The following is a 55,442-nucleotide window of genomic DNA, read 5'->3' as shown; positions in this document are numbered from 1 at the left end:
GCGGCGCTCGCCGCCGGAGAGGTCGCCGACCGGCGTCCACTGCTTGTCCTTGCCGAAGCCGAACTGCTCGCAGAGCTGCCCGGCGGACATCTCGCGGCCCTTGCCGAGGTCGACCCGGTCGCGGATCTGCTGCACGGCCTCCAGGACCCGCAGCTGCGCGGGGAGTTCGGTGACGTCCTGTGAGAGGTAGGCGAGCCGCACGGTCTTGCCGACGACGATCCGGCCGGCCGGCGGCTGCTTCTCGCCCTGTGTGACGGCCGCGTCCGCCAGCGCCCGCAGGAGTGAGGTCTTGCCCGCGCCGTTGACACCGACGAGGCCGACGCGGTCGCCGGGGCCGAGCTGCCAGGTGAGGTGCTGGAGCAGCGTCTTCGGACCGGCGGTGACGGTCACGTCCTCCAGGTCGAAGACCGTCCTGCCGAGCCGCGCGTTGGCGAACTTCATCAGCTCACTGGCGTCACGGGGCTCCGGCACGTCCGCGATGAGCGCGTTGGCCGCCTCGATGCGGAAGCGGGGCTTGGAGGTGCGCGCGGGGGCGCCGCGGCGCAGCCAGGCCAGCTCCTTGCGGACCAGGTTCTGCCGCTTGACCTCCTCGGTCGCGGCGATCCGCTCCCGCTCGGCACGCGCGAAGACGTAGTCCGAGTAGCCGCCCTCGTACTCGAAGACGTCACCGCGCTGCACGTCCCACATGCGGGTGCAGACCTGGTCGAGGAACCAGCGATCGTGGGTGACGCAGACGAGCGCCGAGCGGCGGGCCTGGAGGTGGCCGGCGAGCCAGGCGATGCCCTCGACGTCGAGGTGGTTGGTCGGCTCGTCGAGGACGAGCAGGTCCTGCTCCTCGATGAGCAGCTTGGCCAGCGCGATGCGGCGGCGCTCGCCGCCGGAGAGCGGGCCGATGACGGTGTCGAGGCCCTGCTCGAAGCCGGGCAGGTCGAGGCCGCCGAAGAGGCCGGTGAGCACGTCGCGGATCTTGGCGCTGCCGGCCCACTCGTGGTCGGCCATGACGCCGATGACCTCGTGCCGGATGGTGGCCCCGGGGTCGAGGGAGTCGTGCTGGGTGAGCACCCCGATCCGCAGCCCGCCGCTGTGCGTGACCCGGCCGGTGTCGGCCTCCTCCAGGCGCGCCAGCATCCGGATGAGGGTGGTCTTGCCGTCGCCGTTGCGCCCCACGACCCCGATCCGGTCCCCCTCGGACACGCCGAGCGAGACCCCGTCGAGCAGGGCACGGGTGCCGTACACCTTGCTGACGTTCTCGACATTGACGAGGTTGACGGCCACGTTGACTCCAGTGCGGGGTGATCGATCGACGTCCCAGGGTACGTCCCCGCGCCCCTCCCCCGCCGGGCCGCCGTCAGCGCGGTCCGGCCCGCCCGGCCCGCTCCACCAGGAGCCATCCCGCCAGGGCCAGGGCGACGGCCGCCGGGGCGGTGAGGGGGACGGCTACGAGGGTCGCCGAGTGGCCGTCGAGGAGTCCCGCGAAGCCCGTCAGGGAGAGGCCGAGCACGCCGAGGAGGGCGAGCGTGATGCCGACGGCGGCGAGCGGGCCGCCCCGGTCGGTGGCCGGGGCGGCGGGGACGGGGGCCTCGAAGCGGCGGAAGACGGCGACGAGCAGGGCCGTGAGGAGCCCGGCGGCCGCGAACCGCAGCGGGACCTGCGCCCACCAGGCGCCCGTGGCGGGGGGCGGGAGCTCCGCGCCGAGGCCGAGCAGCGCCCCGTACACCCCGAGCATCGCCGTCAGGTGCCAGAGGAACGCGGTCATCGCGATGCCGTTGGCGGCGACGACCGCCCGCCACACCCCGGCGCGGGCGGCGAACCGCGTCCCCGGACCCTTGAGCAGTTCGACGGCGCCGACCAGCCACAGGGCGTGGCAGAGCAGGGCGAGGGTCGGCGGCGCCATGTTCGACACCTTCTCCCCTGGCATCCCCACCATCGACAGCGGGTACGGACCGAGGGCCACCAGCGCGGTCGCGCCGGCGAGGCCCCCGGCGGCGAGCACGGCCGGGCGGCGGATCATGCCGTCGGCGCGGAGGAAGCCGAGCTGGTGGACGGCGAGCCAGACGAAGGCGAAGTTCAGGAACTCGACGAAGGGGACGCCCGCCGCGAACCGCAGCGCGTCCACGGCGACGGCGCCGCCCGCGAGCGCGGCGAACGCGCCCCATCCCCAGCGCTCGTGCAGCCGCAGCAGCGGCGGGGTGAAGGCCACCATCGCGAGGTAGATCCCGATGAACCAGAGCGGCTGGGTGACCAGCCGCAGGGCGACCCCGGTGAGCCCGCCGTCCGCGCCGGAGAGCTGGAGCAGCAGCGCGGCCGCTCCCCACACCCCGACGAACACCATCGTCGGCCGCAGCAGGCGCTGGAGCCGGGCCCGCAGGAAGTCGGCGTACCGGGGGCGTGAGCGGTGGGCGAGGGCGTGCGCGAAGCCGCCGACGAAGAAGAAGACCGGCATCACCTGGAACGCCCAGGTCGCCGGCTGGAGTCCGGGCACGACGGCGAGCAGGTTCCCGACCTGCCCGTCGGCGGTGACGGCCGCCATCAGCCAGTGCCCGAGCACCACGACGGCGAGCGAGGCGACCCGCAGCAGGTCGACGTACCGGTCCCGGCTCGCCGGCGTCGCCGCCGCGAGCTCACGCGCGCTGATTCCCATGCCCGTAAGGTCCCGCGCGGCCCCCCGCCGCCGACAGGGCGCGGATACTCAACCGGCGGGTGAGTACGGCCTCAGGGACCGTGCGGGCGCCGGGGCGATCGGAAGCCGCGCCGGACCGGACGCACCGGCCGCGAAGCCGGACCGGGCCGCCAGGCCGGGGTCAGAGCAGGGTCGCGCCCGCCGCCGGGGAGGTCGCCGTGTGCGCCGCGCGGCAGGTGCCGGAGGCGACGAGGGCGGCGGCGACCGCCTCCGCGGCCTCCGCGTCCTTCACCAGGAACGCCGTCGTCGGACCCGAGCCGGAGACCAGCGCGGCGAGGGCGCCCGCCTCCGTGCCGGCCGTCAGGGTCGCGGCCAGCGACGGGCGCAGGGAGAGCGCCGGGGCCTGGAGGTCGTTGGCGAGGGCGCCCGCGAGGGCCGTGGTGTCGCCGGTGCGCAGGGCCTCCAGGAGGGCCGGGGACGCGGCCGGCTCGGGGACCTCGGTGCCCGCGGTGAGGCGGTCGAACTCGCCGTACACGGCCGGCGTGGAGAGCCCGCCGTCGGCGACGGCGAACACCCAGTGGAAGGCTCCGCCGACCGGCAGCTCCGTCAGCTTCTCGCCCCGGCCGGTGCCGAGCGCCGCCCCGCCGACGAGGCTGAACGGCACGTCGGAGCCGAGCTCGGCGCAGATCTCCAGGAGCACGTCACGGGGGGTGTCCAGGCCCCACAGGGCGTCGCAGGCGAGGAGCGCGCCGGCGCCGTCGGCGCTGCCGCCGGCCATGCCGCCGGCGACCGGGATGGCCTTGGCGATGTGCAGGTGGACGTCAGGGGAGAGGCCGTGCCGGGCGGCGAGGAGTTCCGCGGCGCGGGCGGCGAGGTTGGTGCGGTCGAGGGGGACCTGGTCCGCGTCGGGGCCCTCGCAGGTGATCGTGAGCCGCTCGGCGGGCACCGCCGTCACCTCGTCGTACAGGGAGACGGCGAGGAAGACGTTGGCGAGGTCGTGGAAGCCGTCGGGGCGGGCGGCGCCGACCGCGAGCTGGACGTTGACCTTGGCCGGGACCCGTACGGTCACGCCCCGCGCGTCCCGCGTACCGTCCACGCCGTTCATGCCTTCGCCTCCGCGATCCGCGCGAACTCCTCCACCGTCAGCGACTCGCCGCGCGCCTGCGGCGAGATCCCGGCCTTCACCAGGGCCTCCTCGGCGGCGGCCGGGGAGCCCGCCCAGCCCGCGAGGGCGGCCCGCAGGGTCTTGCGGCGCTGGGCGAAGGCGGCGTCGACGACCGCGAAGACCTCCGCCTTGGCGGCGGTGGTCGCGACCGGCTCGGCGCGGCGGACCAGGGAGACGAGGCCCGAGTCGACGTTGGGCGCGGGCCAGAAGACGTTGCGGCCGATGGAGCCGGCCCGCTTGACCTCGGCGTACCAGTTGGCCTTGACGGAGGGGACCCCGTACACCTTGTTGCCCGGTCCCGCGGCGAGCCGGTCGGCGACCTCGGCCTGGACCATGACGAGGGTCCGCTCGATGGTCGGGAAGCGGTCGAGCATGTGCAGCAGGACGGGCACGGCCACGTTGTACGGGAGGTTGGCGACGAGCGCGGTCGGCGCCGGGCCCGGCAGCTCCTGGACGAGCATGGCGTCGGAGTGGACCAGCGCGAAGCGGTCCTCGCGCTCCGGCATCCGCGCGGCGATCGTCGCCGGCAGCGCGGCGGCGAGGATGTCGTCGATCTCGACGGCGGTCACCCGGTCGGCGGCCTCCAGGAGCGCCAGGGTGAGGGAGCCGAGTCCGGGCCCCACCTCGACGACCACGTCCTCCGGGCGCACGCCCGCGGTGCGGACGATGCGCCGGACGGTGTTGGCGTCGATGACGAAGTTCTGGCCCTTCTGCTTCGTGGGGCGCACGCCGAGGGCGGCGGCCAGCTCACGGATGTCGGCGGGGCCGAGGAGGGCGTCGGGGCCGTCGGGGCCGGTGGTGGTGCTCACCGGTACAGCCTAGGCCCTGTCCGGAGGGGCGGGCCTCATCCGAGGAGCCTGCGCCCGCAGTGCGGCCAGGGGCCCGCGCCGCGCTGCACGTAGAGCTTCTTGGCGCGGAAGGTCTGCTCGGCGGCGGGGGCGTCCTGGGCGACGCCGGAGCCGCCGAGGGAGCGCCAGGTGCCGGGGTCGAACTGGTAGAGGCCGCCGTAGGTGCCGGAGGGGTCGACGGCGGTCGGGCGGCCGCCGGACTCGCAGGCGGCGAGGGCGCCCCAGTCCAGGCCGTCGGCGCCGGCGACGGAGGAGGGCAGCGCGCGGGTGCCGACGCGGACCTTGCGGGAGACCGGCTCGCGGACGATCTCCTCGCCGGTGCGGCGGGGCTTCTGCCGGACGCCGTTGACGGACCGGAGGTGGTACGTGATCCGGCGCAGGCCCGGTACGCCCTGCCGGTCGACGACCTCGGTGCCGGCGAACAGGGCGGGGTCGCGGACGCGCTCGACGGCGTACGGGATCGCCTCCTCGCGGGTCTGGGTGGAGCCGGTGATCCGCAGCACGGTGATGGTCTGGCCGTCGCGGGGGAAGGTCTCCCGGGGCACGGAGGTGGTGTCCTCGCCCCCGAGGGTGATGCCGGCCTCGTCGAGGGCCTCGCCGACGGTGGCCGCGTTGGTGCGGACGGTCCGCTCGCGTCCGTCGGCGAGGAAGGTGACCGCGCGCTCGGTGCGGACGTCGAGGGCGAGGCCGCCGCGGGAGATCGCGGCGGAGCGGGAGACCGAGAGATGGGCGCCCTCGGCGCGGACGCCGAGCTGGCGCAGGGCGCCCTCGACGGTGTCGGCGGTGGTCCACACCTGGCGGCGGTGTCCGTCGAGGGTGAGGGCGACCGGCCGGCCGTACCGGAGGACCAGCTCGTCGCCGCTGGCCAGCGGCGTGCCGGGGGCGGGGGCGACGAGGTCGTGGGCGCCGACGGTGAGGCCCTCGTCGGCGAGGAGCTCGTCCACGTCGTCGGCGAAGGTGTGCAGGGTGCGGGGGACGCCGTCGACGGAGAGCCGGATCGCCTTGTCGTCGGCGACGAAGGCGGTGGTGCCGCCGGCGAGGAAGGCGACGACGAGGGCCTGCGGGACGAGCCGGCGCAGCCCGTCCCCGGCGGCGGTACGGGCGGGCTTGCGTCGCCGGGCCGCGCGCCGGCCGGCGGCCCGGCCCTGCGCGGGGACGGGCGTGCCGGGGGCGGGCGTGCCGGGGGCGGGCGCGGGGGCCGTGCCGTGGGCCGCGCCGAGGACCGCGCCGGGCGGCGGGACGAGGGGCGCCGCCTGGGTGGGCTGCTCGTGGACGGGCAGCGTGGCCGCCGCCCCCCGCCGTCCGGCGCGGTGACTGCCCTGGGAAGTGCTCACGAGGCCGGGACCCTAGCCCCGCGGCCGGTCACTCTCCAAAACGACGCGACTACCACACGTAACCGTTATGGATCGGTGATGGTCCCCACCGGGCGCCGGGGGGCGAGGGGCCGGGGGGCGAGGGCCGGGCGCCGAGGGCCGGGGGCCGGGGTGCCGGCGGGGGCCGCACCCGCTCAGTAGTCGAAGGCTCGGGCCGTGTTCACCGCGATCGCCTCGGCCATCGCGTTCTCGTCGATGCCGCGCACCTCGGCCATCGCCCGGACGGTGACCGGGATCAGGTACGGGGCGTTGGGGCGGCCCCGGAAGGGCGCCGGGGTGAGGAAGGGGGCGTCGGTCTCGACGAGGACGAGGTCGAGCGGGGCGACGGCGAGCGCGTCGCGCAGCGGCTGGGCGTTCTTGAAGGTCACGTTGCCGGCGAAGGACATGTAGTAGCCCTTGGCGGCGCAGATCTCGGCCATGGCGGCGTCGCCGGAGTAGCAGTGGAAGACGGTCCGCTCGGGGGCGCCCTCCTCGTCGAGGACGCGCAGCACGTCGGCGTGGGCCTCCCGGTCGTGGATGACGAGGGTCTTGCCGTGGCGCTTGGCGATCTCGATGTGGGCGCGGAAGGAACGCTCCTGCGCGGCCATGCCCTCGGGGCCGGTGCGGAAGAAGTCGAGCCCGGTCTCGCCGACGCCGAGGACGTGCGGGAGGGCGGCGAGCCGGTCGATCTCGGCGAGCGCGTCGTCGAGCGCCGCGTCACCGCCCGCGTCCCGGGCTCCCTGACGCGACCAGCCGTCGGGATCGCCCAGGACGATCCTGGGGGCCTCGTTGGGGTGCAGGGCGACCGCCGCGTGCACGTGCTCGTACCGCTCCGCGGTCTCGGCGGCCCACCGGGAGCCCTTCACGTCGCAGCCGACCTGAACGACCGTCGTCACACCGACGGCGGCCGCCTTGGTCAGCGCCTCCTCGACCGTGCCCGACTGCATGTCCAGGTGGGTGTGCGAGTCCGCGACCTCGACCAGCAGGGGTTCGGGCAGCGGCGGCGGGGCGTCCTTGGAACTCATGGCCCCGATCGTACGAGGGCCATGAGCGGGTCCGCGCGGCGGTCGACGCGTGCCGCCCCCGGCGGCTCCTCAGCGGCGGGAGCGGAAGGGGTGGAGCAGGTCGGACAGGTGCCAGTGGTGCGGGACCGGGGGCCGGTCCTCGTCGCCCTCGGTCAGTTCCTGTCCCACCGGTCCGGCCGCCGAGACCGGCGGAGTCTCCTTCGCGCCGCGCCCGTGGTGCTCCATCGACGCGATCAGGTCGAGCACGGTGGACACCTGGCCGGCGCGCATGATCCGCACCACGTGGCCGCCGCAGTTCATGCAGGTCGGATTCGAGAGCGGGGACGGCACCCGCTCCCCGTCCGCCTTGTAGACGACGAACGCCTGACCGCGGGCGTCCGTGTGGTGCTCGATGTCGTAGGACTGCTCCCAGCCGTACCCGCACCTCATGCAGGCGAAGGCGTACGCCTCATGCGCGACGGGCGTTCCGGTGCCGGTGGTCTCGCTCATGCCAGCTCCTCTCCACTGGTCCCAGTGGACGCCTTTTCGGGCCGGAGCGCATCAGCGCGGAGGAAAGCATGAAGCGGTTTTTGGCGTTCCCTTGCCAAAGGCTCCGCAAAGGCTCCCGGCAGCGGATTCGGCTTTACCTCAAACCCTAGTCCTTTACCGTTTCCCGAGCCTTTTCAGGACGCGTTCTTTGCCGCCACGACGGCATCGAACACCTCGCGCTTGGGCAGCCCCGCGTCGGCGGCGACCGCCGCGATGGCCTCCTTGCGCCGCTCCCCCGCCTCCTCGCGCACCCGCACCCTGCGCACCAGCTCGGCCGCGTCCAGCTCCTCCGGTCCGGTCTCCGGGGCGCCCTCGACGACGACCGTGATCTCGCCGCGTACGCCGTCCTTCGCCCAGGCCGCCAGCTCGGCCAGCGGGCCGCGCTTCACTTCCTCGTACGTCTTGGTCAGCTCGCGGCAGACGGCGGCGCGGCGCTCGGCGCCGAAGACCTCGGCCATCGCGTCGAGGGTGTCGTCGAGCCGGTGCGGGGCCTCGAAGTAGACGAGGGTCCGCCGCTCGGCCGCGACCTCCTTGAGGCGGCCGAGGCGCTCGCCCGCCTTCCTCGGGAGGAACCCCTCGAAGCAGAACCGGTCGACCGGCAGCCCGGAGAGCGCGAGCGCGGTGAGCACGGCGGACGGGCCGGGGACCGCGGTCACCTTGATGCCGGCCTCGACCGCGGCGGCCACCAGCCGGTAGCCGGGGTCGGAGACGGACGGCATGCCCGCGTCGGTCACCAGCAGCACCCGGGCGCCGCCGGTCAGCGCCTCGACCAGCTCGGGCGTGCGGGCGGACTCGTTCCCCTCGAAGTACGAGACGACCCGGCCGGTCGTGTGCACGCCGAGCGCCCGGGTCAGCCCGCGCAGCCGGCGGGTGTCCTCTGCGGCGACGACGTCCGCGCCCTCCAGCTCGGCGACGAGCCGGGGCGGGGCGTCCGCGATGTCGCCGATGGGGGTGCCTGCGAGTACCAGCGTTCCTGTCACCCCGCCATCCTCCCAGCCCGGAGCGGCTGCTCGGGGACACCCTCACCGCCCGGACAGGCGACGCGCACAGGCGCAGTCCCTACGATGGCGCGGTGACCCGTACCGCACCCGAGGCCCTGGAGGGCCAGATCGCGATGGCACCGAACGTGGCCGAGCCGTCTTCGTGGCAGCTCCGGCTGCGTCGCTTCGGCTATCGTCCGCCCGCCACCGGCACGCTCTCCATCGGACTGCGGGACCGGCTCGACCCGCCGTACACCCGGCCCTCGGAGAGGGTCATGTCGCTGCTCGGGCTCGGCCCGGCCGCGGCGGACCGGCTGTGGCGGCTGGCCGCGTGGGGCGGGCCGCTGCTGGTGGCGACCGTCGCGGGCGTGCTCCGGTTCTGGAACCTGGGCAAGCCGCACGCGGTGATATTCGACGAGACGTACTACGCCAAGGACTCGTGGGCCCTGATCAACCAGGGGTACGAGGGGGCGTGGCCCAAGGACGTCGACAAGTCGATCCTGGCGAACCCCGACGCCGTCGCCATCCCGACCGACCCCGGCTATGTCGTCCATCCGCCGATGGGCAAGTGGGTGATCGGCGTCGGCGAGAAGATCTTCGGCTTCGAACCGTTCGGCTGGCGGTTCATGGTGGCGCTGCTCGGGACGCTGTCCGTCCTGATGCTCTGCCGGATCGGCCGCAGGCTGTTCCGCTCGACCTTCCTCGGCTGCCTCGCCGGCCTGCTGCTGGCCGTCGACGGCCTGCACTTCGTGATGAGCCGCACCGCGCTCCTCGACCAGGTGCTGATGTTCTTCGTCCTCGCCGCCTTCGGCTGCCTGGTCCTGGACCGGGACCGGACCCGGAAACGGCTCGCCGCGGCGCTCCCGGAGGACGAGGAGGGGGTGCTGAGGCCCGACGCGGACCTCGCGGAACGGCTGCGGCTCGGCCGGCGGCCCTGGCGGATCGCGGCCGGCGTCATGCTGGGCCTGGCGGCGGCCACCAAGTGGAACGGCCTGTACGTCATGGCGGCGTTCGGCCTGATGACCGTCCTGTGGGACGTGGGCGCCCGGCGCACGGCCGGCGCCGTCCGCCCGTACCTCGCGGTCCTCAAGCGGGACCTCGTGCCGGCGTTCGTGTCGGTGGTGCCGGTGGCGCTGGTGACGTACCTGGTGACCTGGACCGGCTGGATCGCCGGCGACAAGGGCTACTTCCGCGACTGGGCCGCGAAGCAGGACGCCCTGCCCGGCGGCCCCGGCGTCTGGTCCTGGCTGCCGGACTGGCTGCGCAGCCTGTGGCACTACGAGCACGAGGTGTACAAGTTCCACGTGGGGCTCACCTCGCCCCACACGTACGAGTCGAACCCGTGGTCCTGGATCGTCCTCGGCCGCCCGGTCTCCTACTTCTACGAGTCCCCCGCCCCCGGCACCGCCGGCTGCCCCTCCTCCGCCACGGAGAAGTGCGCCCAGGAGATCCTGGCCCTCGGCACCCCGCTCCTGTGGTGGGCCGCCTGCTTCGCCCTCCTGTACGTCCTGTGGCGCTGGGCCTTCCGCCGCGACTGGCGGGCCGGCGCGATCGCCTGCGCGGTGGCCGCCGGCTGGGTCCCCTGGTTCCTCTACCAGGAACGCACGATCTTCCTCTTCTACGCCGTCGTCTTCATCCCCTACCTGTGCCTCGCGGTCGCCATGATGATCGGCGCGATCATCGGCCCGAAGGGCGCCTCGGAGAGACGCCGCACCCTGGGCGCGGTGGCGGCGGGCTGCCTGGTCCTGCTGATCGTCTGGAACTTCATCTATTTCTGGCCGATCTACACGGCGACGCCGATCCCGATGGACCAGTGGCGGGCCAGGATGTGGCTGGACACCTGGATCTAGCGGGGAGAACGCGAGAGGGAGGGCCCGACCGGCGGTCGGGCCCTCCCTCTTCGGCTTCCTACGGGCGCGGGGTGTCCGCGGGGAGCGTGCAGCGGGCCGCCTCGTGGGCCGCCTCGGCCGCGAGCTCGGTGAGGCGGCGGAGGTCGTCGAGGCGGTCGGCCGGGGCGGGGGCCGACAGCTGGACAGTGGTGCTCAGGCCGGCGTCCTCGGGCTGCAGACAGGCGGAGAAGACCGCTCCGGCCCGCAGGTTCTCCGGGGTGGTGGTGAAGGCCCAGCGGCCGGCGTCGAACGCCGTGGGCTCCCGTCCGTCGGTGTTGCCGAGCACCTCGTCCTGCCACGCCTTCTCGCCGCTCCAGGAGGCCATCTCCGTGCGCACCAGGAGCATGCGGCGGCCGTCGCCGCTGACGGAGCAGCTGGACGTGTGGCGCAGGTCGGTCTCGCCGCCGCCCCGGGGGGTGCCTTCCTCCAGGGAGACCCGGTACTCCGCGCCGTACGGCAGCAGTCGGTTCAGGAGGTCGGCCGCCTCCTGCGAGTCCCCCCACGACGGGCAGAGGTCGGCCGCCTCGACCGTCCCCTTCGGCTTCTTGAAGGGCGGGGTGTTCGTGGCGTAGCTGATCGCCGCCCAGGCGGCGACCAGCACCAGGCACACCGCGAGCGCAATGGTTCCGCGCTTCCTCGACGTCATGCTCACTTGTCCTTCTCCAGCGCGTTCGGGACGCCCACGCCCTCGCAGTAGTCGCGGATGTTGGTCTGGGCGGAGGTGAAGCCCGCTTCGGTCTGTCCCGCGATCGAGGACACCACGCTCGGGTAGGAGACGCCGGTCTTCTTCTCCGAGTCCTGGGCGGCCTTCTCCACGAGGGCGAAGGTCGACTCGCGGGTCGCGTTGATCTCCTCGCCGTTGCGGTAGATGACCTCGCCCGAGCTGTCCTTCATCAGGCCCTCGGTGAGGCTTCCGATGATCTCGCCCGCGACCGTCTCCGCCGCGCCGCCGGCGATGACCGCGCCCGGGCCGACGGCCGAGGCGGTGGCGGCGCCGACGCCGATGCCCACGAGGGACTCGCCGAGCTCGCCGGCCTTCGTGATGGCGTCGTTGAACTCGGCGTCCTTGTTGCCGGCGTCCAGCTCGGAGGCGTACGCGCGGCCGGCGCCCAGCATGCCCTGGATCTCGCCGGCGTTGTGCGCGACGGCGCTGGTGGCCTTCTCCAGGTTCTGCGCGGGGGTGTTGCCCTTCTCGTCGACGAACGCGTCGGGGTGGGCGAAGTGGTACTCCAGCATGCCCGCCGTGTAGGCGTGCTGGCCGACGCTGACGGCGGCGTAGCCCTCGGGGTTCTGTCCCACGGTGTACAGGAAGCGGGTGAGGTCCTGCTCGTTGAGGGGCGCGGTCGCTCCCGCGATCGGGTAGAGCTTCTCCTCGCCGGCGTCGCCCGCCCGCAGCCCCCGGTGGATGTCCGCCATGTACTCCGCCGAGATCTGGCCCATGCTGTCCGACATGAAGCTGTTGTCGGTGAGGCGGGAGGGGACCTCGGAGACGGACTTGACGATCTCGCCGTAGAGCTTGGCCTGGTCCTCGGTGTGGACGGCGGTCGCGGAGGTCGGGAGTTCGCCGGCCGGGTGGCCCGTCGTGGCGGCTTCCAGGGCCGCGGCGAGGTAGTTCTTGCCGGAGATGCTGTCCTCGCCCTCCGAGTCCTGGTCCTGCATCCACTCCCGCTCCTCGAAGAGGTACTGGAAGTTGGAGAGGCCGATGTGGCCCTTGTTGCCGTCGTTGTCGGTGTCGCGCTTGAAGGGGTTGTTCTCGGTGTCCTTGGCGATGAACTCCTGGGAGAAGAACGCGGTGGCGGCGTCCGGGCTGTTGGAGAGGGCCTTCATGTAGCCGGTCATCGGGTCGAAGCCGAAGTCGGTGCCGGTGGAGTTGAGGTGGGGCCAGAGGCCGCCGCCGTTGTAGCCCCAGATCTGTTCCGGGCGGCGGCCCTCGCGTACGCCCTCCTGCTCGTGGGAGAGCATGTTGCGGCCGTAGCTGCCGAGGAAGTCGTCCTCGTAGTCGCCCGCGCGCATGAGGTTGCTCATCACGACGTAGCCGGAGATGCCGTTGCCGGGGCCGATCGGCTTCTCCACGGCCTGGAGCATGTCGAACTTCCAGCGCGTCATGTCGGGGCTCGCGCTCTGCGTGGCGTTGGCGAGGGTGAGGCTCAGCTGCTTCTGGAGGTCCTTGTACTGGTCGAGGCGCTTGCCGTCGGCGGGCTGGTCCCGGCTGTTCGCGTCGTTGAGGCCGGCCCAGAAGTCGAGGGTGCCCTGGGCGCCGAGCTTGTGGGCGAAGGTGGAGGAGAAGAGGTCGTCGCCGTGGTACTTGGTGAGGCCGGCGAGCAGCGTGTCGAACTCGGCCGCCGTCAGCTTGCTCGGGTCCTTCTTCGCCAGGGCCGCGAGGTTCTCGGCGGTCCTCATCGCGTCGGCGGCCTGGTCCCGGTCGGCGTACTTGGCGTCGCCGAAGCCCTTGTCGGCCTGGTCGACGAGGGCGCGCAGGACCTTGGCGGCGGAGCTGTCGCTCTCGCGGGCGGCGGCGATGATCCGGTCGATCTGGTCGCGCACCCCGTCGACGGTGCTCTGCTTGACGTCCTTGCCCGCGTCGCCGTCCATGGCCTTGGCCATGAAGTTCTTCCCGGAGGGGACGACGGAGACCATCTGGAGCCGGGCCGTGGCGATGGCCCCCTCCAGGTCGGTCTTGGCCTTCTTCAGCTCGCCGAGGGTGTCGCGGAGGATGTTGCGGATGGAGGTGGCCTGGGTGTGCGCGTCGGCGAACTCGCCGGCGGTCTTGTCGATGAACTTCCGCCCGACCTGCGAGTTGACGCCCTGCCAGTCGGCCTTGGCGGCGGCGCCCTTCAGGCCCTGGCTCGCGTCCTTCTCCAGCTTCTCCAGGTTGGTGACCTGGGTGTTCCAGTCGGTCAGCGCCGCGTCGAGCGTGCCGAACTTGGCGTGCAGCAGGGTGTCGAAGTCCATCACTCGCCGTCCTTCTTGTCGCCCTTGTCGTCCTTCTCGCCGTACACCTTGTTCGGCTTGCCGGGCTCGGACGCCCGCTCGTCGAAGCCGGCGTCGAGCGTGGCGATGCTGCTCAGGCGGCGCTGGATGAAGGTCTCGTCGCCGGCGTGGGCGTTCTTCGTGTAGTCCATGTGGTTCGAGATGTGGGCGCAGGCGTCCATGAGGTCGGCCAGCGCGGAGTCCCACCGGATGGAGACGTGGCTGAGCGCGCCGCCCAGCTCGAAGCCCTGGCCGGAGAGGTCGGAGGCGGCGGAGCCGGTGGAGGTCTCGGCGACGCGGGCCTCGCGCCACAGGCGGTTGTAGAGCCCGAAGGCGTGGTCGCCGATCTTGGCGAGGTGCTCGTTGACGACCTTGAGGTCGCCCTGGCGGTTGGACGACTCCCGCTTGCCGTCCGGCTCGTCCGGCACGCCGTTGAGCCGCATCCGGGTCGAGGAGGCTCCGGCCTCCGCCTTGAGCTGGTTCCATTCGTCCCACGCCATGGTGACTCCTCCCATTCGCCCCGCCGGACCGTCGATGCGGTAGCAACGCTGCACGGCATCCTAGGGACGAAGACGCGCGACACCACAGCCGGTACCGGGGTTCGGACACCTTCATGGTTCCTTCGCAAGGGAAAATTCCGTTTGCGGTGGAGATGACAGATGTGACCCGGTCCCGCTCGACCGGTGTCGGTGGCGGCTGCTTGACTCGATGGTCCACACGGGGAGGGGAACCCACATCATGCGCAGTGGAGCCAAGGTCGGACTGGTCGGAGGAGTGTTCCTCGTCGTCGCCGGCGGGGTGGGGTACGGGGGGTACAACCTCTGGAACGGTGTCACCGGCGGTTCGCCGGACGTCGGGACGCGGTCGGCGCCGCGGACCGGACCGCTGACGGAGGAGGAGGTCACCGCGACCGCGCGGGACTTCCTCGCGGCCTGGGCGGCCGGGGAGGCCGACCGGGCCGGTCAGCTGACGAACGACCCGGTGACGGCGGGCCCGGCGGTCGCCGCGTACCGCGAGGGCGGCGGGGTCTCGGAGGCGGTGATCACGGCCGGGACGCCGACCGGGACGACGGTTCCGTTCACGGTGAAGGCGACGGTGACGTACGACGGGGTGTCGAAGCCCTGGACGTACCGGTCGAGCCTGGGCGTCGTCCGCGGCGAGTCGACCGGCCGGCCGCTGGTGCGGTGGACGCCCGCCGTCCTGCACCCGAAGCTGACGGCCGGCGCCACGCTGCGGACCGGCACGGCGAAGATCCCGGCGGTGAAGGCGCTCGACCACAAGGGCGTCGCGCTGCCGCCCGGGAAGTACCCGTCGCTGGTGCCCGTCCTGGACGCGCTGCGGCAGCGGTACGGCGCCGAGGCCGGCGGGAAGCCCGGCGTCGAGACCTGGATCGAGGACGCGAACGGCAACCCGGGCGGCACGCTCCTCGTGCTGGCCGCCGGGAAGCCGGGCGAGCTGCGGACGACGATCGACGCGGGCGTGCAGGCGGCGGCCGAGAAGGCGGTGAAGCGGTTCCCGGAGACGGCCGTCGCCGCCGTCGAGCCGTCGACGGGCGCGATCCGGGCGGTCGCCAACAACCCGGCCTCGGGCTACAACACCGCCTTCCTGGGCAAGCAGGCCCCCGGCTCCACGATGAAGATCGTGACGGCGGCGATGATGATGCGGTACGGGGTGGCCCGGCCGGGGACGCCGGTGCAGTGTCCGCCGGACGTGCTGTGGGACGGGACCCGCTTCGAGAACCTCGAACGCTTCACCACCAGCGGCGACCTCACCAACGCGTTCGCCATGTCCTGCAACACCGCCTTCATCAAGGCGATCACCCCGCTGAAGGACGAGGGCGTGCACAACACCGCGCTCGGCGACACCGCCCGCAAGTGGTTCGGCATCGGCGAGGTGTGGTCCGTCGGCGTGCAGACCACCGACGGGTCCGTGCCCGAGTCCACCGGGTCCGAGACGGCGGCGTCCTACATCGGCCAGGGCAGGATCACCATGAACGCGCTCAACATGGCGTCGGTCTCGGCGACGGTGAAGGACGGCCGCTTCCGCCAGCCGTATCTGGTCCCGCGAGACGCGGACGGACGGGAGTTCGCCGAGGCCGAGCCGCTGCCGGGCGAGGTCGCGGAGGGGCTGCGGACGATGATGCGCGCGGCGGCCACCGCCTCGAACGGCACCGCGCTGGAGGCGATGGCCGGCGTGCCGTCGCCGAAGGGCGCGAAGACGGGCTCGGCGGAGGTCGAGGGCCAGGACTCCAACAGCTGGTTCACCGGCTACTCCGGCGACCTCGCCGCCGCGGCCGTCGTCCAGGCCGGCGGCCACGGCAGCGACGCGGCCGGCCCGGTGGTGGCGGAGGTCCTGAAGGCGGACTGAGCCGGTGACCGGGGCGGAGGCCCGGCTACGGGGGGGCGGCGCACGGCCGGAGTGCGGGGGCGCGACCCGGGGGCGGAGGGCCGGGGGTGCGGGGGTACGGCCCTGGGGCGGAGGGCCGGGGGCGGAGGGCCGGGGGCGGCTCCCCGCCGGATGCCGGGGGTTCGACCCGGGGCGGATGCCGGGGGTTCGACCCGGGGGCGGAGGCCGGGGGTACGGCCCTGGGGCGGAGGGCCGGGGCCGGGGCGGCGGAGGTCCACGCACCGAAACGCGTCGCGTGGCTCGTACAACCACCGCTACCGTGCGGGCATGACGACCGACGCCGGCTCCGCCGCCCACCCGCAGTTCGCCGCCGCTCTCGCCGAGCTGGGCCTCGACGTCGAGGTCCGCCGCTTCCCGGACGAGACGCGCACCGCCCAGCAGGCCGCCGACGCCATCGGCTGCCGGGTCTCCGAGATCGTGAAGTCGCTGATCTTCGCCGCCGACGGCGTCCCGGTGCTCGTCCTGATGGACGGGGCCTCGCGGGTGGACGTCGAGCGGGTGCGGGAGGCGCTGGGCGCCGGGGAGGTCACGCGGGCGGACGCGCGCGTGGTGCGGGAGACGACCGGGTACGCGATCGGCGGCGTCCCGCCCTTCGGGCACCGCACCCGGACCCGCGTGCTGGCCGACGAGGGCCTGCTCGACCACGCCCTGGTGTGGGCCGCGGCCGGCACCCCGCACTCCGTCTTCGCGCTGCCCCCGAAGGAGCTGATCGCCCACGCGGGCGCGACCCTCGCGGACGTGCGCGAGAGCCGCGGGCGTACGGCGTGACGCCGCTGGTCGCGTGCGTGGTGCTGCTCGCGGCGGTCACGCACGCGTCGTGGAACGCCCTCGCCCACCACATCCGCGACCAGCTGGTCTCCTTCACGCTCATCGCGGGCGGCGGGGCCCTGATCGGCCTGGCGCTCGTCCCCTTCGTCCCCGTCCCCGCCGCCGGGGCGTGGCCGTACCTGCTCGCCTCGGCGGCCCTGCACGTCGCGTACTACGCGCTGCTGATGAAGTCCTTCACGCTGGGGGACTTCGGGCAGATGTACCCGATCGCGCGCGGTACGGCCCCGCTGGTGGTGACGCTGCTCGCGGCCGTCTTCGTCCACGAGGTGCCGGACGCCTGGCAGCTCCTCGGCGTGGCCGTCGCCTGCGCGGGCCTGACGGGGCTCGCGCTGTGGGGCGTCCGCGGGAAGGGCGCGGACCGGCCGGCGCTGCTCGCCGCCCTCGCCACCGGCCTCTCCATCGCCCTGTACACGGTCGTCGACGGCGTCGGCGTCCGCGCCTCGGGCACCACGCTCGGCTACATCGCCTGGCTGATGCTCCTGGAGGGCCTGGTCATCCCGGTGTACGCCCTGGCGGTCCGCCGCCGCGCGCTCCTCCCCGCGCTCCGCCCGCACGCGGCGCGCGGCCTGCTCGGCGCGGCCCTGTCGGTCGCCGCCTACGCCCTCGTCCTGTGGGCGCAGACGCGGGCGCCCCTCGCCCCCGTCGCCGCCCTGCGCGAGTCCTCGATCATCGTCGGCGCGGCCATCGGCGCCCTCTTCTTCAAGGAACGCTTCGGCGGTCCGAGGATCGCCGCGGCCGGCCTGATGGTGGCGGGCATCGGCCTGATGCTGCACGTCACCTGAGCGGCCGTCGGCCGCTCCTCGCTCACCCGTCGGCGAGGATCTCGCGGAAGTGCCGGTTGACGGCGAGGAGGCCGCCGTCGACGCGGAGCGTGGTGCCGGTGATCCAGGCCGCGTCGGCGGAGGCCAGGAAGGCGACGGCGGCGGCGATGTCCTCGGGGGTGCCCACCCGGCCCAGGGGGTAGGCGCGGGCGCCCAGTTCCGCCAGGGACGCCTCGCGGCCGGCCCAGGAGGGGGTGTCGATGGTGCCGGGGTTGATCTGGTTGACGCGGACGCCCAGGGGCGCCGCCTCGCCGGCGAGGGTGCGGGTGAAGGAGCCGAGGGCGGCCTTCGCGGCGCTGTAGGCGTGGTCGCCGAAGTCGGCCTCCGCGTTGACGGAGCCGATGGTGACGATCGCGCCGGCGGTGGCGGCCAGGTGCGGGAGCGCGGCGCGGGAGCAGTGGACGGCGCCGAGGAGGGTGCCGTCGAGCTGGCGGCGCCAGTTCTCGTCGGGGTCGTCGGTGAAGGGGACGAAGGCGTTGTTGACGAGGGCGTGGAGGGCGGGCAGTGCGCCGATCACGCGGTCGATGGCCGCGCGGTCGGTGACGTCCAGGCGCAGCGCCGTGGCGTGCGGGAGGTCCGCCGCCACCGTGCGGGCCGCCTCCTCGTCGATGTCGGTGACGAGGACCAGCGCGCCCTCCGCCGCGAGCCGGCGGGCGGTCGCCGCGCCGATGCCGCTGCCCGCGCCCGTGATCAGTGCCGTGCGTCCCTCGAAACGGTTCATGCCCCCATCAGAGCAGGGACTTGACCGCCCTCACCAGGGCCTGGGCCCGGGGATCGGAGGTGACGGTCTTCCGCATGCCGTTGGTGACGTAGCCGAAGGCGGTGCCGGAGTCGGGGTCGGCGAAGGCGAGGGAGCCGCCGCGGCCGGGGTGGCCGAAGGAGGTGGGGCCGAGGAGGGGGGAGGCGGGGCCGTGGAGCATGTGGCCGAGGCCGAAGCGGGTGGAGACGAGGAGGACCCGGTCGGGGCCCGCGGACTCCTCGGTGCGGGCCAGGGCCAGGGTCGCGGGGGCGAAGAGGCGGGGGGCGCCGTCGGCGAGGGGGCCGAGGGTGGCGGCGTAGAAGCGGGAGAGGGCGCGGGCGGTGGCGACGCCGGCCGAGCCGGGGAGTTCGGCGGCGCGGTAGGCCGGGGCGTTCTCGTCGGGCCGGGGGGTGATGACCTCGAAGGCGCGGCGGGTGAGGGAGGCGGGGTCCTGCCACGCCTCCGTGACCGAGCGCTTGGGGCGGAGGCGGAGGGCGCCGCGGTCCTCGGGGGCCTCGACCGGGGCGAGGCGGCCGACGCGGTGGGTCTCCGTCCCGGGGAGGCCGATCCAGAGGTCCAGGTCCAGCGGGGCGGCCACCTCCTCCGCGACCCAGCGGCCGATGGTGCGGCCGGTGACGCGGTGGACGAGGCCGGAGAGGAGCCAGCTGAAGGTGTGGGCGTGGTAGCCGTGGGCGGTGCCGGGCTCCCAGACGGGCGCCTGGGCGGCGACGGCCGCGGTGGACGCCTCCGGGTCGAGGGCCTCGGCGAGGGTGAGGGGGCGGTCGAGGACGGGGACGCCGGCCTGGTGGGCGAGGAGCTGCCGTACCGACACCCGGTCCTTGCCGGCCGCCTTGAACTCGGGCCAGTAGGTGGCGACCGGGGCGTCCAGGTCGATCCGGCCGCGCTGGTGGAGGAGGAGCGGGACGGCGGCGGCGACGCCCTTGGTGGCGGAGCGGACCACCTGCGCGGTGCCTTCCTCCCAGGGTTCCGTGCCGTCGGCGTCCTTGGTGCCGGCCCACAGGTCGACGACCTTGGCGCCGTCGCGGTGGACGGCGACCGCCGCGCCCTTCTCGCCGCGCTCCTCGAAGTTGCGCCGGAACGCCTCCGCGACCGGCTCCCAGCCCGGCGCCACCGTGCCCTGGACGTCCACCCGACCCACCTTCACCCTTTCGTACGAACGGGTCCCATGGTCTCAGGCGACGGAACCCGGCACGAAACCGAAGGGCAGTTCGAGCCGGTGGCGGGTCATGAGCTCCTCGTCGGAGAGGAGTGCGCGGGTCGGGCCGTCCGCGGCGATCACGCCCTCGCTGAGGACCAGCGCGCGCGGGCAGAGCTCCAGGGCGTACGGCAGGTCGTGGGTGACCATGAGGACGGTGACGTCGAGGGAGCGCAGCACGTCGGCGAGCTCGCGGCGGGAGGCCGGGTCCAGGTTGGAGGACGGCTCGTCGAGGACGAGGATCTCGGGCTCGGTGGCGAGGACGGTGGCGACGGCGACCCGGCGCCGCTGGCCGAAGGAGAGGTGGTGCGGGGGCCGGTCCGCGTAGGCGGCCATGCCGACCCGTTCCAGCGCCCGCTCCACGACCGCGTCCAGCTCGGCGCCGCGCAGCCCCGCCGCGGCCGGGCCGAAGGCGACGTCCTCGCGGACGGTCGGCATGAAGAGCTGGTCGTCGGGGTCCTGGAAGACGATGCCGACCTTCCGCCGGATCTCCGCCATGTGCTTCTTGCCGACGGGGAGCCCGGCGACGGTGACGCTGCCCGCGCCGGCGGCGAGGATGCCGTTGAGGTGGAGGACGAGGGTGGTCTTGCCCGCGCCGTTGGGCCCGAGGAGGGCGACCCGCTCGCCCCGTCCGATGGTGAGGTTCACGCCGAAGAGGGCCTGGTGGCCGTCGGGGTAGGCGTAGGCGAGGCCGCGGACGTCGAGGGAGGGGGTGCTGGTCATGGTGGTCGTCCCGGTTCAGCCCAGGAGGGCGAGGAGGCAGAGCGGAAGGGCGGCCAGCGGGAGCGCCAGGGCCGTCGTCCACTGGGCGCGGGTGGTGGGGCGTTCGTCGAGGAGCGGCATGGTGCCGGTGTAGCCGCGGCTGACCATGGCGAGGTGGACGCGTTCGCCGCGCTCGTACGAGCGGATGAAGAGCGCGCCGGCGGTCTTGGCGAGGACGCCCCAGTGGCGGACGCCGCGCGCCTCGAAGCCGCGGGAGCGGCGGGCGACGGACATGCGGCGCAGCTCGTCGGTGATGACGTCGCCGTACCGGATCATGAAGGAGGCGATCTGGACGAGCAGCGACGGCAGGCCGAGGCGCTGGAGGCCGAGGACCAGGGCGCGGAGTTCGGTGGTGGCGGCGAGGAGCACGGAGGCGGCGACGCCGAGGGTGCCCTTGGCGAGGATGTTCCAGGCGCCCCACAGGCCGGGGACGCTGACGGGGACGCCGAGGAGCTCGGTCTGCTCGCCGGGGACCACGAAGGGCATGAGCAGGGCGAAGCCGACGAAGGGGAGCTCGATGGCGAGCCGCCGGAGGAGGAAGCCGGCGGGGACGCGGGCGACGGCGGCGACCGCGCCGATCAGGGCCGCGTAGCCGGCGAAGGCCCAGACGGCCTCGCGCGGGGTGGTGACGACGACCAGGACGAAGCCGAGGACGGCGGCGAGCTTGGTGTGCGGGGGCAGGCGGTGCACCGGCGAGTCGCCTCGCCGGTACAGGGTGTGCGCGTGCCCCGCTCCCATGTCAGACCTGAGCGCCGGTGTCGGCCGCCCGCCTGCGGCGGCGGACGGCCCAGAAGGCGCCGGTGCCGACGGCGAGGGTGAGGCCGACGCCGATCACTCCGGCGAGGCCGCCGGAGAGGCGCTTGATCCCGATGCCGTCGATCTCGTAGTCGGCGAGCGGGGAGCCGGCGGTGGCGTGCTCGTACTCCTCCGCCTTGGCGTCGATGCCCTGGTCGGCGGCGACCTTCTCCAGGCCGTCGGGGCTCTGGGAGGCGTAGAAGGAGACGACGCCGGCGAGGACGAGGGCGGTGACGACGCCGCCGATCCACACCTTCCTCGGGGAGCCCGGCGCGGTGGCGGGCGCGTCCTCGGCCGGGGCCGCGTCGACCAGCTCGCCGTCGACCCGGAGCTTCAGCGGGGCGGTGAGGCCGCGGGCGCCGTGCACGAGGTCGGGGCGGACGGCGAGGACGGCGCCGACGGTGAGGGCGGTGATGGCGGCCTCGCCGATGCCGATGAGGACGTGGACGCCGAGCATGGCGGTGAGGACCTTGCCGATCGGCACGTCGGTGGTGCCGCCGATGGCGTAGAGCAGGGTGAAGGCGGCGGCGGAGGCCGGTACGGAGACGAGCGCGGCGACGAAGGCCGCGGCGGTGAGGCCGCCGCGGGTGCGGGGCAGCACGGCCCGCAGACCGCGGAAGAGGAAGTGGGCGACGACGACGGTCACCACGCCCATGACGACGATGTTGACGCCGAGGGCGGTGAGGCCGCCGTCGGCGAAGAGGACGCCCTGCATGAGCAGGACGACGGCGATGCAGAGGACGCCGGTCCAGGGTCCGACGAGGATCGCGGCGAGCGCGCCGCCGAGGAGGTGGCCGCTGGTGCCCGCGGCGACCGGGAAGTTCAGCATCTGGACGGCGAAGACGAAGGCGGCGACGAGGCCGGCGAGGGGCGCCGCCCTCTCGCCGAGCTCGTGACGCGCGCCGCGCAGGCTCACGGCGACGGCGCCCGCGGCGACGACGCCTGCGACGGCCGATACGGGGGCGTTGATGAATCCGTCAGGTACATGCACGACCCGAATGATGAGCGCTCCTGCAAATGACTCGCAAGAGCGCCCACATCACAAGATGGCGTAGGGACGGGAGCACGGGGCAGGCGTGTGAGGACGGACACTGTCCGGCCGCTTCGGGAGTGACCACGCTCCCACAGGGGAAGAATGCGACATTGAGTAGCAAATCACAGCCCTACGTGAGGAGCCGTCGATGCCCGTCGTCGAGGACCGCGCCCGAGGCCGTCTGGTCGGCGACGCGCCGGTCGCCCGGGCCGTACCCGTGACCCTCCGCTACGACCCCGGCTTCTCCCCCGCGACCGTCCGCTTCGTCCTCCCCGGCGGGGTCGAGTGGTCCTTCCCCCGCGCCCTCCTGGAGGACGGGCTGCGGGATCCCGCGCACCGAGGCGACATAGCGGTCTGGCCGTGCGGGCGGGTGCAGACCGTGGTGGAGTTCCACGGCCGGGACGAGGTCGCGGTCGTCCAGTTCGACACCGTCGCCCTGAACCGCTTCCTGGAGCACACGTACGCCGTCAGCACGTCGCTGACGACGCGCTGACGGCGTACGGCCGCGTCGGGCTCCCCGTCCCCACAGGTTCCGGCGCGGTCCGGGGCGCACCCCCCGCTCAGGGGCCGCCCCGGGGTTCTACGGGGGTGTCACGCCTTGACGAGGTCCGGCTCCGCGGGGGCGGAGCCCTGGGCCGCGAGGCCCTCACCCTCGACGTCGACGTTGGGCAGCGCCCGGTCCAGCCACTTCGGCAGCCACCAGGCCTTGTGGCCGAGGAGCGCGAGGACGGCCGGGACGATCGCCATGCGGACGACGAAGGCGTCGAAGAGGACGGCGACGGCGAGGCCGAAGCCGATCATCTTGATCATCTGGTCGGTCATCCCGATGAAGCCGGAGAAGACCGCGATCATGATCACCGCGGCGGCGGTGACCACCCGGGCGCTGTGCCGGAAGCCGGTCACGATCGCCTCGCCGGGCCGCTCGCCGTGGACGTACGCCTCGCGCATCCGGGTCACGAGGAAGACCTCGTAGTCCATCGCGAGGCCGAAGACCACGCCCACCATGAAGATCGGCATCATCGACATGATCGGGCCGGTCTGCTCGACGCCGAACAGGCCGCCCAGCCAGCCCCACTGGAAGACCGCGACGACGGCGCCGAGGGCGGCGACGACCGAGAGCAGGAAGCCGAGGGCGGCCTTGAGCGGGACCAGGATCGAGCGGAAGACCACCGTCAGCAGGACGAAGGCGAGGCCGACGACGAGTGCCAGGTAGGGCACGAGGGCGTCGTTCATCTTCTCGGAGAAGTCGATGTTCATCGCGGTGGCGCCGGTGACGAGGACGTCGTCGCCGGTGGCGCCGCGGATGTCGTGGACCAGGGTCTCGGTGGCGCCGGAGGACGGGCGGTCCTTCGGGATCACCGTGATCATGGCGGCGTCGCCCGCCTTGTTGGGGGTGGCCGGGGTGACGGCGGCGATGCCGTCGAGGTCCTTGATCGTCTCGACCGTCTTGTCGGCGACCGCCCTGTCGCCGTCGACGACGACGAGCAGCGGGCCGTTGAAGCCGGGGCCGAAGCCCTCGGAGAGCAGGTCGTAGGCGCGGCGCTCGGTCGCGGAGACCGGCTTCACGCCGTCGTCCGGGAGGCCCATCTCCAGGGAGGCGGCCGGGATGGCGATGGCGCCGAGACCGATGACGCCGGCCAGCAGGACGAAGACCGGGCGGCGGAGGACGAAGCGGGCCCAGCGGGTGCCGGCGTTCGGCCTGGCGTCCTTCTCCGGGGTCGCGGTCTCCGGGGTGCCGGCGTTCTTGCGCTGCTTGCGGCCGATCACCTTGTCGCCGGCGAAGCCGAGCAGCGCCGGGATCAGGGTGAGGGCAATGAGGACGGCGATGACGACGGTGCCGGCGGCGGCGAAGCCCATCTTCGTCAGCATCGGGATGTTGACGACGGCGAGGCCGACGAGGGCGATGACGACGGTGAGTCCGGCGAAGACCACGGCCGAGCCGGCGGTGCCGGTGGCGCGGCCCGCGGCGTCCTCCTTGTCCCGCCCGTCGGCCAGTTCGGCGCGGTAGCGGGAGACGATGAAGAGGGCGTAGTCGATGCCGACGGCGAGGCCGATCATCATCGCCAGGGTGGAGGTGGTGGTGCCGAGGTCCAGGACGTTCGCGAGCGCGGTGATCGCGGAGACACCGATGCCGACGCCGATGATCGCGGTGAGCAGCGGCAGTCCGGCCGCGACGAGCGAGCCGAAGGTGATGACGAGGACGATGCCGGCGACGACCACGCCGACGATCTCGCCGGCACCGGTCTCGGGCATGGTCTGGAGGGCGTCGCCGCCGAGCTCGACCGTCAGGCCCTTGCCCTGGGCCGCGTGTCCGGCCTGCTTGAGGGCTTCACGGGTCTCGTCGGTCAGCTCCATCCCGTTGACCTTGTAGGCCACGGAGACGTAGGCGGTGGAGCCGTCCCGGGAGACGGCCTGGGCCGTGTACGGGTCGGTGACGGAGACGATCTGGTCCGAGCCGGACTTCAGGGCGGCGACGGTCTCCTCGACGACGGCCTTGGGGGCCGCGTCGGTCATCTTGCCGCCGTCGGGGGCCTTGAAGACGACCCGGGCGGTGGCGCCGTCGGCGCCGGCGCCGGGGAAGCGTTCCTCGAGCAGGTCGAAGGCGCGCTGGGCCTCGGTGCCGGGGATGGAGAAGGAGCTGGAGGTCGCGGCGGGCGCGGTGGCGGCGCCGACTCCGGCGAGCGCGAGGAGCGCCACCCAGAGGAGGGCGACGAGCCGTCGGCGCCGGAAGGCGGTGCGGCCCAGCTTGTACAGGAAGGTGGCCACGGGTGCGTACTCCCATAGTGGGGTGGGACAGGGCATGGGGAGCCGGCCCGACGGCGTGAGCGGTGCGCTGTCAGGTGGTGCGGGACGTGCGGGTGGTGCGGGTGGTGCGGGGTGGGTCAGACGCCGAGTGAGGGGAGCACCACGGCGTCGACGTAGCTGCTGAGGAAGGCGTGGTCGACCGGCTGGTCGTCGATCAGCGGGCGGGCGACGAGCGCTCCGATCAGCATGTGCGGCACGAAGTCCAGGGCCGGGTTGTCCGGCCGGACCTCGCCCCTGCGGACCGCGCGGCCCAGGAACTCGGCGAACCCGTTGAGCTCGGGGTCGATGAGCAGTTCGCGCAGGGCCTGGTGCAGGTCGGGGTTGGTGTGGACGGCATGGGCCAGACCCCGCATCAGCGCGGTGTCCTTCTCCATCTGGCAGTCGTCGGCGAGCTCCAGGAGGGCCTGGAAGTCACCGCGCAGCGTGCCGGTGTCGATCTCGTCGAAACCGGACGGCTTGCTGTGGCGCAGGGCCTTGGCGACCAGTTCCGGCTTGCTCCCCCACTGGCGGTAGAGGGTGGCCTTGCTGGAGTGGGTGCGGGCGGCGACGGCGTCCATGGTGAGGGCGTCGTAGCCGACCTCGCGGAGGAGGTCGAGCACGGCCGCGTACAGCTCGGACTCACGCTCCGGGGTGAGTCTGCTGCGGGCCATGCCTGTACCTCCGGACTGCGGGGACGAGGAGAGCGAACGAAACGGTTTCGTACTCTCCGTACGATACGAAGGTACCCCCGCCGCCAGCGAAACGAAACCGTTTCGTACGTGTCCTGGGCCACACCTCGTCCCCTTCCGTACGCCCGTACGAGTTGCCGCACCCCCTCCACGCGGAAAGCATGAACGGGTGAGAGACGACGTGGCCTACCTCCGCTTCCCGCACCTCCACGACGACCTGCTGTGCTTCACGGCCGAGGACGACCTCTGGATCGCCCCCCTCGCCGCCGCCGGCCGGCCCCCCGGCCGCGCCTGGCGGCTCACCGTCGACCGCACCCGCGCCGGACACCCGCGCTTCTCCCCCGACGGGCGCCACATCGCCTACACGAACTGGCGCAGCCTCGACCCGGAGATCCACCTCGTGCCGGTCGACGGCGGCCACCCCCGCCAGCTCACCCACTGGGGATCCACCGACACCCGCGTCTGCGGCTGGTCCCCCGACGGCGACATCCTCGCCGTCTCCTCGCACGGCCAGCCCTTCTCGTACTTCTCCTGGGCCTACACCGTCGCCACCGACGGCTCGCCCGGCGGCACGATGCCCTGGGGCCCCGTCTCCGACATCGCCGTGCGCGACCTCGACGGCGAGCGCCGCACCCTCCTGCTCACCGGCACCCCGCCGCACGAACCCGCCGCCTGGAAGCGGTACCGGGGCGGCGCCACGGGCCGCCTCTGGCTCCACGGCGAACGGCTCCTGCCCGACATCGGCGGCCACCTCGCCGACCCGATGTTCGTCGCCGCCCCGCCCGGCGAGGAGGGGTACCGCATCGCCTTCCTCTCCGACCACGAGGGCGTCGGCAACCTCTACTCCTGCCGCCCCGACGGCACCGGCCTGCGCCGCCACACCGACCACGCCGACTTCTACGCCCGCCACGCCTCCTCCGACGGGCACCGGGTCGTCTACCAGTGCGCCGGCGAGCTGTGGATCGCCGACGACCTCGCCGCCGGCTCCGCACCGCGCCGCCTGGAGGTCCGCCTCGGCGGCCAGCGGGCCGGCCGCCGCCCCTACCAGGTGCCCGCCTCCCGGCACGTCGACGCGCTCTCCGTCGACGAGACCGGCCGGGCCAGCGCCGTCGGCGTACGGGGCAGCCTCTACTGGCTCACCCACCGCGACGGGCCCGCCCGCGCACTCACCGACACCCCCGGCGTCCGCGTCCGGCTCCCCGAGATGCTCGGCAGCGGCGGCCAGATCGCCTACGTCACCGACGCCGAGGGCGACGACGCCGTCGAGATCGCCTACCTGCCCCGGGCCAGCGGCGACCGGCCCCCGCGCCGGCTCGCCGCCGGAGAACTCGGCCGGGTCGAGGAACTCGTCGCCGACCCCGACGGCGAACGGCTCGCCATCGCCTCGCACGACGGCCGCCTCCTCCTCCTCGACGCGACGGAGGACTCCAACGGCGAGGTCACCGAACTCATCCGCTCCGTCAACGGCCCCGTCCGCGACCTCGCCTTCTCCCCCGACGGCGCCTGGCTCACCTGGTCCCACCCCGGCATCGGCCGCTCCCTGCGCTCCATCAAGCTCGTCCGCATCTCCGGCCCCGGCCCCCGCACGGTCATCGACGTCACCAACGGGCGCTTCGAGGACGAGAACCCGGTCTTCACCAGCGACGGGCGCTACCTCGCCTTCCTCTCCTGGCGCGGCTTCGACCCGGTGTACGACGTCCACACCGGCGACCTGTCCTTCCCGCTCGGCTGCCGCCCCTACCTCGTGCCGCTCTCCTCCGCGACCCCCTCCCCCTTCGCGCTCCTCCCCGACGGGCGCCCGGCGGCCGGCGGCCTCGACCCCGCCGACGACGGCGCCGACAGCGGCGACGGCACCGTCACCGTCGAGATCGAGGGACTGCCCGACCGGGTCACCCCCTTCCCCGTCGCCGCCTCCAAGTACTCGGCGCTCGCCCCCGTCTCCGGCGGCGGCCTCGTCTGGCTGCGCTGGCCCATCTCCGGCGCCCTCGGCGAGACCTTCGCCAACCCCGCCGACACCTCCGGCCGCCCCACCCTGGAGCACTACTCCGTCGTCAAAGCCCGCCGCACCGAACTCGCCCGCGACCTCGACTGGTTCGCCGTCAGCGGCGACGGCAGCCGGCTCGTCGTCTTCGACGAGGGCGAACTGCGGGCCGTCCCCGCCACCGAACCCGGCGACGGGGACTCCACCGTCTACCTCGACCTGCGCCGCATCCTCCACGACGTCGACCCCGGCGCCGAGTGGCGCCAGTCCTACGACGAGGCCGGGCGGATCGTCCGCGCCTACTTCTGGGACCCGGGGATGAGCGGCGTCGACTGGGACGCGATCCTCGACCAGTACCGCCCCCTGCTCGAACGGGTCGCCTCCCCCGACGAGTTCGCCGACCTCCTCCGCGAGGTGATGGGCGAACTCGGCACCTCCCACGCCTACGTCACCCCCGCCCGGCGCAACGAGGGCCCCGCCCACTACCAGCGCCCCCAGGGCCTCCTCGGCGCCAACCTCGTCCCCCGCGAGGACGGCTGGGTGGTCAAGCGGATCCTCCCCGGCGAGTCCTCCGACTCCAAGGCCCGCTCCCCGCTGGCCGGCACCGGCATCCGCGAGGGCGCCGCCCTCACCCACGTCGACGGCCGGCCCGTCGACCCCGTCACCGGCCCCTACCCGCTGCTCGCCGGCACCGGCGGCACCACCGTCGAACTCACCTTCACCCCGGCCGGCGGCGAGGGCCGCTCCCGCCGCGTCGCCGTCGTCCCGCTCGTCGACGAACGCCCCCTGCGCTACCAGGACTGGGTCGCCAAACGCCGGGCCGTGGTCCGCGAACTCAGCGGCGGCCGCTGCGGCTACCTCCACATCCCCGACATGGGCGGCTCCGGCTGGGCCCAGTTCAACCGCGACCTGCGGATGGAGGTCTCCCGCCCGGCCCTCATCGTCGACGTGCGCGGCAACGCCGGCGGCCACATCAGCGAACTCGTCGTGGAGACCCTCACCCGCAGGATCATCGGCTGGGACCTCACCCGCAACGCCCAGCCCGTCAGCTACGCCTCCAACGCCCCCCGCGGCCCCGTCGTCGCCCTCGCCGACGAGGCCACCTCCTCCGACGGCGACATGATCACCGCCGCGTTCAAGCTCCTCGGCCTCGGCCCCGTCGTCGGCCAGCGCACCTGGGGCGGCGTCGTCGGCATGACCGGCCGGCACAAGCTCGGCGACGGCACCCAGATCACCGTCCCCATGAACGCCGCCTGGTTCACCGAGTGGGGCTGGTCCGTGGAGAACCACGGCGTCGTGCCCGACCTCGCGGTCCTGCGCACCCCCCTCGACTGGGCCGAGGGCCGGCACGCCCAGCTCGACGACGCCGTCCACAAGGCCCTCGCCCTGCTGGACGCGGAACCGGCGGCGAACCCGCCCGGCTACGAGGACGTGCCGGACCGCTCCCGCCCGAAACTCCCCCCGAGGTCCAGCTCGTAGGCGATGGCGGACTCCCCGGTCCTCAGCCGCTCAGCGCCGACCGCGCCGAAGCCGACCCGGGCGAGCACCGCCCGGGAAGCGGTGTTGCCGGCGGACGTCCTGGCGTACAGCCGGCGCAGCCCGTACTCCTCCGCGGCCAGCCGGCACACCTCCAGGACGCCCCGGGTGGCGAGACCCCGGCCGGTCGCCGACTCGGCGATCCGGTAGCCGAGTTCGGCCGCGCCGTCGGCCACGTCGACGAGGTTGACCCGGCCGACGATCGCCCCGTCCCCGGCCACCAGGACGTGGAAGCGGATCGTCCCCTCCTCCTGCTCGTCGAGCAGCGCCCGGTGCCGGGCGTCGAACTCCGCGAAGTAGGCGTCCCCCCGGTCGGGCACGGTGGCGGCGAAGTAGGCCCGGTTCTCCCGCTCGAAGACGAGCAGGGCCGGAGCGTGGTCGGGGCGCAGGCGTTCGAGTACGACGGACATGGGGGCCACGGTACGAAGTTCCCCCCGCGGCCGCCCGCGCATTACCGACGCGCGGGACGCGGACGCGCGAGGACCGGACGCCCCGGACGCGAGGACCGGACGCCCCGGACGCGAGGACCGGACGCCCCGGACGCGCGGGCCGGACGCCCCGGACGCGCGGAAGGCGCACCCGGCGTCCCGGGTGCGCCTTCCGTCACAGGACGGGCGTCAGGCCTCGTGCTCGTCGCGGACGCCGCGCTGCCGCGCCTCGCGCTGCGCGCGCTCCTTCGCGTCCTGGGAGCCCTCGCGGCTCTGCGAAGCGCGCTGGGAGGCCTCGTCCTTGGCCTTGCCCATGGCGTCCTTGGCGCGCTCCTGGAGCTCCTGCGCCTTGTCCTGGAACTGGTCCTTGATGCCCATGAAGGTCACTCCTAGACGGGTGTGAGGGGGTCGGGGGCGCGTGCCCCCTGGGCCTCGACCAGCCTTGCACGAGCGAACATTCCACGCATTTCGATCAATTACCGTCCGTGCGGGCCCCGGTCACGCCTTCCCCGTCCGGGACTGCTCGTCGGCCGCCCCGCCCGCGCCCACCAGCCCCTTGGAGACCGTGGAGAGCCGGGGCTCGAAGCGGGCCACCTCGCGCTTCCCGACGGTCGCGACGATCCCGGGGAGATGGCCGCGGACGGCCTGCATCCCGCGCAGCCACCACTGTGCGTACACGTGGGCCGAGCGGCGCTCGATGCCCTCGACGATCCGGTCCACGGCCGGGCCGAGCGGGTACGTGCGGTTCGACGGCCAGGGCAGCCGCTGCCGCAGCTCCTTCATCACGTCGTCCTGGTCCGCGCCCCGCACCATGTCGGTGTCGGTCCAGGAGAGGTAGCCGACGCCGACCTTCACGCCCTTGTAGGCGACCTCGGCCCGCAGGCTGTGCGCGAACGCCTCGACGCCGGACTTGGAGGCGCAGTACGCGGTCATCATCGGGGCCGGGGTGATCGCGGCGAGCGAGGCGATCTGGAGGAAGTACCCCCGGGACTCCATGAGGACCGGCAGGAAGGCGCGGCCGGTGACCGCCCCGCCGATCAGGTTGACCTCGATGACCCGCCGCCAGGCGACCGGGTCGGAGTCGACGAACGGCCCGCCGGCCGCGACGCCCGCGTTGGCGACGACGATGTCGACCTTGCCGAAGCGCTCCTTGACCTCGGCGGCGACCCGGGCCATCGCCTCGTGGTCGGTGACGTCCGCCTCCCACCAGTCGGCCTCGGTGTGCAGCCGTCCCGCGACCTCCTTCAGGAGCTCCGGCTCCAGGCCGACCAGCGCGATCCTGGCGCCGCGCGCGGAGAGCTTGCGGGCGAGGAGCTCGCCGACCCCGCGGGCGCCGCCGGTGACGACGGCGACCTGTCCTTCCAGACTGACCCTGCTCATACCCCTGCCTCCTTGCCGGTCGGGTGCGCTCCGAGATACGTGAGCGTCAGTTCGCGGATCTGCGCGGTGACGGCCTCCGGGGCCTCGACCGGCGTCATGTGGCCCATGCCGGCCAGTTCGGTCAGGCCGGTGCAGTGCGGCAGCGCCTCCGCCATGGCCCGGGAGTGGACCGGCGGGGTGAGCCGGTCCGCGGTGCCGACCAGGACGGCGGCGGGGACCCGCAGCTCCCGCACGCCCGCCGCCAGGTCGAGGCCGGCCAGCACCTGCGACCAGCCGAAGCGGGACGGGCGCGGGCAGGCGTGCACGATGCGGGCGCAGGCGTCGACCCGGTCGGGCGCGGAGCCCGGTCCCATCGTCGCGTATCTGAGGACCTTCTTCGAGATCCCGTTGACCGGTCCCAGCGGTGCCTTGGAGCCGAGGACGGCGCCGGTCAGCCGGGTCCGCAGCCCGCCGGGTCCGAGCGGCACCACGGTGGCCTCGGAGGTGAGGCGGGACGGGCCGGTGGAGCAGAGCAGGACGGCGGCGGCGTGCTGGACGAAGCCGGGGCGGCCGGCCGCGGCCATGATCGTCATGCCGCCCATGGAGTGCCCGGCGACGACGGCCCGCTCGCCGGGCCCGAGGGTGGCCGCGAGCACCGCCTCCAGGTCGTCGGCGAGGGCGGTGGTCGAGTAGCCGCCGGGCGCCGGGACCGGGGAGCGGCCGTGGCCGCGCTGGTCGTAGGCGATGACCCGGTGGTCGGCGGCGAGCGCCCGGATCTGCTCGGCCCAGAAGCCGATGGAGCAGGTCCAGCCGTGGGCGAGGACGACGGCGGGCGCGCCCTCGGGGCCGTACACCTCGGTGTGCAGCTCGGCCCCGTCGGCGGACCGGACGGTGAGGGTACGGGGTGCGGGGAGGCCGATCACCGGCTGGCCTCCTTCTTGCGGGCGGCGCGGCGGGCGGCCGGTTCGGGGGTGGCCGCGACCGGCTTCGGGGCCCGCAGGACCTCGTACTCGGAGAGGTCGACCAGCCGGGTCTCGCGGCGGAACTCGCCGGTGGTGCCCGGCCACAGGGTGGTGTTGCGGCCGTTGGCGTCGAGGTACCAGCTGTCGCAGCCGCCGGCCTTCCAGACGGTCCGCTCCATGCGGTTCTGGACCTTGCGGTTCCAGGCGTGGACGGCGGAGGGGCGGGCGGCGAGCGCGGACCTGCCTCCGAGGACGTCGAGCTGGCGCAGGTAGTCGGCCATGTAGTTCAGCTGGGACTCGATCATGAGGATCATGGAGGAGTTCCCGAGGCCGGTGTTGGGCCCGATGATCGTCATCCAGTTGGGGAAGCCGTCGACGGTGGCGCCGCGCAGGGACTGCACGCCGTCCTTCCAGTGCTCGGCGAGGGAGCGTCCGCCGGCGCCGAAGACGCGGTCCGCGACCGGCATGTCGGTGACGTGGAAGCCGGTGCCGAAGATGATCGCGTCGACCTCGGTCTCGCTGCCGTCGGAGCCGACGAGGACATTGCCGCGGATCTCCTGGAGCCCGCCGCCGACGACGTCGACGTTGGGCTGCGCGAGGGCCGGGTAGTACGTGTTGGAGAGCAGGATCCGCTTGCAGCCGATGCGGTACGAGGGCGTGAGCCTGGCCCGCAGCACCGGGTCCTTGACCGCCTTCGCGATGTTGGCCTTGGCCAGCTTCTCGACCAGGCCGAGCTCGCCGGGGTGCTTGGTGAAGGCGCCGACCTGGAGTTCCCGGATGCCCCACAGGATGCCGCGGCGCAGGGTGGCGGTGACCGGAAGCTTCCGGTGCAGCCAGCGCTCGGGGCCGCTGATGGCCCGGTCCATGCGGGGCATGACCCAGGGGGCGGTGCGCTGGAAGAGGGTCAGCTTCGCGACCTCGGGCTGGATGGCGGGGACGATCTGGATGGCGGAGGCGCCGGTGCCGATCATGGCGACGCGCTTGCCGCGCAGGTCGTAGTCGTGGTCCCAGCGGGCCGAGTGGAAGACCTTGCCGGTGAAGCCGTCGATCCCCGGGACATCGGGGATCCTGGGGTCGGAGAGCGGCCCGGTGGCGGAGACGATGACGTCGGCGCTGAACGATCCGGAGCTGGTCTCGATCCGCCAGCGCAGCTCGTCGGCGTCCCACTCCATCCGCCGCACCTCGTGGTTCAGCCGCAGGTGCGGCCGGAGTCCGAAGGTGTCGGCGACGTGCTCCAGGTAGGCCCGGATGTGCCGCTGCCCGGAGAAGGTGCGGGGCCAGTCCGGGTTGGGCGCGAAGGAGAAGGAGTAGAGGTGCGAGGGCACGTCGCAGGCGCACCCGGGGTAGCTGTTGTCCCGCCAGGTGCCGCCCACGGAGTCGGCCCGCTCCAGGACGACGAAGTCGGTGATCCCCTCGCGGCGCAGCCGGACGGCGGCACCGAGCCCCCCGAACCCCGATCCGATCACCGCCACCCGAACGTGCTCGTGCTTCGCCATGCCGCCTCCCGTGCGCCCGGCCAAGATTCCGCCAGCAATCACTGGCACAGTCGGGACTGTAGAGCAGCTCCATACCGAGCGGTAGGGGTCGCGCGAGGGAAAGTTACCGGCGGTACAACATAGGCTGGCGGGCGTGGCGGAACGATCAGGAGAACAGGCGATGCCCGCGGAGGCCCCGGAGCCCCCGCACGAGTACCGCATGGCAGAACTGGCCGAGGCGGCCGGGATCACCGTGCGGACCCTGCGGTTCTACCGGGAGCGGGGACTGATCCCGCCGCCCCGCCGCGAGGGCCGGATCGCCTGGTACGACGGGAGCCACCTGGCCAGACTCCGCACCATCGCCGCCCTGCTCGAACGGGGCCACACCCTGACCGGCATCGCCGACCTGACCACCGCCTTCGAGTCCGGCCGCGACGTCGGCGAGGTCCTGGAGCTGGGCCCCCCGACCGAGGAGGAGCCGGTCCGGCTCACCCCCGAGGAGCTGGCCGACCGCTTCGCCGGCGAGGTCACGCCGGAGAACCTCGCCGCCGCCCTCGACCTCGGCTACCTCGCCACCGACGGCGAGGACATCATCCACGTCAGCCGCCGCCTCCTCGACGTCTCCGCCGCCCTCGTCCGCGAGGGCGTGCCGCTCGCCGAGGTCCTGAAGGCCGGCGCCCGCGTCCGCGAACACGCCGAGGCGCTCGCCGGCCTCTTCGCCGAGATGCTGACCGCCCACACCGAGGAGGCCGACGTCCAGCGCCTCCGCCCGCTGGCCAAGAGCGTCGTGGAGGCCGAGCTCTCCATGGCCCTCGACCGCCGCCTCCGCGGCGGACGGGGCTGAGAGGAACCCGGCCCGAGCGCGCCTAGAGGGCGTAGACGGCCGTCACGGGCGCGTGGTCGCTCCACCGCTCGGCGTGGGTGGCGGCCCGCTCCACGTACGCCTTGACCGCCTTCGCGGCCAGCCCCGGCGTGGTCATCTGGTAGTCGATCCGCCATCCCGAGTCGTTGTCGAAGGCCCGGCCCCGGTAGGACCACCAGGAGTAGGGGCCCTCCTGGTCGGGGTGGAGGGCGCGGACGACGTCGACGTAACCGCCGTCGGTCTCCTCCAGGACGCGGGTGAGCCACTCGCGCTCCTCGGGGAGGAAGCCGGCGCTCTTGCGGTTGGCTTTCCAGTTCTTGAGGTCGGCCTCGCGGTGGGCGATGTTCCAGTCGCCGCAGACCACGACCTCGCGGCCGTCGGCGGCGGCGCGGACCCGCAGCTCCTTGAGGTAGGGCAGGAACTCGCCCATGAAGCGGTACTTCTCGTCCTGCTTCTCGGTCTCCGCCTCGCCGGAGGGGAGGTAGAGGCTGGCGACGGTGACCCCGGGCAGATCGGCCTCGATGTAGCGGCCGGAGCCGTCGAACTCGGCGGAGCCGAAGCCGACGCGGACGGCGTCGGGCTCGCGGCGGAGGTAGAGGGAGACGCCGGCGCGGCCCTTGGCGGCGGCGGGCGCGTGGAAGACGAACCAGCCCTCGGGGGTCCGCACCTCGGCGGGCAGCTGGGCCTCCTCGGCGCGCACCTCCTGGAGGCAGACGGCGTCGGCGGAGGTCTCCGCCAGCCACTCGACGAAGCCCTTCTTGGCGGCGGCACGGAGACCGTTGACGTTCGCGCTCGTGACAGTGAACATCCCGGGAGAATACCGACACCCGCCCTCTTCGCTCACACGTACGATGGCTGGCATGCGCATCCAGCCGACTCCGTACGACCACCCCGACGCCGTGAAACTGCAGGACGCGGTGCAGGCCGAGTACGCCGTCCGCTACGACAGCGAGGGCGACGCCACACCGCTCGACCCCGCCATGTTCGTCCCGCCGCGGGGCCTCTACCTCCTCGCGTACGACTCCGCCGACCGGCCGGTCGCGAGCGGCGCCTGGCGCCGCCAGGACGAGAACGAGGAGGGGTACGCGGACGGCGACGCCGAGCTCAAGCGGATGTACGTCGTCCCCGAGGCGCGCGGCCTGGGCCTGGCCCGCCGCCTCCTCGCCCTCCTGGAGGACGACGCCCGCGCCGCCGGCCGCAGCCGCATGGTCCTGGAGACCGGCACGGCCCAGCCCGAGGCCATCGCCCTCTACGCCTCCAGCGGCTACGAGCCGTGCGTCAAGTTCGGCCACTACCGGCACCACGAGAGCAGCCGCTGCTTCGCCAAGCCGCTGACCTGACCCGTCCCGGCTCCCTCCCCCGGAACCGTCGGCCCGGCGTGCTAGCGTCCGCCGACCGAACGAATGCCCGAGGGGGGCACCTACTTGCGCAAGCGCACGTTTCTCAGCGCCGGAGTGGCGGCGACGCTGCTCGCCACCGGCGGCATCATCGGCGGGGCGGGGACGGCCGTGGCGGCCGGCGACCCGACGTACCACTTCGACCCCGTCGACGCCCGGGTCCTCATGCCGGGCGAGGGCTACACCTGGCTGTCGCCGTCCCGCAGCGGCGGCCAGCACACGGGGGAGCCGGACGGCACCTTCGTCTACGCCATCAGCAAGAAGCCGCTGACCGACGCCGGCTGGGCCGGCGGCGGCGCGCCGGCCGGTCTGAAGGTCGACCCGACGGCCGACTGCAAGCCGAAGACCGGCAAGGCCGGCGTCTACCTCTGCGACATCCGGTCGGCCGGCTTCCCCGCGCCCGAGGTCGCGGCGACGAGCACCGCGGCGGACAACACGACCGCGTACTACTCGCTGGTCTACGTGCCGCGCGGCTCTAGCGTCGACGCCGGGATCAAGGAGGCGCAGACCGCCGCCACCAAGCCGATCGGCACCCACAGGGCGCACTCCACGATCACCGTGAAGACCCGCGCCCACGTCGCCGGGAACACCATGGCGTTCACCGTCCCCGCCCTCCCGGCCGGCGGCACGGTCAAGCACACCGTGAAGCTGCACGCGGTCGACGCGGGCGAGCTCGCCCTCGGCCTGTCCCCCGCGCCCGGCCAGCGGCGCTGGGACGAGGGCGAGCTGAAGGTCCAGGTCACCGGCGTGGACGCGGGTGGCGCCACCGGTGCCGCCTGCGATCACTCGCTCGGCGAGATCGGCCGGGGCGAGGACATCCGCTGCGAGATCGCCGCGCCCGGTGACTACACGGTCTCCTACACCCTCAAGGCCGCCGCGACCTCGCCCGCCTGGCGGCTGCGCGCCACCGGCGTGTACGAGGTGTACGACTTCGGCACCGGGAACCCGGAGAAGGCCGCCGACTTCGGCGTCACCAGCACGATCCCGGTCACCGCGCGCTACCAGCTCATCGGCCGCACACCGGGCGGCGACCTGTACTTCAACCAGGGCTCCGGCCGCGGCCCGCAGGTCTTCTCGTACAGCGACATGGCCGGCGGCGTCGCCGACTGGAACGGCTACTCGGCCCTCACCCGCCTCGGTCCGCTGACCGTGCAGAGCACCGGCCCCGGCGCCGTGGCCCGCGACCGGAGCGGTGTGCTCTGGTCGCTGGCCGCCTCCGGGGACGGCGGGCTCTTCGAGGAGCGCCGGAAGGTCGGCGGCGGCTGGAACACCTTCGACGCGCTGACCGGCGCGGGCGACCTGACCGGCGACGGCAGGGCCGACCTGCTCGCCCGCGACAAGGCGGGCACGCTGTGGCTGTACCGGGGCACCGGCGTCACGACGGCCCCGTTCGCCGCCAAGACCCGTATCGGCGGCGGCTGGTACGCCTTCGACTCGCTCACCGGCGGCACCGACCTCAGCGGTGACGGCAGGCCCGACCTGCTCGCCCGTGACAAGGCCGGCGTGCTGTGGCTCTACCCCGGCGACGGCAAGGGCGCGTTCGGCGCCCGCCACCGGATCGGCGGCGGCTGGGGCGGCTACAACTCCCTGGTCTCGCCCGGCGATCTGAACTCGGACGGCCGGGCCGACCTCGTGGCCCGCGACTCCGCCGGCGTCCTCTGGTACTACCAGGGCACCGGCACCGCGAGCCGCCCGTTCCCGGCCCGCGTCAGGGTCGGCGGCGGCTGGAACATGTACAACCTGCTCTTCTGAGCCGACCGGCAGGTGAGGGGGCCCGGACCGCGGCGACGGTCCGGGCCCCCCTCGCGTCCGCTCCCGCGGACGACAGGGCCCGCCGCCTCGATCAGGTGCGGGCAAAACGAAGATCCCGGTCAGTCGAACCGACTGACCGGGATCTTGTCACTTGTGGACCTGAGGGGATTCGAACCCCTGACCCCCTCGATGCGAACGAGGTGCGCTACCGGACTGCGCCACAGGCCCCTGCGACGTGTGAAACATTAGCATCCCGGTCGGCGAGAAGAAAAATCGCTTTCGCCGCAGGTCAGAAGAGGACCCCCGGGGCACCGTCACTCGTTGGCGGCGCGGGGGCGGTCCTCGTCCGCGTACTGGTCGAAGAGCGGGGTCCGGCCGTGGTCGTGGCCGCGGCGCGGCGGGACCGGGCGGCGGCGCGGGGCCGGCGAGGCGGCGGGCGGCTGCTCGGCGGTGGAGGAGCGGGCGGCGCTCCAGGTCTCCGGGTCGGTGACGTCCACACCGTGCGAGGCGCGCGGGGCGACCGGCGCGGTGACGTACGTGGGCAGCGGCACCGGCACGGGGTCCCAGCTGTCGCCGCGGGCCGGGCCGCGCTCGCGCTGCTGGTCCACCCACTCGGCGTGGTCGGTCTGCTCGACCAGCGCGCGCCGGTCGGCCTCCTGCGGGGAGACCGGCGGAGCGGGCGTGGGCTCCGGCTCGGGCGTGGGCGCGGCGGCCCGGCGGCTCTCGCGGAGCCGGGCGGCGGCGGCCTCGGCGCGGCGCCGGTCCATCACGTAGACGAACCGGCGGCGCTCCTGCCCGCGCAGGTGGACGATGTACGCGCTGAGCAGCACGGCGGGGACGGCCGGCGCCCACAGGAAGGCGACGCCGCCGACGGCGGCGACCACGGCTCCGAGGGTGAAGGCCGAGAAGAGCACGATCGTGGTGCGCCGGCGACGCGCGAGGGCCTTGCCGCGGCGGGCCCGCTCGGCGGCGCCGCCGGCGGCCGCGGAAGGCTGCCGGGGGGCCGGGGCGGGAGCCGGCTCGGGCTCGCGCTCGGGTTCGGGGAGTTCCAGGCGCGCCTCGGTCCTGGCCGGAGGCGCGGCGAAGGCCCGGACGTCGACCGAGCCGAGATGCTCGGTCGCCGCGTCCGGGTCCACGTCGGGCACCACGTCCAGGGCCGTACGGTCCCGCTCGCGCAGCTCCTTGGCGTACCGGCGCTCCATGCCCGCCCGTCCGGACAGCAGCCGGATGGCGGTGCTGAAGCGTTCCGTCGGACGGGCTTCGTTCAGCTCGTCCTGCCTGCGGAGCCACATCGGCACCAAGTAGGCGGCCCAGGCCCCGACGATGACTGCGTAGATGAGGCCGCTGCTGCTCACGCCTCACACGGTAGAGGGGTTCGCGACGGGGCATCGGCCAATTGGCCCGGTGTGTCGCACGATCTGGCTGATATCACTGAACTTTTTTGTGATTGTTCAGATCGATCGGTGTTCATATGCCACTGGAATTCGAACAGTTATATGAATTACGGGAGAGAGTGAAGCTCCGGACGGGCACTCAGGCCGCGTCCCTGCGCCGGGTGCGGTGCCAGCGGGCGAGCAGGCCCTCCGGGATCTCCTCCGCCGTCAGCGCGAACACCAGATGGTCCCGCCAGGCCCCGTCGATGTGCAGATAGCGCGGCCGCACGCCCTCTTCCCGGAAACCGAGTTTCTCCGCCACCCGGCGCGAAGGGCCGTTCTCCGGGCGGATGCACACCTCCATGCGGTGCAGCCCCACCGCCCGGAAGCAGTGGTCGGTCGCCAGCGCGACCGCCGTCGGCATCACCCCGCGCCCGGCGACCTCGCGGTCCACCCAGTAGCCCACGTGCCCCGAGCACATCGAGCCCCAGGTGATCCCGGCCACCGTCAACTGCCCGGCCATCCGCCCCCGGTACTCGATCACGAACGGCAGCATCCGCCCGGCGTTCGCCTCCGACCGCAGATGGCGCACCATCTGACGGTACGTGGGGCGCTGCGCGGGCGGCATGCCGGGCGCGGGCGGCGGCACCGTCGCCTCCCAGGGGCGCAGCCAGTCGCGGTTGCGGCGGTTCACCTCCCGCCACTCCCGCTGGTCGCGCATCCTTATCGGGCGGAGCAGCACGTCTCCGTCGGCGAGGACGGCCGGCCAGGCCGTGGTCATGAGGCGGGGCCCGCTTCCGCCGGTCTCGGGTGGTCGCCGCCGCGGATCTGGTCCACGGCGTGGCGCAGCAGCGGTTCCAGGACGGCGAGCCCGTCCCGTACCCCGCCGGTCGAGCCCGGCAGGTTCACGATCAGGGTGGTGCCCGCGACGCCGGCGAGTCCGCGCGAGAGCGCCGCCGTCGGCACCTTCTCCCGGCCGTACGCCCGGATCGCCTCCGGGATGCCCGGGATCTCCCGCTCCAGGAGCCGGGCGGTGACCTCGGGCGTCTCGTCGGTCGGCGAGACGCCGGTGCCGCCGGTCGTGAGGATCACGTCGTACCCGGCGGCGATCCCGGCGCGGAGGGCCGCCTCGACGGGCGCCCCGTCCGGGACGACCTGCGGCCCGTCGACGGCGAAGCCCATCGCGCGCAGCCCCTCGGCGATCAGCGGCCCGCCCTTGTCCGGGTAGACCCCGGCGGAGGCCCGGTTGGAGGCGGTGACGACGAGCGCCGCGTACGGCGCGGTGAGCGGGCCGCCGTGGGCGTCGTGTCCTCCCGCGGCCCGGCCGTCGCGCGTCACGCGTCGTCCCGGGTCCAGTGCCCCGACTTGCCGCCGGTCTTCTCCTCCACCCGTACGTCGGAGATGACCGCGCCCTTGTCGACCGCCTTGATCATGTCCACCACCGTCAGCGCGGCCACCGAGACGGCGGTCAGCGCCTCCATCTCGACGCCCGTGCGGTCGGTGGTCCGCACCGTCGCCAGGATCTCCACGGCGTCGTCCGCCACGGTGAGGTCCAGCGTGACCCCGGAGACGGCCAGCGGGTGGCAGAGCGGGATGAGGTCGGGGGTCTTCTTCGCGCCCATGATCCCGGCGATCCGCGCGGTGGCCAGGGCGTCGCCCTTCGGCACGCCCTCGCCGCGCAGCAGCTCGATCACGCGCGGCGAGACGAGCACCCGTCCGCTGGCGCGTGCCGTGCGGGACGTGACGTCCTTCGCCGATACGTCGACCATGCGGGCGGCGCCCGCCTCGTCGATGTGGGTGAGACCTTGCTGCGTGCTCATGGCCGTGACACTCCCGGTCGCTGTGTGGGACGACACACCGTACCCCCGCCCGCGCCTCCTCAGCCGAGGAGGACCACGTCCAGCTCCTCGCCCGGGTCGGCCGCGGTGCGGTCCTCCGGGACCACGAGCAGGCAGTCCGCGTGGGCGAGGGCGGCGATCAGGTGGGAGCCGGCACCGCCCACGGGGGTGACGGTGCCCGACTCGGCGTCGTACGTCCCCCGGAGGTACTGACGGCGGCCGGCCGGGGAGGAGAGCGGGGCGCCGGCCTCCAGGGTGGCGCGGACGACCGGGCGGTGCAGGTCGTCGAGGCCCATCAGGGCGCGGATCGCGGGGCGGACGAAGAGCTCGAAGGAGACGTACGAGGAGACCGGGTTGCCCGGCAGGGCGAGGAGCGGGATCTGCTCGGGACCGATCGCGCCGAAGCCCTGCGGCTTGCCCGGCTGCATGGCCAGCTTGCGGAAGTCGACCTGGCCGTCGGCGGTCAGCGCCTCCTTGACCACGTCGTAGGCGCCGACGCTGACGCCGCCGGTGGTGACGAGGAGGTCGGCCCGGATCAGCTGGTCCTCGATGGTGGCGCGGAGGGACTCGGCCTCGTCGGCGACCGCGCCGACCCGGTAGGCCAGGGCGCCCGCGTCCCGGGCGGCGGCGGCGAGCGCGAAGCTGTTGGAGTCGTGGATCTGACCGGGACCCAGTTCCTCGCCGGGCTGGACCAGTTCGCTGCCGGTGGACAGGACGACCACGCGCGGGCGGGGGCGGACGGTGACCGCGCCCCGGCCGATCGCGGCGAGCAGGCCGAGCTGGGGCGGGCCGAGGACCGTGCCGGCGGCGAGGGCGAGCTCTCCGGCCCGTACGTCGCTGCCGACCCGCCGGACGTGCGCGCCGGCCTCCGCCGCGCGGTGCACCCGCACCTCGCCGGCGGCGCCCTCCGGGGCGGTGCTCGCGGCCCGCATGCCGGTGGCGGCGCCCTCCCCCGCGCCGCCGTCGGTCCACTCGACCGGGACGACGGCCTCGGCGCCCGGCGGCAGCGGGGCGCCGGTCATGATCCGGGCGGCCTGTCCGGGGCCGATCTCCGGCAGTCCGCCGGCGCCCGCGGCGACGTCGCCGACGACGGTGAGGACCGCCGGGAACTCCTCGGTGGCGCCCGCGACGTCGGCGACGCGGACCGCGTACCCGTCCATGGAGCTGTTGTCGAACGGCGGCAGCGCGGCCGGCACCGTCACGTCCTCGACCAGGACGCATCCCTGCGCGTCGAGCAGCGGGAGCTCGATCGGGTCCAGGGGGCGGACGGTCGCCAGGATGTCGGCCAGGTGCTCGTCGACCGACCAGAGGCGCGCCCCGCTCCGGTCCGGCCCCGCGCAGGGGTCGCCGGGGCCGTGGTCGTGGTCGTGACCGTGGCCGTGGTCCCCGCCCCGCTGGTCCCGCCCCTGGGCCCGGCCCTGGTCCTGGTCCTGGGGGTCCTGGGACGGTGCCGTGTCGCTGCTCAAGGTCCTACATCTCCTCGTTGACGTATCTCCGGAGCCAGGCCCGGAAGTCCGGTCCCAGATCTTCACGTTCGCACGCGAGTCTGACAATGGCACGCAGATAGTCACCGCGGTCACCGGTGTCATAGCGGCGCCCCTTGAAGACGACGCCGTGCACCGGACCGCCCAGCTTCTCGTCGCTCGCCAGCTTCTGCAGGGCGTCGGTCAGCTGGATCTCGCCGCCCCGGCCGGGCTCGGTCTCCCGCAGCGTGCCGAAGACCGCCGGGTCGAGCACATAGCGGCCGATGACCGCGTAGTTGCTGGGCGCCTCGGCCGGTTCCGGCTTCTCCACCAGGTCCGTCACGCGCACCACGTCGCCGTCGGCGGTCGGCTCGACCGCCGCGCAGCCGTACAGATGGATCTGCGAGGGGTCGACCTCCATCAGCGCGACGACACTGCCGCCCTCGCGCTCCTGGATCTCCACCATCCGCGCGAGGAGGGGGTCGCGCGGATCGATCAGGTCGTCGCCGAGGAGGACCGCGAAGGGCTGGTCGCCGACGTGCGGGGCCGCGCAGAGCACCGCGTGGCCGAGGCCGCGGGGGGCGCCCTGGCGCACGTAGTGCATGGTGGCGAGGTCGTTCGACTCCTGGACCTTGGAGAGGCGCTCGCCGTCGCCCTTGCGGCTCAGCGCCTCCTCCAGCTCGTAGTTCCGGTCGAAGTGGTCCTCCAGCGGCCTCTTGTTCCGGCCTGTGATCATGAGCACGTCGGAGAGCCCGGCCGCGACGGCCTCCTCGACGACGTACTGGATCGCCGGCTTGTCGACGACCGGCAGCATCTCCTTCGGCGTCGCCTTCGTCGCCGGCAGGAAGCGGGTGCCGAGGCCGGCGGCCGGGATGACAGCCTTGCTGATCCGGCCGAGGCGGGGGAACGACTGATTCATGCAGGCACCTTAACCGCTGGGGAATGAGAGAAAGATGTGCCTCCGATTAACTTTCTCCCCATAAGAACAGCTAAGAGAGTTTTCCAGGGATCACCTGTGCAGAAAGAGGATCCGGACTTGTCCGAAAAGACCCTGCTGCGCCGCCGGCTGCTCGACGCCCGCGCCGCCCTCTCCCCCGACGTCCTCGCCCGCACCGCCGGCGAACTGGCCGGACACGGTGCCGAACTGCCCGAGCTGGCCGGTGCCGCCACCGTCGCCGCGTACGTCTCGGTCGGCCGCGAGCCCGGCACGCGCGTGCTGCTCGACGTCCTGCGCGCACGCGGGGTCCGGGTGCTGCTGCCGGTGCTGCTGCCCGACAACGACCTGGACTGGGCGGAGTACGAGGGCCGGGAGGCGCTGGCGAAGGCGGGCCGGGGCCTCCTGGAGCCGACCGGGCCCCGGCTCGGCCCGGACGCCGTGTGCGCGGCGGACGCGGTGCTGCTGCCGGGGCTCGCGGTGGACGCCCGCGGGATGCGGCTGGGGCGGGGCGGCGGCTCGTACGACCGGGTCCTCGCCCGCCTCGCACGCGCGCGCGTGGAGCCGGCCCTGGTCGTGCTCCTCTACGCGGACGAGGTGGTCGCGCGGGTCCCGGAGGAACCGCACGACCACCCCGTCCAGGCGGTGGTGACCCCGGAGGGGATCACCCGCTTCCGTGCCGCTACGGCTTGAGGAGCAGCGTGTCCTTCGCCGCCGCGTCGACCGCTGCCTTGCCGTAGGCCCAGTCGTACAGCTCGCCCCTGGCCCAGGCGTCCGTCTGGTCCGTGTAGTTGGCGTGGTAGGCGTGGCCGGACGCGCCGGTCAGGTTGATCCAGCGGGACTTGTCCCAGTCGCCGACGTTCACGACCATCCGCATCGACGGCACCCAGATGACCTCGTAGCCGCCCGCCGCGTTCCAGCCGGTGGCGTCGACCGCCGCCTCGCCGCCGCCCAGGTTCCACGGGCCGCGGTTGAGCAGGTACTGCACCATGCCGGGTCCGGCGGTGCCGAGGGTCTGGTTCTTCAGGGTCAGCTGGTGCAGCCGGCCCCAGCTCCAGCTGGAGACGTCCTTGCCGAGCTTGGCGGTCAGCTCCCAGCGGGCGTCCTTCATGGCCCGGGCGAGCAGCTGGTCACGGGTCTCGGTGGCCGGGTCGGTGCGGGTGGCGGAGGTCGTCCACCACTCGCTCCGGTCCTGCTTGAGGAGCGGGCGGACCACCTCGTACCAGCGGTCGCCGCCGTCCGGCTGGGCCGAGTCGGCGTCGCGCTCGCCGCACTCGCGGACCAGCTTGTTCTGCTCGTCGACCGGGCCGGTGCCGTCGACCGGGCGCACCTGGACGCAGTCGCCCTCGGCGCGCACCTCCTTGGGCAGCTTGTCGCCGAAGGACAGCTTGAGGACGTTGCGCCAGACCGCGTTGAAGTAGGCGGCGGCGGCCGAGTCGGGCTCCTGGGTGTAGTCCCAGCCCTCCAGGAGCTTCTGCGCCTCGCGGACGTACGGGTCGGAGATGTCGACCTTGAGCAGCAGCGGGTTGAGCAGGGCGGCGATCTCGCTGCGGTTGTCGGTCTGCATGGTCCGCATGTCGTCCGGCGAGATCTTGCCGCCGTCCTTGGTCTTCGACTCGATGAGGTCGTTGATCCGCTGGCTGCGGGAGCCGTAGCCCCAGTCCTTGGTGAGCAGGTCGGGGTACTGCTCCGGGGAGATCACGGCCTGGTTGGCGGTGACGATGTAGCCGCGGTCGGGGTTGTACTCGTACGGCAGCTGCTCGAAGGGGATGTACCCGGTCCAGCGGTAGCGGGAGTCCCAGCCGGGGGCGGGCAGGGTGCCGTCGCCGGTGGCGCGGCGCGGGATCTTGCCCGGGGACTGGTAGCCGATGTTGCCCTTGGTGTCGGCGTAGACGAGGTTCTGCGAGGGGACCTCGAAGTTCTTCGCGGCGGCCCTGAACTGCTCGAAGTCCTGGGCGCGGTTGAGCGCGAAGATCGCGTCCATCGACCGGCCGGGCTGGAGGGCGGTCCACTGGAGGGAGACGCCGTAGCCCTCGGCGCGGTCGGGGGCGGAGTTGCCGACGGGCGCCTTCTGGCCGACCTTCCCCAGTTCGGAGGAGCGGTCGGAGACGAGCGGGCCGCGGTCGGTGGAGCGGACGGTGATGGTCCGGTCCTCGCCTCCGGCGACCTTGATGGTCTCCTCGCGGGTGTCGAAGGGCTTGACCTTGCCGTCGACGAGGTAGCCCTCGGAGCTGACCTTCTCCAGGTAGAGGTCGGTGACGTCGGCGCCGAGGTTGGTGAGGCCCCAGGCGATGGAGTCGTTGTGGCCGATGATCACGCCGGGCATGCCGGAGAAGGTGTAGCCGGCGGTGTCGTAGCGGCAGGTGGCCGAGACGGAGCGGCAGTGCAGGCCCATCTGGTACCAGAGGGACGGCAGCATCGGCGCGAGGTGCGGGTCGTTGGCGAGCAGCGGCTTGCCGGAGGTGGTGAGGTCCCCGGAGACGACCCAGGAGTTGGAGCCGATGCCGTTGCCGTTGGGGCCGAGCAGCGCGGGGACCTCGTCGAGGACGTCGGAGAGGCCGGAGAGGGCGGCGAGCTGGGCGCTCGCGCCGCCGGAGCCGTCGCCCGAGCCCGTGCCCGTGCCGCCGTCGGACTCCTCGTCCTTGCCGGCCTTCGGGTCGAACTTCTTCGTCACCGGGTCAACCGTGCCGCGGTCCAGGATCGGCTGGTGCAGGTCGTACGGGTACTCCGGGTAGAGCTGCTTGATCTGGGCCGGGGTCAGCCGGCTGGTGAGCAGGGAGCGGTCGATCTCGTCCTGCATGTTGCCGCGCAGGTCCCAGGCCATGGCCTTGAGCCAGGCGACCGAGTCGACCGGGGTCCACGGCTCGATGGTGTAGTCGTTGGTGAGGGCGAGGGCCGCGTACTCGACGGAGACGTCCTTCGGCTGCCGGTCCTTCAGGTAGGCGTTGACGCCTTCCGCGTACGCCTGGAGGTACTTCTTCGTCTCCGGGGTCAGGACCTTGTCGTACTCCTGCTGCGCGACCTGGCGCCAGCCGAGGGTGCGCAGGAAGGCGTCGGTGTCGACCTGGCCCTCTCCGAACATCTCGGAGAGGCGCCCTGCGGTGAGGTGCCGGCGGACGTCCATCTCGTAGAAGCGGTCCTGCGCCTGGACGTAGCCCTGGGCGCGGAAGAGGTCGGGCTCGTTGTCCGCGTAGATCTGCGGGATGCCCTGGGCATCGCGCTTGACCTCGACGTCGCCGGAGAGCGCGTCGATCCGGACCTCGCCGGTGGTCTGCGGGAACGAGGCCCGGACGGTGCCCACTCCCCACCAGCCGCCGAAGGCGACGGCCCCGACCAGCGCAAGGACCAGGAGCAGGACGATCAGGCGGGCGCGCCTGCCTTTCTTCTTGGCGGGGGGCGCGGTCGTGTTGGAGGGCATCGCTGTCCTTCGAGGGGCAGGGTGGTCCTGGAGTACGGGAGCAACCTTAGGCGCAGCGCCTGAGCGCCCTGGACTCGGTGTCAGGGAGGAACCGCACTGATGACCGCATCCCAGAACGGCGGAACGCAAAGAAGGCGTCAAGAAAGCGTTAAAGATTAGGTAAGGTAACGAAGTACCCGCGGTGGAGGAACGATCCGGCGCGTGCGAGGGGAAGGAACGGCGCACTGACTGTCCACGAGCTCAACGAACTCCTGCTGATCAGCTCACTCGTGCTGCTGATCGCGGTCGCCGCCGTCCGGATCTCGTCCCGCAGCGGGCTCCCCAGCCTGCTGCTGTACCTCGGCATCGGCGTCGCCATCGGGCAGGACGGCATCGGCAACGTCGCCTTCGACAACGCCGAACTCACCCAGGTCATCGGCTACGCGGCCCTCGTCGTCATCCTCGCCGAGGGCGGTCTCGGCACGAAGTGGAAGGAGATCAAGCCGGCCCTGCCGGCCGCGGTCGTCCTCTCCACCCTCGGCGTCGCCGTCTCCGTCGGCATCACCGCCGCCGGCGCCCACTACCTCGTCGGCCTCGAGTGGCGGCAGGCCCTGATCATCGGCGCCGTCGTCTCCTCCACCGACGCCGCCGCCGTCTTCTCCGTCCTGCGCAAGGTGCCGCTGCCGTCCCGGGTCACCGGTGTGCTGGAGGCCGAGTCCGGCTTCAACGACGCCCCCGTCGTCATCCTCGTCGTCGCCTTCTCCTCGGCGGGACCCGTCGACGAGTGGTACATGCTCGTCGGGAAGATCGCCCTGGAGCTCGCGATCGGCGCCGCCATCGGCCTCGCCGTCGGCTTCGTCGGCGCGTACGGGCTCCGCCACGTCGCCCTGCCCGCCTCCGGCCTCTACCCGATCGCCGTCATGGCCATCGCCGTCACCGCCTACGCGGCCGGCGCGATCGCCCACGGCTCCGGCTTCCTCGCCGTCTACCTGGCCTCGATGGTCCTCGGCAACGCCAAGCTGCCGCACGCCCCCGCCAACCGCGGCTTCGCCGAGGGACTCGGCTGGATCGCCCAGATCGGCATGTTCGTCCTGCTCGGCCTGCTCGTCACCCCGCACGAGCTCGTCAACGACTTCTGGCCGGCCGTCGTCATCGGCCTCGTCCTCACCATGGTGGCCCGCCCCATGGAGGTCCTGGTCAGCCTGGCGCCCTTCCGCATCCCCTGGCAGGAGCAGGCCCTCATGTCCTGGGCCGGCCTGCGCGGAGCCGTCCCCATCATCCTCGCCACCATCCCGATGGTGGGGCAGATCGACGGCAGCGAGCGGATCTTCAACATCGTCTTCGTCCTGGTCGTCGTCTACACCCTCGTCCAGGGCCCGACCCTCCCCTACCTCGCGAAGGCCCTGAAGCTCGGCGACTCCTCCGGCGCCGCCGACCTCGGCGTCGAGTCCGCCCCGCTGGAGCGGCTCCGCGGCCACCTGCTCTCGGTCGCCATCCCCGAGGGCTCCCGGATGCACGGCGTCGAGGTCGCCGAGCTGCGGCTGCCCACCGGAGCCGCCGTCACCCTCGTCGTACGGGAGGACGCCAGCTTCGTACCGGGCCCGGCGACCGTGCTGCGCCGAGGTGACGAACTCCTCGTCGTCGCCACCGACCCGGTCCGCGACGCCACCGAGCGCCGGCTGCGCGCGGTCGGCCAGGGCGGCAAGCTCGCCGGCTGGCTCGGCACCGGGGACGGACGCAAGGCGGTCACGACGACGGCGACCCGCTTCCACCGGCCGGCGTCGGTGACGGGAAAGCCCAGGACGTCCGCTGCGGGAAACCCCGCGGCGGGGACGTCCGTCACCGAGGCCGCGGCGGAGAAGAACAAGCGCACGGAACGTTAATCACAGGCATTATTTCGGGGTCGGGAGCGTTCTTCCCTGTGGAATCACAGGCAGGAGGACGCTCCTCCCTGTACCATGAAGGCACACTTGATCGAACCAACTCTGCCTGACGCAGAGCTGGCGCGACCGTATGGCGGCCGCGGTGCACCCTCCCGCAGTGGGGGCCCTCCCGGTATCTACCGCAGTTCCGCGCAAGAGGACAGCTCTCGGCGAGACCGGCACCACCGTGCCCGCGCGCTACCAGGCGGCAGAAAGGCCAGGACCGTGGCGTCCACGGTCGTCTCCGAGAAGCGGCCCGGCTACGGGCAGCTGCTGCGCACCCCCGGTGCGCTCTCCTTCCTGATCCCCGGCTTCGCCGCACGGCAGCCCTTCGCGATGCTGACCATCGGCATCGTCCTGCTCGTCCAGCACACCACCGGTTCCTACGGCAGCGCCGGCGCCGTCGCCGCCGTCACCGGTGTCTCCATGGCGGTCTTCGCCCCGCAGAGCGGCAAGCTCGCCGACCGCTTCGGCCAGCGGGCCGTCCTCGTCCCGGGCGTCCTCGTCCACTCCGCGTCCGTCGTGCTGCTCGTCGTGCTCGCGCTGGCCGGCGCCCCGCTGTGGGCGCTGTTCCTCGCCGCCGTGCCCGCCGGAGCCTCCGTCCCGCAGGTCGGCCCCATGGTCCGGGCCCGCTGGGCGGCCAAGCTCGACGGCACGCCGCTGATGCCGACCGCAGCGGCCTTCGAGTCCGTCACCGACGAGTTCACCTTCGTCGTCGGCCCCGTCCTCGCCACCGCCCTGTGCACCGGCGTCCACCCGGCGGCCGGCCTGATCACCGAAGCCGCCCTCACCCTCGTCGGCGGCCTCTTCTTCGCCGCCCAGCGCGCCACCCAGCCCGCGTACGGCCTCCTCGCCGCCGCCGGGCACGCCGACGCCGAACCGCACCGCTCCGCGCTGTCCGTCCCCGGCGTCCGCGTCCTGATCGTCGCCTTCCTCGGCATCGGCGCCGTCTTCGGCGGCATGCAGGTCTCGCTCACCGCCTTCAGCGAGGAGATCGGCAACCCCGGCGCCAACGGCCTGCTCTACGGCGTCTTCGCGGCCGGCAACATGCTCGCCGGCATCGCCATGGGCGCCATCGCCTGGAAGACCGGCCCCCGCCGCCGCCTGATCCTCGGCTACACCGGCCTCACCCTCGCCGCCGCCCTGCTGTGGACGGCGCACTCCGTGGTGCTGCTCGCCGCCCTCGGCCTCGTCGTCGGCCTGTGCATCGCCCCGGCGCTGATCACCGGCTACACCATCGTCGAGACCCTGATCCCGGCCACCGCCCGCACCGAGGCGTTCACCTGGCTCACCGGCGCCGTCGCCCTCGGCCAGGCGCTGGCCGTCACGGTCGCCGGCCGCCTCGCCGACGCCCACGGCTCCACCGCCGGATTCCTCGTCCCGGCCGCCGGCACCGCGCTCGCCTTCGTCACGCTCGTCGCGCTGCGCGGAAAGCTCAAGCCGCGCGAGGCGAGCCGCGTCGCGGCACGGGTCGCCGCACCCGCTTCCGCACCGGCCCCGGCATCAGCCCCGGCACCCGCCCCGACGCGGGTCACGGCATCGGCCTCGGCACGTGGTGTCGGTCACCGCGTACCGGTGACGGTGGACTGAACCCGCGGAATACGTCACTATGGAACGTCGTTAGCACTCGATGAGTGTGAGTGCCAGGAGGAAGACTAGTGCCGACCTACCAGTACCAGTGCACCGAGTGCGGCGAGGGCCTTGAGGCGGTCCAGAAGTTCACGGATGACGCACTGACCGAGTGCCCCGCCTGCCACGGCCGCCTCAAGAAGGTGTTCTCCGCCGTCGGCATCGTCTTCAAGGGCTCCGGCTTCTACCGGAACGACAGCCGTGGCTCCTCGTCCAGCAGCTCCCCGGCCTCGAAGAGCTCGGCGTCCTCGACGACGTCCACCTCCTCGACCGCGTCGGACGCGAAGCCGGCCTCGACGACGTCCACCTCGACGTCCTCGTCGTCGTCCTCGACCCCCGCCGCCTGAGGCACCCCGCACCACCGCCCGGCCCCGGCTCCCCCTCGTGGGACCGGGGCCGCGGCGTGTCCGGGGGCCGACGGCGGTGCGGGGGCGGGCTTCCGGGCGTCCGGGCGTCCGGACGCCCGGGTGTACGGACGTCCCGGAAGGGGCCGGGTGCCCGCCCGGAGGCTGCGTAGGGTGACGGCATGGCGACGACTCCAGACACCCGCACCAGTGCCGCCCACGCGGACGGCCACGGGGACAACGACAACCGTCACGATCACGACGACCGTGACGATCGCGACGGCCGTCACGACCACGACGGCCGCGACGACTACGCCGAGATCGGCGTGATCGGCGGGTCCGGCTTCTACTCCTTCCTCGACGACGTCCGCGAGGTCCCCGTCACCACGCCCTACGGCGACCCCAGCGACTCCCTCTTCCTCGGCGAAGTGGCCGGCCGCCGCGTCGCCTTCCTCCCCCGCCACGGACGCGGCCACCGCATCCCCCCGCACCGGATCAACTACCGCGCCAACCTCTGGGCCCTGCGCTCCGTCGGCGTCCGCCAGGTCCTCGGCCCCTGCGCCGTCGGCGGACTGCGCCCCGAGTACGGCCCCGGCACCCTCCTCGTCCCCGACCAGCTCGTCGACCGGACGAAGACCCGCGCCCAGACCTACTTCGACGGCGAGCCGCTCCCCGACGGCACCGTCCCCCGCGTCGTCCACATCTCCTTCGCCGACCCCTACTGCCCCGACGGGCGCCAGGTCGCCGTCAAGGCCGCCCGCGGCCGCGACTGGCAGGCCGTCGACGGCGGCACCCTCGTCGTCGTCGACGGCCCCCGCTTCTCCAGCCGCGCCGAATCCCGCTGGCACGCGGCCAACGGCTGGTCCGTCGTCGGCATGACCGGCCACCCCGAAGCCGTCCTCGCCCGCGAACTCGGCCTCTGCTACACCTCCCTCACTCTCGTCACCGACCTCGACGCGGGCACCGAGACCGGCGAGGGCGTCTCCCACACCGAGGTCCTGCGCGTCTTCGGCGAGAACATCGGCCGGCTCCGCGACGTCCTCTTCGACGCGATCGGCGCCCTCCCGGCCACGGCGGACCGCGACTGTCTCTGCACTCATGCCCACGATGGATGGAACCTCGGCATCGAACTGCCGTAGAACCCGTCAAATCCCTCGCACGGGTGGCCGAGTTGTCCACAGACCGTGGACCGTCCACAGGCCGGAGCGGGATCGGAGGACGAGCGGGACAGTGGCCGCATGAACACGACGCGGACCACTGTCCCCACCCTCGCCCGACTCGCCTCCACCCCGACCCCCACCCCGACCCCCACTCCGGCCCCCGCCTCCCCCTACCTCCCCGCCCTCCCCTTCCTTCCCGCCTCCGACGCCGCTTCCGCCCCCGGCTTCGCCCCCTCTCCCGGCTCCTCCCCCGCCCCCGCCTCCGTCCCCGCACAGTGCGAGGTGCCGGAGTTCGCGCCGCTGCGGGTCCGCGGCGGCCGGTTCCGGCCCCGGCTGCGCCGGGCGCCCGGCGCTCTCCTCCTCCTGACCGCCGCCGCCCTGGCCCTGACCGCCGCGCTGCCGGGCGGGACTGCCGGCCGGCACGACCCCGGACCCCGCCCCGGCTCCGCGCCCGCCGCCCGCTCCCCCGTCCCCGCCGCCGCTCCGGCTCCCGCCCAGCTCGTCTCCGCACCGGTGCGGATCGCGGACGCACAGGCCGTACGGCTCCTGCGCGCCGGCGACCGCGTGGACGTCATCGCCGCACCGTCCGTCGACTCCACTCCCGGAGAAGGCGACAGCTCGGTACGGGTCGTGGCACGGTCCGCCCGGGTGGCCGAAGTCCCGCACTCGGGCGAGACTCGTCCGGACGGAGGGGCGTTGATCGTCCTGGCCGTGCCCCGGGCGACCGCGACAGCGCTGGCGGGTGCCGGTGTCACCTCCCAACTGGCGGTGACACTGTGCTGATTCGCACGGACACACTGTCAAGTCACCGTCTCGTGTGTACGGATTGGACGGCCCCGCGCGCTTCACGGCCTAATGGCTGCGCGCACGCGCACAGCACACACAGCAGCACATCCGAAGAAAGGCACCTCGGTGGCCGAGAAGAAGGAAAGCGTGATGGCGGGCTTCAAGGCCTTCCTGATGCGCGGAAACGTGATCGACCTGGCGGTGGCGGTCGTCATCGGTGCCGCGTTCACCAACATCGTGAACTCGGTGGTCAAGGGCATCATCAACCCCATCGTGGGCGCCTTCGGCACGAAGGACCTGGAGAGCTACGCGAGCTGCATCAAGGACCCCTGCCGGATCGTCGACGGCGAGATGCAGGGCATCCAGCTCCAGTGGGGCCTGGTGCTGAGCGCCATCCTCAGCTTCATCATCACCGCGGCCGTCGTCTACTTCCTGATGGTCCTGCCGATGGCCAAGGTCCTCGCCAAGCGCGCCGCGCACGACAAGGCGAAGGAGGGCGTCCAGGAGACCATGGAGGTCAGCGAGCTGGAGGTGCTCAAGGAGATCCGCGACCACCTGATCGCGCAGCGCGGCCCCGGCACCGGCACGAACACGCACCCCACCCCCTGACCGGAGGGGCGCCCCGGCGTCAGAGGTGGTGCGGCGGCTTCTCGTCGAGGAAGCGCGCGAGGTCGGCGGCACTGCCGCCGGCCGGAGGCCGCTCGCCCCACCCGCGGTCCGTGTCGTCCGCGGACTGCGCGTCCAGCGGATCGTCGAAGACGATCACCGGCTTCGGAGGGCTCTCGGAATTCGGCCGAACGCCGTTCGGCTTCGCGTCTCGCGGTCCGTGGGCGGGGGCGGTGCTCATGTCTTCAGAGTACGCCCGCCGGCCCGCCCCGGACCCGCCTGATCAGCGGTCCTTCGGATCCAGCGCCCACAGGCCGAGGACCACCAGGAACGACAGGACGAGGAATCCCGCGCCCCACCACGCGGTGCCGGTGTCGCCCGACATCCACTCGTCCACCACGATCGTCAGCCCCCAGAGCTGGCCGATCACCACCGTGAGCGCCAGCGCCAGCCGCGCCGACAGTTTCGAGGAGCGCTCCGGCTCCTGCTCCGTGCCCGCACCGGGACCCGGCCCGGTGTGCCGGATCCGCGGGTCGCCGTACCCGCTGGTGGGCCGGATCTGCGGATAGCGCTCGTGCACCGGCCGGTTCAGCCGCGGCTGCGCGCTGCCCGGCCGGTACGAGGGCGGGGCCGGCGGGGGCGGGGTGCCCGCCGGGCGCGGGGCCTCCGGGTCCTGCGGAAAGGGGCTCTCCGTCATGTGCGCGCGCTCCTCTCGGCGGCCGCGCCGGCGCCGGACCGCTCACGGCAGAGCCGCAGCGCGTCGCCCTGCTGGCGGCACAGCCCCTCCTCCAGGCTCTCGCCGGAGCGGGCGGTGCCGATCGCCCAGACACTGCCGTCGACCTGCTCGATCAGGATCACCTTGGGCAGGCCGCGCGGCGGCGGCCCGGCCGTGACCGCTCCCGTACGGGCGTCGAAGACGCCTTCGTGGCAGGGGCAGTACAGCTCGCCCTCGCTGCCCCGGTCGCTGCGCCACAGGACGGCGCAGGCGAGGTGGGTGCAGACAGCGGAGTAGCCGGCCAGGGTGCCGTCCTCCATGCGGACGGCGATGGCGCGGTCCTCGTCCCCGGGGTAGCGGAAGGCGAGCGACTCCCCCGGCAGGATCTGGTCGGCGATCTTCTTCGGCTCGGGGGCGCCCTCGCTGTCGCCGTGGCGGTGCAGGATGCCGGAGGCGACGCCGATGCCGCCGACGGCGAGGCCGCCGGAGACGGTGGCGACGATCCGCAGGTAGTCGCGGCGGGTGGTGAGGGAGTCGGCGGCGATCCGGTCGTGGAGCGCCTCCTGGGCCGCGTCGGCGCCGGCTTCCGGCGCGGGAGGCTGCGGGTCGGTGACGCTCATCGGGCGCCCTCCTGTCGCCCGCCGCCGCCCTTGTTCGCGTTCGCTTCGCTCACGTCCACTCCATTGATCTCGACGACGGGCAGACCGCCGGGGACGGGCCACTGGACCTTGTCGGCGGGCACGACCATCGCCACGCCGGTGGTGACGGTGGTGCTGCCGAAGGTGAAGGAGTCGGCCACCTGGACTCCGGGGCGCTCGGCGCGGAGTTCCTCGAGGGTGCCGTAGAAGAGGGCGCCGGTGGGGCAGACGGTGGCGCACATGGGCGCGAGGCCGTACGCGGTGCGGTCGTAGCAGAGGTTGCACTTCAGCTGGAGCTTCGCCTGGAGGTCGATCTTCGGCACGCCGAAGGGGCAGGCGTTGACGCAGTTGGCGCAGCCGATGCAGCGGGTGGTGTCGGCCTGCTGCACCACGCCGTCGGCGGTCACCAGGATCGCGTCGGCGGGGCAGACCTCGGCGCAGGGGGCGACGGGGTCCTCACAGTGCATGCAGACGGTGGGAAGGGAGGCGACGGAGTGACCTTCGTCGGTGTAGTCGAGGTGGATCATCGACTTGCCTCGGTGCGAGTCGCATTCGCGGCAGGCGGAGACGCAGGCCTGGCAGCCGATGCAGCGGCCCGGGTCGATGAAGATCGTGCGGCCCATCATGTGCGGTCAGCTCCTCTCCGCGGTGCCACGGCCCTGCGGGGACGTGGGCGGCAGGGGGTCGGTGCGGGAGACCTGGGTCTCGGGGTAGGCGAGCTGTCCCGGGGCGGTCGGGGGCGCGGGCACCTCGTCGACGCGTTCGGCGGCCTCGATGCGGGCGGCGCAGACCTTGTACTCGGGGATCTTCGAGCGGGGGTCGAGGGCGTCGATGGTGAGGGCGTTCGCGGCGGTGGGGACGGGCCAGTGGTAGGGGACGAAGACGGTGTCGGGGCGGATGGCCTCGGTGACCAGGGCGGGGAAGACCTCGCTGCCGCGGCGGGTCACGACCCGTACCGGATCGCCGTTGCGGAAGCCGTGGGAGGGGTGCACCTCGACCCAGGGGCGGGGGGTCTGCTCCACGAGGGCGCCGAGCCGGCGGGTCTGGTTGCCGGAGAGGAAGTGGGCGACGGTGCGGCCGGTGGTGAGCGAGAGCGGGAACTCCTCGCTGTACGGGTCCATCGGCGGGTGCCACTCGACGACCTGCATGTGGATCCTGCCGTCGGGGTGGTAGGTCCGTCCGTCCTCGAAGAGGCGGGGGGTGCCGGGGTGCTCGGTGGTCGGGCAGGGCCAGGCGATGCCGCCGGTCTCCTCCAGGCGCTCGTAGGTGATGCCGTAGTAGTCGTTGACGGTGCCGGCGGAGGCGATCCTCAGCTCCTCGAAGACGGAGCGGGAGTCGGGGAAGGCGAACTTGTCGCCGGCGCCGAGCCGCTTGGCGAGCTCGCACATCACCCAGGTGTCGGTGCGGACCCCGGCGGGGGGTTCCTGGGCCTTGT

52 protein-coding genes and 1 tRNA gene (2 of these 53 cut by a window edge) are annotated in these 55,442 nt (G+C 73.4%); 16 read left to right on the top strand and 37 right to left on the bottom strand.

All coding sequences use genetic code 11. From position 1 onward, the window contains the following. The 8 genes from ACF1BN_RS15405 to rsmI all read right to left on the bottom strand — a co-directional run. Positions 1-1,275: the 5' portion of an ABC-F family ATP-binding cassette domain-containing protein gene (locus ACF1BN_RS15405; protein ID WP_392332115.1), read on the bottom strand. It extends 534 nt beyond the left edge of the window; only the first 1,275 of its 1,809 coding nucleotides appear in the window; its start codon is at positions 1,273-1,275; the stop codon falls past the left edge of the window. Between the two features lie 73 nt (positions 1,276-1,348). Next, positions 1,349-2,641 (bottom strand): acyltransferase, encoded by a 1,293-nt coding sequence (locus ACF1BN_RS15400; RefSeq protein WP_392332114.1) that lies wholly within the window; start codon positions 2,639-2,641, stop codon positions 1,349-1,351. 160 nt (positions 2,642-2,801) lie between these two features. Beyond that, positions 2,802-3,725: a 4-(cytidine 5'-diphospho)-2-C-methyl-D-erythritol kinase gene (locus ACF1BN_RS15395; RefSeq protein WP_392332113.1), complete on the bottom strand. Its 924-nt coding sequence runs from the start codon at positions 3,723-3,725 to the stop codon at positions 2,802-2,804. Next, a complete protein-coding gene (gene rsmA / locus ACF1BN_RS15390; RefSeq protein ID WP_392332112.1) occupies positions 3,722-4,594 on the bottom strand; it encodes a 16S rRNA (adenine(1518)-N(6)/adenine(1519)-N(6))-dimethyltransferase RsmA in 873 nt (290 codons plus the stop codon). The genes ACF1BN_RS15395 and rsmA overlap by 4 nt, the downstream gene beginning before the upstream one ends. Positions 4,595-4,629: 35 nt before the next feature. Further along, a complete protein-coding gene (locus ACF1BN_RS15385; protein WP_392332111.1) occupies positions 4,630-5,967 on the bottom strand; it encodes a ubiquitin-like domain-containing protein in 1,338 nt (445 codons plus the stop codon). Between the two features lie 173 nt (positions 5,968-6,140). Then, complete coding sequence (locus ACF1BN_RS15380) at positions 6,141-7,010, bottom strand: TatD family hydrolase (protein ID WP_376604520.1); 870 nt, start codon at positions 7,008-7,010, stop codon at positions 6,141-6,143. 69 nt (positions 7,011-7,079) lie between these two features. Then, entirely contained in the window at positions 7,080-7,499 is a 420-nt protein-coding gene (locus ACF1BN_RS15375; RefSeq protein WP_392332110.1) for a hypothetical protein, read from the bottom strand. 173 nt (positions 7,500-7,672) lie between these two features. Then, on the bottom strand, positions 7,673-8,518 hold the full coding sequence (gene rsmI, locus ACF1BN_RS15370) for a 16S rRNA (cytidine(1402)-2'-O)-methyltransferase (RefSeq protein ID WP_376604516.1): 846 nt from the start codon (positions 8,516-8,518) through the stop codon (positions 7,673-7,675). Between the two features lie 92 nt (positions 8,519-8,610). On the opposite strand from rsmI, the gene ACF1BN_RS15365 reads away from it, so the two are divergent. Next, a complete protein-coding gene (locus ACF1BN_RS15365) occupies positions 8,611-10,368 on the top strand; it encodes a dolichyl-phosphate-mannose--protein mannosyltransferase (RefSeq protein WP_392332109.1) in 1,758 nt (585 codons plus the stop codon). Positions 10,369-10,426: 58 nt separating this feature from the next. Here ACF1BN_RS15365 and ACF1BN_RS15360 read toward each other — a convergent pair whose 3' ends face one another. From ACF1BN_RS15360 to ACF1BN_RS15350, 3 genes are read right to left on the bottom strand one after another with little or no spacing between them, the layout of a single operon-like run. Next, positions 10,427-11,053: a hypothetical protein gene (locus ACF1BN_RS15360; protein WP_392332108.1), complete on the bottom strand. Its 627-nt coding sequence runs from the start codon at positions 11,051-11,053 to the stop codon at positions 10,427-10,429. A 2-nt stretch (positions 11,054-11,055) separates the two neighbouring features. Next, complete coding sequence (locus ACF1BN_RS15355; protein ID WP_392332107.1) at positions 11,056-13,359, bottom strand: hypothetical protein; 2,304 nt, start codon at positions 13,357-13,359, stop codon at positions 11,056-11,058. Beyond that, positions 13,359-13,877 carry a hypothetical protein gene (locus ACF1BN_RS15350; protein WP_392332106.1) on the bottom strand — a complete coding sequence of 173 codons (519 nt, stop codon included), beginning with the start codon at positions 13,875-13,877 and terminating at the stop codon, positions 13,359-13,361. The genes ACF1BN_RS15355 and ACF1BN_RS15350 overlap by 1 nt, the downstream gene beginning before the upstream one ends. 238 nt (positions 13,878-14,115) lie before the next feature. Between ACF1BN_RS15350 and ACF1BN_RS15345 the strand changes: the two genes are divergently transcribed. From ACF1BN_RS15345 to ACF1BN_RS15335, 3 genes are all read left to right on the top strand, one after another. Next, positions 14,116-15,744, top strand: coding sequence for a penicillin-binding transpeptidase domain-containing protein (locus ACF1BN_RS15345; RefSeq protein ID WP_392332105.1), 1,629 nt, complete (start codon positions 14,116-14,118; stop codon positions 15,742-15,744). A gap of 306 nt (positions 15,745-16,050) precedes the next feature. Further along, positions 16,051-16,551, top strand: a complete 501-nt coding sequence (locus ACF1BN_RS15340; protein ID WP_392332104.1) for a YbaK/EbsC family protein — start codon at positions 16,051-16,053, stop codon at positions 16,549-16,551. Next, positions 16,548-17,393: an EamA family transporter gene (locus ACF1BN_RS15335; RefSeq protein ID WP_392332103.1), complete on the top strand. Its 846-nt coding sequence runs from the start codon at positions 16,548-16,550 to the stop codon at positions 17,391-17,393. Before ACF1BN_RS15340 ends, ACF1BN_RS15335 begins: the two co-directional genes overlap by 4 nt. Before the next feature lie 22 nt (positions 17,394-17,415). Here the strand turns inward: ACF1BN_RS15335 and ACF1BN_RS15330 are convergent, their stop codons facing one another. The 5 genes from ACF1BN_RS15330 to ACF1BN_RS15310 are packed head-to-tail and all read right to left on the bottom strand — an operon-like array spanning position 17,416 to position 21,935. Continuing rightward, positions 17,416-18,153, bottom strand: a complete 738-nt coding sequence (locus ACF1BN_RS15330; RefSeq protein WP_392332102.1) for an SDR family NAD(P)-dependent oxidoreductase — start codon at positions 18,151-18,153, stop codon at positions 17,416-17,418. Between the two features lie 7 nt (positions 18,154-18,160). Next, positions 18,161-19,321 carry a serine hydrolase domain-containing protein gene (locus ACF1BN_RS15325; RefSeq protein ID WP_392332101.1) on the bottom strand — a complete coding sequence of 387 codons (1,161 nt, stop codon included), beginning with the start codon at positions 19,319-19,321 and terminating at the stop codon, positions 18,161-18,163. A gap of 42 nt (positions 19,322-19,363) precedes the next feature. After that, complete coding sequence (locus ACF1BN_RS15320) at positions 19,364-20,110, bottom strand: energy-coupling factor ABC transporter ATP-binding protein (protein ID WP_392332100.1); 747 nt, start codon at positions 20,108-20,110, stop codon at positions 19,364-19,366. A gap of 15 nt (positions 20,111-20,125) precedes the next feature. Then, positions 20,126-20,887, bottom strand: coding sequence for a cobalt ECF transporter T component CbiQ (gene cbiQ / locus ACF1BN_RS15315; RefSeq protein ID WP_392332099.1), 762 nt, complete (start codon positions 20,885-20,887; stop codon positions 20,126-20,128). Position 20,888: 1 nt separating this feature from the next. After that, on the bottom strand, positions 20,889-21,935 hold the full coding sequence (locus ACF1BN_RS15310) for an energy-coupling factor ABC transporter permease (RefSeq protein WP_392332098.1): 1,047 nt from the start codon (positions 21,933-21,935) through the stop codon (positions 20,889-20,891). Between the two features lie 190 nt (positions 21,936-22,125). On the opposite strand from ACF1BN_RS15310, the gene ACF1BN_RS15305 reads away from it, so the two are divergent. After that, positions 22,126-22,470 carry an SsgA family sporulation/cell division regulator gene (locus ACF1BN_RS15305; protein WP_392332097.1) on the top strand — a complete coding sequence of 115 codons (345 nt, stop codon included), beginning with the start codon at positions 22,126-22,128 and terminating at the stop codon, positions 22,468-22,470. A 98-nt stretch (positions 22,471-22,568) separates the two neighbouring features. On the opposite strand, the gene ACF1BN_RS15300 is transcribed toward ACF1BN_RS15305, so the two are convergent. Beyond that, positions 22,569-24,743: an MMPL family transporter gene (locus ACF1BN_RS15300; RefSeq protein WP_392332096.1), complete on the bottom strand. Its 2,175-nt coding sequence runs from the start codon at positions 24,741-24,743 to the stop codon at positions 22,569-22,571. 116 nt (positions 24,744-24,859) lie between these two features. Further along, positions 24,860-25,432 (bottom strand): TetR/AcrR family transcriptional regulator, encoded by a 573-nt coding sequence (locus ACF1BN_RS15295; RefSeq protein WP_392332095.1) that lies wholly within the window; start codon positions 25,430-25,432, stop codon positions 24,860-24,862. Between the two features lie 187 nt (positions 25,433-25,619). Here ACF1BN_RS15295 and ACF1BN_RS15290 point away from each other — a divergent pair, with 187 nt between their 5' ends. Next, positions 25,620-28,910, top strand: coding sequence for a S41 family peptidase (locus ACF1BN_RS15290; RefSeq protein ID WP_392332094.1), 3,291 nt, complete (start codon positions 25,620-25,622; stop codon positions 28,908-28,910). On the opposite strand, the gene ACF1BN_RS15285 is transcribed toward ACF1BN_RS15290, so the two are convergent. From ACF1BN_RS15285 to ACF1BN_RS15265, 5 genes are all read right to left on the bottom strand, one after another. Further along, complete coding sequence (locus ACF1BN_RS15285; protein WP_392332093.1) at positions 28,853-29,377, bottom strand: GNAT family N-acetyltransferase; 525 nt, start codon at positions 29,375-29,377, stop codon at positions 28,853-28,855. The genes ACF1BN_RS15290 and ACF1BN_RS15285 overlap by 58 nt on opposite strands. Positions 29,378-29,584: 207 nt before the next feature. Continuing rightward, the gene (locus tag ACF1BN_RS15280) at positions 29,585-29,773 is read right to left on the bottom strand and encodes a hypothetical protein (RefSeq protein ID WP_392332092.1); all 189 of its coding nucleotides are present in this window, start codon (positions 29,771-29,773) and stop codon (positions 29,585-29,587) included. Positions 29,774-29,893: 120 nt separating this feature from the next. Further along, complete coding sequence (locus ACF1BN_RS15275; RefSeq protein WP_392332091.1) at positions 29,894-30,775, bottom strand: SDR family oxidoreductase; 882 nt, start codon at positions 30,773-30,775, stop codon at positions 29,894-29,896. Beyond that, entirely contained in the window at positions 30,772-31,677 is a 906-nt protein-coding gene (locus tag ACF1BN_RS15270; protein ID WP_392332090.1) for an alpha/beta fold hydrolase, read from the bottom strand. Before ACF1BN_RS15270 ends, ACF1BN_RS15275 begins: the two co-directional genes overlap by 4 nt. Then, entirely contained in the window at positions 31,674-33,212 is a 1,539-nt protein-coding gene (locus ACF1BN_RS15265) for a flavin-containing monooxygenase (RefSeq protein ID WP_392332089.1), read from the bottom strand. Before ACF1BN_RS15265 ends, ACF1BN_RS15270 begins: the two co-directional genes overlap by 4 nt. 160 nt (positions 33,213-33,372) lie before the next feature. On the opposite strand from ACF1BN_RS15265, the gene ACF1BN_RS15260 reads away from it, so the two are divergent. Then, positions 33,373-34,035 carry a MerR family transcriptional regulator gene (locus ACF1BN_RS15260; protein WP_392332300.1) on the top strand — a complete coding sequence of 221 codons (663 nt, stop codon included), beginning with the start codon at positions 33,373-33,375 and terminating at the stop codon, positions 34,033-34,035. 22 nt (positions 34,036-34,057) lie between these two features. Here ACF1BN_RS15260 and xth read toward each other — a convergent pair whose 3' ends face one another. Further along, positions 34,058-34,861, bottom strand: coding sequence for an exodeoxyribonuclease III (gene xth / locus ACF1BN_RS15255; protein ID WP_392332088.1), 804 nt, complete (start codon positions 34,859-34,861; stop codon positions 34,058-34,060). A 52-nt stretch (positions 34,862-34,913) separates the two neighbouring features. Here xth and ACF1BN_RS15250 point away from each other — a divergent pair, with 52 nt between their 5' ends. Next, a complete protein-coding gene (locus ACF1BN_RS15250) occupies positions 34,914-35,393 on the top strand; it encodes a GNAT family N-acetyltransferase (protein ID WP_392332087.1) in 480 nt (159 codons plus the stop codon). A gap of 84 nt (positions 35,394-35,477) precedes the next feature. Then, positions 35,478-37,202 carry an FG-GAP repeat domain-containing protein gene (locus ACF1BN_RS15245; RefSeq protein ID WP_392332086.1) on the top strand — a complete coding sequence of 575 codons (1,725 nt, stop codon included), beginning with the start codon at positions 35,478-35,480 and terminating at the stop codon, positions 37,200-37,202. Between the two features lie 154 nt (positions 37,203-37,356). On the opposite strand, the gene ACF1BN_RS15240 is transcribed toward ACF1BN_RS15245, so the two are convergent. From ACF1BN_RS15240 to galU, 7 genes are all read right to left on the bottom strand, one after another. Further along, positions 37,357-37,430, bottom strand: a tRNA-Ala gene (locus ACF1BN_RS15240). Positions 37,431-37,516: 86 nt separating this feature from the next. Further along, positions 37,517-38,557, bottom strand: coding sequence for a gephyrin-like molybdotransferase receptor GlpR (gene glpR, locus ACF1BN_RS15235; protein WP_392332085.1), 1,041 nt, complete (start codon positions 38,555-38,557; stop codon positions 37,517-37,519). Between the two features lie 178 nt (positions 38,558-38,735). Next, positions 38,736-39,356, bottom strand: coding sequence for a GNAT family N-acetyltransferase (locus ACF1BN_RS15230; RefSeq protein ID WP_392332084.1), 621 nt, complete (start codon positions 39,354-39,356; stop codon positions 38,736-38,738). Further along, the gene (locus ACF1BN_RS15225; RefSeq protein ID WP_392332083.1) at positions 39,353-39,913 is read right to left on the bottom strand and encodes a molybdenum cofactor biosynthesis protein B; all 561 of its coding nucleotides are present in this window, start codon (positions 39,911-39,913) and stop codon (positions 39,353-39,355) included. Before ACF1BN_RS15225 ends, ACF1BN_RS15230 begins: the two co-directional genes overlap by 4 nt. After that, on the bottom strand, positions 39,910-40,395 hold the full coding sequence (gene moaC / locus ACF1BN_RS15220; RefSeq protein ID WP_189950761.1) for a cyclic pyranopterin monophosphate synthase MoaC: 486 nt from the start codon (positions 40,393-40,395) through the stop codon (positions 39,910-39,912). Before moaC ends, ACF1BN_RS15225 begins: the two co-directional genes overlap by 4 nt. 59 nt (positions 40,396-40,454) lie before the next feature. Then, positions 40,455-41,702: a gephyrin-like molybdotransferase Glp gene (glp, locus tag ACF1BN_RS15215; RefSeq protein WP_392332299.1), complete on the bottom strand. Its 1,248-nt coding sequence runs from the start codon at positions 41,700-41,702 to the stop codon at positions 40,455-40,457. Between the two features lie 181 nt (positions 41,703-41,883). After that, positions 41,884-42,795, bottom strand: a complete 912-nt coding sequence (gene galU, locus ACF1BN_RS15210) for a UTP--glucose-1-phosphate uridylyltransferase GalU (RefSeq protein ID WP_392332082.1) — start codon at positions 42,793-42,795, stop codon at positions 41,884-41,886. Positions 42,796-42,912: 117 nt separating this feature from the next. On the opposite strand from galU, the gene ACF1BN_RS15205 reads away from it, so the two are divergent. Continuing rightward, positions 42,913-43,503, top strand: a complete 591-nt coding sequence (locus ACF1BN_RS15205) for a 5-formyltetrahydrofolate cyclo-ligase (protein ID WP_392332081.1) — start codon at positions 42,913-42,915, stop codon at positions 43,501-43,503. On the opposite strand, the gene ACF1BN_RS15200 is transcribed toward ACF1BN_RS15205, so the two are convergent. Then, positions 43,493-46,228, bottom strand: coding sequence for a penicillin acylase family protein (locus ACF1BN_RS15200; protein ID WP_392332080.1), 2,736 nt, complete (start codon positions 46,226-46,228; stop codon positions 43,493-43,495). The genes ACF1BN_RS15205 and ACF1BN_RS15200 overlap by 11 nt on opposite strands. Positions 46,229-46,497: 269 nt before the next feature. On the opposite strand from ACF1BN_RS15200, the gene ACF1BN_RS15195 reads away from it, so the two are divergent. The 6 genes from ACF1BN_RS15195 to mscL all read left to right on the top strand — a co-directional run bounded on the left by ACF1BN_RS15195 (position 46,498) and on the right by mscL (position 52,657). Next, positions 46,498-48,090, top strand: coding sequence for a potassium/proton antiporter (locus ACF1BN_RS15195; RefSeq protein ID WP_392332079.1), 1,593 nt, complete (start codon positions 46,498-46,500; stop codon positions 48,088-48,090). Positions 48,091-48,354: 264 nt separating this feature from the next. Continuing rightward, positions 48,355-49,719, top strand: coding sequence for an MFS transporter (locus ACF1BN_RS15190; RefSeq protein ID WP_392332078.1), 1,365 nt, complete (start codon positions 48,355-48,357; stop codon positions 49,717-49,719). 68 nt (positions 49,720-49,787) lie between these two features. After that, positions 49,788-50,105, top strand: coding sequence for an FmdB family zinc ribbon protein (locus ACF1BN_RS15185; protein ID WP_392332077.1), 318 nt, complete (start codon positions 49,788-49,790; stop codon positions 50,103-50,105). Between the two features lie 179 nt (positions 50,106-50,284). Continuing rightward, positions 50,285-51,241, top strand: coding sequence for an S-methyl-5'-thioadenosine phosphorylase (locus tag ACF1BN_RS15180; protein WP_392332076.1), 957 nt, complete (start codon positions 50,285-50,287; stop codon positions 51,239-51,241). A gap of 99 nt (positions 51,242-51,340) precedes the next feature. Then, complete coding sequence (locus ACF1BN_RS15175) at positions 51,341-52,045, top strand: hypothetical protein (protein ID WP_392332075.1); 705 nt, start codon at positions 51,341-51,343, stop codon at positions 52,043-52,045. 153 nt (positions 52,046-52,198) lie between these two features. After that, positions 52,199-52,657 carry a large conductance mechanosensitive channel protein MscL gene (mscL, locus tag ACF1BN_RS15170; RefSeq protein WP_392332074.1) on the top strand — a complete coding sequence of 153 codons (459 nt, stop codon included), beginning with the start codon at positions 52,199-52,201 and terminating at the stop codon, positions 52,655-52,657. A 19-nt stretch (positions 52,658-52,676) separates the two neighbouring features. Here mscL and ACF1BN_RS15165 read toward each other — a convergent pair whose 3' ends face one another. The 5 genes in view from ACF1BN_RS15165 to ACF1BN_RS15145 are tightly spaced (at most 42 nt apart) and all read right to left on the bottom strand, a layout consistent with a single transcriptional unit that may run on beyond the window. Beyond that, positions 52,677-52,895: a hypothetical protein gene (locus ACF1BN_RS15165; protein WP_392332073.1), complete on the bottom strand. Its 219-nt coding sequence runs from the start codon at positions 52,893-52,895 to the stop codon at positions 52,677-52,679. 42 nt (positions 52,896-52,937) lie between these two features. Beyond that, positions 52,938-53,351 carry a hypothetical protein gene (locus ACF1BN_RS15160; protein ID WP_392332072.1) on the bottom strand — a complete coding sequence of 138 codons (414 nt, stop codon included), beginning with the start codon at positions 53,349-53,351 and terminating at the stop codon, positions 52,938-52,940. Continuing rightward, entirely contained in the window at positions 53,348-53,989 is a 642-nt protein-coding gene (locus tag ACF1BN_RS15155) for a ubiquinol-cytochrome c reductase iron-sulfur subunit (RefSeq protein ID WP_392332071.1), read from the bottom strand. The genes ACF1BN_RS15160 and ACF1BN_RS15155 overlap by 4 nt, the downstream gene beginning before the upstream one ends. Continuing rightward, the gene (locus ACF1BN_RS15150; RefSeq protein WP_392332070.1) at positions 53,986-54,633 is read right to left on the bottom strand and encodes a 4Fe-4S dicluster domain-containing protein; all 648 of its coding nucleotides are present in this window, start codon (positions 54,631-54,633) and stop codon (positions 53,986-53,988) included. Before ACF1BN_RS15150 ends, ACF1BN_RS15155 begins: the two co-directional genes overlap by 4 nt. 6 nt (positions 54,634-54,639) lie before the next feature. Then, positions 54,640-55,442, bottom strand: the 3' portion of a protein-coding gene (locus ACF1BN_RS15145; protein ID WP_392332069.1) for a molybdopterin oxidoreductase family protein. It continues 1,510 nt past the right edge of the window; 803 of the gene's 2,313 nt are visible here — the last part of the coding sequence; its start codon lies beyond the right edge, outside the window; the stop codon is at positions 54,640-54,642.

It is taken from the genome of Streptomyces sp. NPDC014861 (genome assembly GCF_043081625.1).
GTDB lineage: Bacteria > Actinomycetota > Actinomycetes > Streptomycetales > Streptomycetaceae > Streptomyces.
This window is presented reverse-complemented; position numbering and strand designations above follow the sequence as displayed.

What these genes read in the sequence shown, in the direction of transcription:
- ACF1BN_RS15160 (WP_392332072.1), bottom strand. Translation starts at nt 53,351, where the DNA reads ATGACGGAGAGCCCCTTTCCGCAGGACCCGGAGGCCCCGCGCCCGGCG.
- xth (WP_392332088.1), bottom strand. Translation starts at nt 34,861, where the DNA reads ATGTTCACTGTCACGAGCGCGAACGTCAACGGTCTCCGTGCCGCCGCC.
- ACF1BN_RS15265 (WP_392332089.1), bottom strand. Translation starts at nt 33,212, where the DNA reads ATGGCGAAGCACGAGCACGTTCGGGTGGCGGTGATCGGATCGGGGTTC.
- mscL (WP_392332074.1), top strand. Translation starts at nt 52,199, where the DNA reads ATGGCGGGCTTCAAGGCCTTCCTGATGCGCGGAAACGTGATCGACCTG.
- ACF1BN_RS15400 (WP_392332114.1), bottom strand. Translation starts at nt 2,641, where the DNA reads ATGGGAATCAGCGCGCGTGAGCTCGCGGCGGCGACGCCGGCGAGCCGG.
- ACF1BN_RS15165 (WP_392332073.1), bottom strand. Translation starts at nt 52,895, where the DNA reads ATGAGCACCGCCCCCGCCCACGGACCGCGAGACGCGAAGCCGAACGGC.
- ACF1BN_RS15250 (WP_392332087.1), top strand. Translation starts at nt 34,914, where the DNA reads ATGCGCATCCAGCCGACTCCGTACGACCACCCCGACGCCGTGAAACTG.
- ACF1BN_RS15320 (WP_392332100.1), bottom strand. Translation starts at nt 20,110, where the DNA reads ATGACCAGCACCCCCTCCCTCGACGTCCGCGGCCTCGCCTACGCCTAC.
- ACF1BN_RS15395 (WP_392332113.1), bottom strand. Translation starts at nt 3,725, where the DNA reads ATGAACGGCGTGGACGGTACGCGGGACGCGCGGGGCGTGACCGTACGG.
- ACF1BN_RS15355 (WP_392332107.1), bottom strand. Translation starts at nt 13,359, where the DNA reads ATGGACTTCGACACCCTGCTGCACGCCAAGTTCGGCACGCTCGACGCG.
- ACF1BN_RS15150 (WP_392332070.1), bottom strand. Translation starts at nt 54,633, where the DNA reads ATGATGGGCCGCACGATCTTCATCGACCCGGGCCGCTGCATCGGCTGC.
- ACF1BN_RS15380 (WP_376604520.1), bottom strand. Translation starts at nt 7,010, where the DNA reads ATGAGTTCCAAGGACGCCCCGCCGCCGCTGCCCGAACCCCTGCTGGTC.
- ACF1BN_RS15175 (WP_392332075.1), top strand. Translation starts at nt 51,341, where the DNA reads ATGAACACGACGCGGACCACTGTCCCCACCCTCGCCCGACTCGCCTCC.
- ACF1BN_RS15200 (WP_392332080.1), bottom strand. Translation starts at nt 46,228, where the DNA reads ATGCCCTCCAACACGACCGCGCCCCCCGCCAAGAAGAAAGGCAGGCGC.
- ACF1BN_RS15180 (WP_392332076.1), top strand. Translation starts at nt 50,285, where the DNA reads ATGGCGACGACTCCAGACACCCGCACCAGTGCCGCCCACGCGGACGGC.
- ACF1BN_RS15340 (WP_392332104.1), top strand. Translation starts at nt 16,051, where the DNA reads ATGACGACCGACGCCGGCTCCGCCGCCCACCCGCAGTTCGCCGCCGCT.
- ACF1BN_RS15330 (WP_392332102.1), bottom strand. Translation starts at nt 18,153, where the DNA reads ATGAACCGTTTCGAGGGACGCACGGCACTGATCACGGGCGCGGGCAGC.
- ACF1BN_RS15360 (WP_392332108.1), bottom strand. Translation starts at nt 11,053, where the DNA reads ATGACGTCGAGGAAGCGCGGAACCATTGCGCTCGCGGTGTGCCTGGTG.
- ACF1BN_RS15375 (WP_392332110.1), bottom strand. Translation starts at nt 7,499, where the DNA reads ATGAGCGAGACCACCGGCACCGGAACGCCCGTCGCGCATGAGGCGTAC.
- galU (WP_392332082.1), bottom strand. Translation starts at nt 42,795, where the DNA reads ATGAATCAGTCGTTCCCCCGCCTCGGCCGGATCAGCAAGGCTGTCATC.
- ACF1BN_RS15230 (WP_392332084.1), bottom strand. Translation starts at nt 39,356, where the DNA reads ATGACCACGGCCTGGCCGGCCGTCCTCGCCGACGGAGACGTGCTGCTC.
- moaC (WP_189950761.1), bottom strand. Translation starts at nt 40,395, where the DNA reads ATGAGCACGCAGCAAGGTCTCACCCACATCGACGAGGCGGGCGCCGCC.
- ACF1BN_RS15350 (WP_392332106.1), bottom strand. Translation starts at nt 13,877, where the DNA reads ATGGCGTGGGACGAATGGAACCAGCTCAAGGCGGAGGCCGGAGCCTCC.
- ACF1BN_RS15285 (WP_392332093.1), bottom strand. Translation starts at nt 29,377, where the DNA reads ATGTCCGTCGTACTCGAACGCCTGCGCCCCGACCACGCTCCGGCCCTG.
- ACF1BN_RS15305 (WP_392332097.1), top strand. Translation starts at nt 22,126, where the DNA reads ATGCCCGTCGTCGAGGACCGCGCCCGAGGCCGTCTGGTCGGCGACGCG.
- ACF1BN_RS15275 (WP_392332091.1), bottom strand. Translation starts at nt 30,775, where the DNA reads ATGAGCAGGGTCAGTCTGGAAGGACAGGTCGCCGTCGTCACCGGCGGC.
- ACF1BN_RS15280 (WP_392332092.1), bottom strand. Translation starts at nt 29,773, where the DNA reads ATGGGCATCAAGGACCAGTTCCAGGACAAGGCGCAGGAGCTCCAGGAG.
- ACF1BN_RS15155 (WP_392332071.1), bottom strand. Translation starts at nt 53,989, where the DNA reads ATGAGCGTCACCGACCCGCAGCCTCCCGCGCCGGAAGCCGGCGCCGAC.
- cbiQ (WP_392332099.1), bottom strand. Translation starts at nt 20,887, where the DNA reads ATGGGAGCGGGGCACGCGCACACCCTGTACCGGCGAGGCGACTCGCCG.
- ACF1BN_RS15295 (WP_392332095.1), bottom strand. Translation starts at nt 25,432, where the DNA reads ATGGCCCGCAGCAGACTCACCCCGGAGCGTGAGTCCGAGCTGTACGCG.
- ACF1BN_RS15260 (WP_392332300.1), top strand. Translation starts at nt 33,373, where the DNA reads ATGCCCGCGGAGGCCCCGGAGCCCCCGCACGAGTACCGCATGGCAGAA.
- ACF1BN_RS15345 (WP_392332105.1), top strand. Translation starts at nt 14,116, where the DNA reads ATGCGCAGTGGAGCCAAGGTCGGACTGGTCGGAGGAGTGTTCCTCGTC.